Source organism: Cypionkella sinensis (assembly GCF_042646385.1).
GTDB lineage: Bacteria > Pseudomonadota > Alphaproteobacteria > Rhodobacterales > Rhodobacteraceae > Cypionkella > Cypionkella sinensis.
The window spans coordinates 844,525-899,983 of the sequence record NZ_JBHRTO010000001.1 but is presented as its reverse complement, the minus strand read 5'-3'; the positions used below and the strand labels follow the sequence as shown (position 1 = coordinate 899,983).

Below are 55,459 nucleotides of genomic sequence, written 5' to 3'. Positions count from 1 at the left end.
GTCGTTCAGATCGGAGAGGCGGTTTTGCCAATCGTTCACCAAGGCCGCGAAGGCCGGGTCACGTTTCAGGCGAGTCTCGGCGGCGGTGCGTTCTGCCAGGTCGAGTGCCCCCAGCACATATTCGGCGGCAAGGGCTTCGTCTTCGGGCAGATCAAAGGGGGTGCTGGTCATTGCTCCATGCACTCCTTCAACTTCAGCAGGCTGCGGCGCAGCCATGTCCGCATGGTATTCAGCGGCACATTGAATTGAGAGGCAAGGTCAAGATACGAGGTGCCCGAAAGGTATGCCCCGCGCAGGGCCGCGGCCTTGTCGGCCTCGAGCGTGTCAAAGCATTGGTTGATGCGCTTGGCCTCGCCTGCGGCAATCATGCGGTTTTCGGCGCGCGGCGTGGTGTCGATCACCGCGTTCATCGCATCTTCATCGCCCGACTGCACCTCGCGCCGGGCGCGCAGGCGGTCAATCGCGTGGTTGCGCGCCAAGGCGATCAGCCAGGTCATGCCACGGCCTTTATCGGCTTCATACCGATTTGCCCGCAGCCACACCCTTGTGAACACCTCTTGCAATGCATCCTCCGCTTCTGCCCGGTTTCCCAAGATACGCAAGAGCACGCCCATAAGTTTCGCAGAGGCACTTGAATAGATTTGCTGGAATGCTACGCGGTCTTGCGCGGCAATCCGAGAGAGTAGCTGTGCTATAGGATCATCCATAGATTGCCAATTTAGGGATGCGGGCGCGTAGGTCAAGTGCGCCTGCGCCGACCGCCGCTGCCAGCGCCCGCGGTGTTGAAGCTGACATGCGGCAGATCGACGATTTTGGAAAGTTCGGGGAAGGTATCCACCGCATTTGGAATGGCGCTTGCGTTGACGAAATGCTCTTGAAAGCGCGGTTCTATGGCGGTTTCGACCTTGTGGATATGGTGCACGGTATCCTCGATGTAATTGCGCGCGGCGACATTGCACAAGGCAATCCGCGCGCCGGTGCCTGCGGCGTTGCCGGCCGAAATCACCTTATCCAGCGTCACATCGGGGATCATGCCCAGAACCATCGCGTGTTTCGGGCTGATATGCGCGCCGAACGCGCCTGCCAGCACAACCTTTTCGACGGTCTCGACGCCCATTTCATCCATCAGCAGCCGAGCGCCCGCGTAAAGTGCTGCCTTGGCCAGTTGGATGGCACGGATGTCGCCTTGCGTCACCGTGATCAGCGGGCCGCCCGTGGCCGTGCCGTCATGCAGCACGTAGGAATGGGTGCGGCCTTCGGAGATGCAGCGCGCGGTGCCGGTTTGATCGGGGCCGCCGATCAGCCCGCCCTGATCGACAAGGCCCGCCATGCGCATCTCGGCCACGGCCTCGATGATGCCAGAGCCACAAATGCCGGTGATGCCGGTTTTATCGGTGGCTGCCGCAAAGCCCGGATCGTTTGACCACAGATCGCTGCCGATGACACGGAAACGGGGTTCTTTGGTTTGCGGATCAATTTCGACCCGCTCAATCGCGCCGGGGGCGGCGCGCTGGCCCGAGGAAATCTGCGCGCCTTCAAAGGCAGGTCCGGTGGGCGAGGAACAGGCGAGCACGCGGGTTTCGTTGCCGAGCAGCAATTCAGCATTGGTGCCGACATCGACGATCAGCACCATTTCTTTCGATTTGTTCGGTTCTTCTGAAAGTGCCACCGCTGCGCAGTCAGCGCCAACATGGCCCGCGATGCAGGGCAGGATATAAACGCGCGCGGCCGGGTTGACCGCCTTTATATCGAGATCGGCGGCATCAAGCACCAAGCTGCCGGAGGTCGCAAGCGCGAAGGGGGCTTGGCCGAGTTCCACCGGATCAATGCCCAGCAGCAAATGGTGCATCACCGGGTTGCACACGAAGGTGATTTCGTAGATCGAGGTCGGCACGATCTTGGCCTCGGTCGCAATTGCCTGCACCAGACCGTTCAGCGCGGTGCGCACGGCGGCGGTCATCTCGACATCGCCGCCGGGGTTCATCATGGCGTAGGACACCCGGCTCATCAGGTCTTCGCCAAAGCGGATTTGCGGATTCATGACACCGCTTGAGGCCAGAACGCTGCCGTCGTGCAGATCGCACAAATGGGCCGCGATGGTGGTCGAGCCGAGGTCGATGGCAAGGCCGTAAAGCTTGCCCTCGTGGAAGCCCGGCCAGATATCAAGGATGCGGTGGCGGGCGTCGTGGTTGCCCTTGTGCAGGGCGACCGTCACGCTCCAGTTGCCTTTGCGCAAAGCGGGTTGCAGGCGGCGCAGGATCGGCAGTTCGGCGGCAACTTCGCCGACGCCCCATTGCTGTTGCAGGGCTGTCACCAGACGCTCAAAGTCGCCAGTGGGTTCGTGCATGTCGGGCTCGGCCACTTCGACATAAAGCGCGCGGGTGGCCGGGTCCATCACGATATCGCGCTGGCTGGCCGATTTGCGGATCACCTGTTTGTGCACTTGGCTTTCCGGTGGCACGTCGATCACCACATCGCCCATCACCTTGGCCTGACAGCCAAGACGCCGGCCATCAATCATGCCGCGCTTGGATTTGTAGCGTTCTTCGACGCTGTTCCATTCGGTCAGCGCATCGGCCTCGACGGTGACGCCATGCTTGGAAAACTCGCCATAACCCGGGGTGATCTGGCATTTCGAGCAGATGCCGCGCCCGCCGCAGACCGAATCGAGATCGACACCCAACTGCCGCGCGGCGGTCAAGACGGGGGTGCCGTGCGCAAAGCGTCCGCGCTTGCCCGAGGGGGTGAAGATCACGAGTGCGTCTTGGGTGTCGTCGGTCATGGCAATCCTCGGGTCAGACAAAGGTGTAGGCGATTTCGGCGAAGCTATCGGCGGCAAACGTGTAGAACCAGCGCACGGGCTGGTCGGCGCTGCGCACGCCATGCACGGCATTGCCGGGAATGAACAGCGCAACGCCGGGTTTCAGGCGGTGGATGGTATCGGCTATTGTCACATCGACTTCACCCTCTAGCCCGAAATAGACCTCGGGCTGCGGATGGCAATGCAGCGCGAAGCTGTCGCCGGGCGACATGATGGCAATGCCACAGACCAGGCTTTCGGTGGCGGTCACATCGCCCGAAAACAGGGTTTTCCAACGGATAGAGCCGCGCGCGGGATCCTCCCACGACGCCTCTGGCAGGCTGGCCTCGTCAATACGGTGCGGATGCGTCATGCAACCCTCTGTGTTCTTGGGGCAAAGTCTAAGCTGCATCTGCGCCACATCATCGCCTGTTCGCGGCATTGCAGGGGTGATCTGCGGCTATTGCGTGCGGAATTGCTTGGCGAGTTTCAGGCCCTGACCCTGATAATTCGAGGAAATCTCGCGCCCGTATAGGGTTTCCGGGCGTTCGGCCATGCGTTCATAGACCAGACGGCCCACGATTTGCCCGTGTTCCAGCACGAAGGGCGCCTCGTGGCAGCGCACTTCCAGCACACCGCGGCTGCCTTGCCCACCTGCGGCCGCATGGCCGAAACCGGGATCGAAGAACCCTGCGTAATGCACACGGAATTCGCCCACCATGGCAAGGAAGGGGGCCATTTCGGCGGCGTAATCGGGGGGGATCGTCACAGCTTCACGACTGACGAGGATGTAGAACGCGCCGGGATCAAGGATGATGCGGCCGTTTTGCGAGTGGATTTCCTCCCAAAACTCGGGTGCCGGATAGTGGCCGATGCGGTCTAGATCAACGACGCCAGTATGCGGCTTGGCGCGGTAGCCGACCAGATCGCCGGTTTCGGGCCGCAGGTCGACGGAAAAGCCGAGGCCTTCGGAAATCAGCGCTTCGCCAGACACAAGCGGTTCATGGGCGTGCAGGTTGGCAAGGTCGGCGTCCGATAGCACGGCCTGGCCTTGACGGAAGCGGATTTGGTTCAACCGCTGACCCGCACGCACCAGCACCGAGAACGACTTCGGGCAAACCTCGGCATAAAGTGGGCCGTGGTAGCCCTCGGCGATGCGGTCAAATTCGGTGCCGCCATCGGTGATCAGCCGGGTCAGCAGATCAAGCCGCCCCGTCGAGGATTTGGCATTGGCCACCGCCGTGATGCCGTGGGGCAGGGCAAGGCTTTCCATCAGCGGAATGATATAAACGCAGCCCTTTTCGAGCACCGCGCCCTTGGTCAGATCAATCTGGTGCATCTCGAATTCGGCGATGCGGTCGGCGGTAAGGCGACCCTTGCCGATCAGAAAAGAGGCGCGCACGCGGTAGGCGATGGGGCCAAGGCGCAGGTCAAGGCTGGCGGGTTGGATCTGTTCTGGGATGATGGCCGGACTTGCGGCGATGGCACCGCTGGCGATCAGTCCACGCAGGGCTTGGGCTGGCAGAACACCGGGTTGGCTCATCACATCATCCTTTTAACGAAAACGCCCGCGCTGCGAGCACGCAGGCGGGCGGTTTTCGATTTGGTCGGGCCAGAGAGATTCGAACTCTCGACCTTCCGCCCCCCAGACGGACGCGCTAACCAGGCTGCGCTATGGCCCGACACGCGGCCTTCATACTGATATTCCGGGCGGGGGCAAGCGGGAAAGCGCAAGGCGGGCAGGCTATGTCGTGGCCGCGCGCGGCGTCGCACGCAAACGCGCGCGCAAAGAGATCAAACGGGCGCGCAACACATGAAGATCGGTCTGACGATCGGACAATGCATGCGGGGGCAGGGCGCGCAGACGCTGGGTCAGCGTCGCATCCTCGGCCCAAAGCGGGGGCTTTGTGGGCAGTGGTGATTCTGCTGCGGCGTCAAGGGGTTCGGCGGGGGCGTCTGCCAATGGCGCTGGCGTGAAGGCCACGATCTCGGCCTGCTCGGGCTCGACCTCGAGCAGCTCCACCTCGGGCGCATCACCGCTCAGGGCAGCGAAATCAAACGTCGGCTCTGGCTCTGGTTGAGGCTCCGCGCGGCGCAGGGCGGTTTCCAGGGCCACGATGGTGGCGGTGGTGGCCTTTTCGGGCGGCAGATCTACCTCTTCGCGCGCGCCGAAGTTTGAGGCGAGCGCGGCTTCCAGCGCGGCTTCGGCATCGACATCAATGTCATCGGGCACCACATCGCCGGACAGGCCCGCGACATGCCGCACGCCTTGCTCGCGCAGGATTTTCTGCACGCCGCGAATGGTCAGGCCTTCGTCATGCAAAAGCCGCTTGATGCCGGTCAGCAGGGCAACATCAGCGGGGCGGTAATAGCGCCGCCCGCCCGCGCGTTTTACCGGGCGGATTTGCGGGAACCGGCTTTCCCAGAACCGCAGCACATGCGCCGGGGTTTCCAGATCATCGGCCACCTCGGAAATGGTGCGAAAGGCCTCTGGTGATTTATCCACCGGCTGCGATCCTTACTTCTTACCAGCCGCCACGCGGTCTTTCATCAGATGCGACGGGCGGAAGGTCAGCACGCGGCGCGGCGAAATCGGCACTTCATCGCCGGTTTTCGGATTGCGGCCAACGCGGGCGGTCTTGTCGCGCACCGAGAAGGTGCCGAAGGACGAGATTTTCACCGTCTCGCCCGATGCCAAAGCATCGGACATATGTTGCAGCACCGACTCGACCAGTTCGGACGATTCGTTGCGGCTAAGGCCGACTTCGTGGAACACCGCTTCGGACAAATCCATACGCGTCAGTGTCTTCTCGCTCATCATATCCCCCCAGGGTTATTTTGAACACGATGCGCGGTCTGGAATTGCGAGTCAATAACAGGGGCTTGGCCGACGTTCTTAAAAGTGCATTTCAGCAGATTACCAGCGCAGAACAACTGATCCCCAAGCCAAACCGCCGCCGATTGCCTCTGTAACCAGCAGATCACCGGGCTTGATCTGGCCGCGCGCCTTGCCAACCGACAGGGCCAAGGGAATCGATGCAGCCGAGGTATTGCCGTGATCCTGCACGGTGACGACCACGCGATCCATCGGCACCTGCATGCGTTTTGCGGTGGCTTCGATGATGCGGATGTTGGCCTGATGCGGCACGATCCAATCGACATCGCCACCCGAGAGGCCGATTTTATCCAGCGCGCTATGTGCGGTTTCGGCAAGTTTCTCGACCGCGTGGCGGAACACTTCCTTGCCTTCCATCCGCAGATGGCCGGTGGTGCCGGTTGAGCTGCCGCCATCGACATACAAAAGATCACGGTAGCGGCCGTCCGAGTTCAGATCGGTGGCAAGGATGCCGCGATCTGTGTTCTCGCCCGTGCCTGTCGCTGCTTCCAGCACCAGCGCGCCTGCGCCATCGCCGAACAGCACGCAGGTGGAGCGGTCTTTCCAATCCATCAGACGGCTGAAGATTTCCGCGCCGATCACCAGCACGCGCTTGGCTTGGCCAGTCAGAATCAGGCCATTGGCATTGGTCAGCGCAAACACGAACCCGGCGCAGACCGCTTGGACGTCAAAGGCAAAGCCCTTGGTCATGCCCAGATTGCCTTGGATCATCGTTGCACAAGACGGGAAGGTGAAATCGGCGGTCGAGGTGGCGACGACAATCGCGTCAATATCGCTGGCTTCAAGCCCCGCATCGGCAAGCGCTGCCAAAGCGGCGCGGGTGCCCAGATCGGCTGTGGTCTGGCCTTCGGCGGCATAGTGGCGGCGTTCAATGCCCGAACGGGTTTTGATCCATTCGTCGGTGGTCTCTACCAAAGCCTCGAGATCTGCATTCGGCACGACACGTTCGGGCAGGTAATGCCCAACGCCTTTGACTACGGCGCGTATTGTCATTCTGTGGACTTTGCCTCCGCCCCATCTGCGCCGATCTCAGCGCTCGCATCCTGCCCCGCGCGGCCTGTGGATGCAACCCGTGCCGCAAGCCGTTCCAGAAAGCCCGCGCTGGACAACTGATACGCCAAGGTAATAGCCGCCGCGACGCCTGTTTCATCTGCCGAGCCGTGCGATTTGATCACGGTGCCGTTCAGTCCCAGAAAAATCCCGCCGTTGACGCGGCGCGGGTCCATCCGGCGTTGCAGGCGCTTGAGCGAGTTCAGCGCCAGAAGGGCCGCGAATTTCGAAAGGATACCGGCGTTAAACGCCTCTTTCATGAAGTCAGAAATCAGCTTGGCTGTGCCTTCGGCGGTTTTCAGCGCGATATTGCCGGTAAACCCATCGGTCACGATCACATCAACGCGGTCAGAGGGCAGATCGCCGCCTTCGACAAAGCCGATGTATTCATAGCCGCCAGCCTCTGCTGCAGCGGCCAGTTGATCATTGGCCTCTTTCAACTCGGCGCGGCCTTTGTGTTCTTCGGTGCCGACATTCAAAAGGCCAACGCGGGGACGGGCGAGTTTCAAACCGTTGCGTGCATAGGATGCGCCCATGGCCGCATATTGCAGAAGGTCGGCAGCCTCGGCCTTGATGTCTGCGCCCACGTCCAGCATCACATTGAAGCCACCGGGATTGCGCGAAGGCCACAGGCAGGCGATGGCGGGGCGGTTCACGCCGGGCAGCTTGCGCAGGCGGATCATCGACACCGCCATCAAGGCACCCGTGTTGCCACAAGACACTGCGACAGTCGCCTCACCGTTCTTCACCGCATCAATGCAGGACCACATCGAAGTGCCCTGACCATTGCGCATCACCTGCGATGGCTTGTCGCTCATCGTCACGACGCGGTCGGTATGGCGCAGGGTTACACGGGCACCAAGATCTGGGTGCCGCGCCAGCAAGGGCGACAGAATGGCAGAATCGCCATGCAGCAGGAAGTTGGCATCCGGCAACTGCGCGGCAGAAAGCACGAGACCGGCGACTACAGCCCCCGGTCCGCGATCTGATCCCATCGCATCAACAGAAATGACGATGCCGTTTGCACCAGGTTTAGACGGAGTTTCGGTTCCGGTTTCCACAGGGCGCAAGCAGGGCTAGAGGCGGCTTACGCCGCGTCCTCGTCAACTTCGACGGCCTTGGTGGCGACAACTTCGCGCGCATCGTAATGACCGCAGGACGGGCAAACGTGGTGCGGGCGCTTCAGCTCGCCGCAGTTGGTGCAATCTTGCGGGTTGCCAGCAACCAGCGCGTCATGCGAGCGGCGCATGTTGCGACGCGAGGAGGTGGTGCGGTTCTGCGGGACAGCCATGTCTCGACCTCGGATAGTGGGGGACAGGCCCCGGATTTTAGTTTGATTTCAGAGCTTTGCCACATATCGAATGGGTAGGCAACAAAGCTCTCAATGAGGCGCGGAACATAGTCAGATTCCCGCCATGTGCAAGCCCCTTTCTGCAAAGCGGCGTGGATCGTGCTAAGCCGTGGGTTCTTCGGGCTTTTTCAACTTGTCGGCAAGGGCGGCGAGGCCCGCGAAAGGCTTGAGGTCTGCCGATTGCAAGGGCTCGACTCCGGGGGCGGCAAAGGCGGCTTCGGTGAATTCTGCACCGCGCGCGCGGGGGTAAAGCGGCAGGGCCAGCGCCAAAGCCTCGATTGCGACTGCGGCGATGTCGATGGTTTCTGGCAGCGCCTCGATATCATCCTCGGGGATTTCCAGCTCGTCCGCGTCGGGCTGCGCGTAGTCATAGGCATAGCGGCGTTCGGTGGTGTCGGTGAGTTTGCTGCGCACCGGCGCAAGAGTGATCGAGCAGGGCTGCACCACAAGGGCTGTCAGATCGGCGCGCAGGGTTACGTCAGCGCGGCCAAAGGGGGCTAATTCGCCCTTGAATGTAAACTCAGGCAATTCAATCAGATCAAGGGCTGCGGCGATCTGGCGACGGGCGGCTTCGTCCGGTGCGAAGGTGAAGCGCAGCGGTTTGCGCCCTGAGACCAGCGCCGAGCGGTAGGGTTGGGTCGGCAAACCTGGGTTGGCAGCATCGGTATCGGTCATCAGATTTCCCCTGTCGTCATCGCTCCAGCGCCATCTCCGCGTATCTGCGTGAGATTATCTGGTGTTTTCGGTCGCATCCGCGTTCCATTCTTGAACAAAGAAGCGACCTTCTGTAAGCCAAAAGCAACGGGTCTTGGCAACCGCTGCCTTTGCAATGCGATACTGGCCCGATCCGGCTGGCGCAAGAGCAGGCGGGGCGGCGGTTGGGACAAGACCACGAGGATGAGGGCAGGAATGGCGCAGCTTTTCGGTAAATCGGCTCGGATCGCCAAGGGCGGCCCCGCTTTGGGTGTGCGTGGCTGGATGATCGCGCTGACCGTGGCCATGGTAGCGGCCTGTGCGCCGATCACGCGTGATCATGGCTATGTGCCGACCGATGAAGAACTGGCGCTGATCACCGTGGCGAAAGACACCCGCGAATCTGTTGCCACCAAGATCGGTCGGCCTTCGGCTTCTGGCCTGCTGAATGATCTGGGCTGGTATTATGTTGAAAGCCGGTTTGTGACCAAGGGTGCCTTGCCGCCGAAAGAGGTAAATCGCGAAGTGGTGGCGATTACCTTTACCGAGGCTGGGGCCGTCGAGAATATCGAACGCTTTGGCTTGGAAAAGGGCCAGATCGTGCCGCTGTCGCGCCGTGTGACCAAGGATAACGTCAAATCGGCCGGGATCTTGCGGCAGTTGTTCGGCAATATCGGTGGTCTGAGCGCGGATCAGTTGATCCGCTAGTTGACTAGCTAGGATCAGGCGCGCCCAGCCTCGATACGGGCTCGCAAATCTGCCAAGTCGACTTCGCGTAGATAGCGCGGGATGTTGATCCAAACTTGGTGAAAGCCAAAGTCGCCGTTCTGCAACTCATTCAGAGCGTCGTCGCGACTCCAGCCCTGATATAGCATCCGCCACAAAGCGATGATCATGCCGGTGCGGTCCGCGCCATGGGTGCAATGGACCAGCACCGGGCCATTGGCTTGGGCATCGCGCAGCGCACGCAGGGCCAGCACGATCTTGGCGCCGTTTTCGTCGCGAATGTGGCGTGTGGTGATCTTGATATGCAGGGTTTGCAGCCCGCTGCCTGCCGCCAGCGGCGAATCATCGACGCTGCGGCGCAGGTTGATCACAGTTTTCACCCCGAAAGCGGCGAGATTGCGAAACCCCTCGGCATCGGGCTGCGCACTTCGGTAAATCAGCGGCGTGACCCGGTGCAGGTTGGGCACGCCCGCCAATGCCACGGGCTGCGCCCAATCGGCAGCGCTGATCTGTGCCCAAAGCCGCTGTGGCAGCGCAAGGGTGGGCAGCAACAGGGCTAAGGTGCCGCGTCGGGTCAACTTGGGCAGGGGCATCACATTCTCCGAGGCGGATGGGCCGGATCATGCTTGCTTTGCGCGAGGCCGCCGCGCAAGGGTAGGCGCATCGGATCGCCTCTTTAACCCCGGTTTTCTCATGCTTCCCTTGACCAGAGGTCGCTATGCCGCGCGGCTGGCCGAAACCCAGCACGACCTGACCGCAGCGCAGGCCCTGCGCCACCGCAGCTTTCTGGGCAGGCGTGGCATCGCCAAACCGGATGGTCGCGATTCTGACGATTTCGACGCGATCTGTCGGCATGTTTTGGTCGAAGATCGCGCCAGCGGCACTTTGGTCTGCTGCTACCGGCTGCTGGCGTTTCGCGCCGGGGAAAGCCTGTCGGGCAGCTATGCGGGGCAGGTCTATGATCTGCGCGCGCTAGAGGGGTTTGCCGGGGCCAAGCTGGAACTCGGCCGGTTCTGCCTGGATCCGGCATGGCACGACCCCGATATCCTGCGGCTGGCTTGGGGCGCGATGGCGCAGATTGTCGATGCCGAGGCGATTGGCCTGCTGTTTGGCTGCTCGTCGTTCGAGGGCGCGGATTGGCACGTCCACGCGCCCGCATTGGCTCTGCTGCGCAATCATCTCGCCCCGGCGCAGTGGATGCCGGGGCCAAAGGCCGCTGAAATCTTCGACTTTGCCAGCCAATTGCGTGAGACGCCCGTTGATCTGCGCGCCGCGATGCAAAGCCTGCCGCCCTTGCTGCGCACTTATCTTGCGATGGCAGGCTGGGTCAGTGACCATGCGGTGCTGGATCGCGCCTTGGACACGCTGCATGTGTTCACCGCTGTCGAGATCGCAAAAATCCCGCCTGCCCGCGCGCGGGCTTTGCGCGCCATATCGGAATAGCGCAGCACACCATGGCCGATTGACGCCGCCCGCAAGGTATCCTAGCAGGCGGCATGGCACGCGCACCCCTTCTACAGCTTTCTGGCATCTCGCTGACTTTCGGCGGCAATCCCGTTTTTGACGAGCTTGATCTTGTCGTCCAACCCGGTGATCGGGTGGCGCTGGTCGGTCGCAATGGCTCGGGCAAATCCACCTTGATGAAGGTGATGGCCGGGCTGGTTGAACCCGATAAAGGTCTGCGCGTGGTGCCGCCGGGTGTGCATGTCGGCTATATGGAGCAAGACCCCGATCTGTCGGGCTTTGAAACCCTGGGCGATTACGCCGCCTCGAAACTGCCCGAGGGCGAGGAATACAAGGTCGCCATGGTGGCCGAGGGGCTGAAGTTCAATCCGGAAACCCCGGTGGCCACGGCCTCGGGCGGCGAGCGGCGGCGTGCCGCTCTGGCCAAGCTGATGGCCGAAGCGCCGGAACTGATGCTGCTGGACGAGCCGACGAACCATCTCGACATCCAAGCCATTGAATGGCTTGAAGAAGAACTGAAAGCCACCCGCACCGCTTTCGTGTTGATTTCCCACGACCGCGCCTTCCTGCGTGCGCTGACGCGGGCGACGTTGTGGATCGACCGTGGCCAGATCAAGCGGCGCGAGGCTGGGTTTGACGGCTTTGAAGAATGGCGCGAAACCGTCTGGGCCGAAGAGGATGAGGCCCGTCACAAGCTGGATCGCAAGATCAAGGCCGAGGCGAAATGGGCGGTTGAGGGCATCTCGGCGCGGCGCAAGCGCAATCAGGGCCGGGTGCGCGCGCTGGCAGCTTTGCGCGAAGAACGCAGCAGCCAGATCCGCCGCCAAGGCACCGCACAGCTAGAGCTGGAATCGGGCCAGCAATCGGGCAAGCGGGTGATTGAAGCCAAGGGGATTTCCAAAGTCTTTGGCGACAAGACCATCGTGCAGAATTTCGACCTGCGGGTGCTGCGCGGCGACCGGGTGGCTTTCGTAGGCCCCAATGGCGTTGGAAAAACCACGCTTCTCAAGATGTTGACGGGCGAAGTTGAACCGGATTCCGGCTCGGTGCAACTGGGCACCAATCTGGATATCGCGGTGTTCGATCAGGCCCGCGCGCGGTTGGACCCGAATGCAACCTTGTGGGACAGCCTGACCAATGATCCGCTGATGGCGGTGTCGGGCAGTTCTGATCAGGTGATGGTGCGTGGCAACCCCAAGCATGTCGTGGCTTATCTGAAAGACTTTCTGTTCGACGAGGCGCAGGCCCGCGCCCCGGTGCGATCACTTTCGGGCGGCGAAAAAGCGCGGCTGCTGCTGGCCAAATTGATGGCGCTGCCGTCGAACCTATTGATCATGGACGAGCCGACCAACGATCTGGATGTCGAAACGCTTGATCTGCTTCAGGATATCTTGGGCGATTACGATGGCACTGTGCTGCTGGTCAGCCACGACCGCGATTTCATCGACCGCGTGGCAACTTCGACCGTGGCGCTTGAGGGTCGGGGTCGGGCGACCGTCTACCCGGGCGGCTGGAGCGATTATCAAAACCAGCGCGTGGTTTCGGGTGGCACGCTGACGGCGGATAACTCTGCCAAAACAGCGGCTTCCACAAGCCACGTAAAGTCGGATGTGAAGAAAGCCGACGGGTTGACCTTTACTGAGCGTAAGCGCCTGGATGCCTTGCCCGCGCTGATCGAAAAGCTGGAAGCCGAGATTGGCAAAGTGACCGATTTGCTATCTGACCCCGACATGTTCAGCAAAGAGCCGGTGAAATTCCGCAAGGCAGGTGAGGCATTGAGCGAGCGTCAGGCGCAACTGGCCGCCGCAGAAGCCGAATGGCTTGCCTTGGCAGAGCGCGCCTAAAAGCAATCGGCGGCGGCGACGGGTTGCATAAGAAAAGCCCGGTCATCGCCGCTGGTGCCGGAAATGGTCAGAAAGCCTTGGTCATTCTCAAATGACATGCCCAAACCGCTGACGGTCAAAAGCAAAGCACCGCCTTTGCGCAGGCCCAGATCAAACGCGCCCGCATCGCCCTCCATCCCGCAGGACAGGCCCGCACCCTGCGGCTCGCAATAGGCGCTGCCGATATAGTGATCGCCTGCGCGTAATGTCACAGCAATATCAACGACAAGCGAGGTGCTGACCACCTGGCCTTCGGCTGGCGTCAGCGCGATTTCCACCACCTGTTGCTGCGGATGTTTCGCCAGATGCGCGGCATCATACTGGCGCTGAAAGCACGCGGCCTCGGGCGGAAACATCGCCACACCCCCGGATTGCGCCAGCAGGGGAAGCGGGAAAAGCCAAAATGCGATCATCAGCCTTTTCATGGATACCCCCGTCTCCCTACCAGCGCCCTGACGCGCCACCGCCGGATGATCTGCCACCGCCAAACCCACTACTATCTGACCCTGATGAGCTTGATATACGAGGAAACTCATGGGGTTCTTCATGCTTGTAGCCGCAGGTGCGGCACAGCGTTGTTTGAACCCCGGTGGCTCGCATGAACTCGGTAGCCTGCGTCAGTTGCTTACGGCTGCGTGAAAGCGATCTTTGCCCGCAATTCGGACAGGCACGAAAGCGGATCGCCACATCACCGATCTGACTCCCGAACGCAACGCCGCAACAGGCGACGGCAAAAAGCAGGAAAGGAAGGATGCCGAGAATCCGGGAATAATCGCTCTGTTGTGGCGGTGGATTGTGGCTGGCAAAGGGGCGGGCGATCCGGTCGATCACCGCCTGCGTACCCGCCTTGATGCCCTGGGCAAAGCGATTGTTACGAAATTCCGGTAGCATCTCGCGGTCAATCACCCGCTGCGCCAGCCCATCGTAAACCGCATCATAGCCCGCCCCCAGCGCGATCCGCATCTCTCGATCCTGGCGCGCCACAAGAATCATCACGCCATCATTGCGAGTCTTGTCGCCAACACCCCAACCGTTGAACAGGTTTTTCGCATAGGTTTCAATGGATTGCCCCGCACCGCCATAGAGCGCGCGCGCCTCCATCACCACGACAACAATCTGCACCCCGGTCTCGTCCCGCGCCTTTTTCAGCGTGGTGGTCAGATCGGCCTTTTCAGCGGCATTCAGCACGCCCGCGAAGTCTGAAACCGTGTCGGACAACGGCTGCGGCATGCCTTGCGCCCAAGCGCCGAAGGGCAGCAAGATCACCAGCAGCAGCATCCGAATCATGCGTTATCCGATCAATTCCGCAACAACCTGCGCGATCATCATCACATCTGCCTGCGTGCAGTCAAACTGGCCGACTTGCACCCGGATCACATAGCGGCCATCGTGCAGGGTCTGGGTCAGATAAATCCGGCCATCGTCGTTGATACGCTGCAACAGACGCTCGGTCTGGGCGTCATCCTCCAGCGCGAATGTGTAAAGCGACAGAATGGGTTGCGTGATGATCTTCACACTGGGTATCGCCGCGACCGCCACGCAAGACTCCTGTGCCCATTGCACATGGTTGCGGATCCGCTTGCGCAAACCATCTAATCCGTAAGCCCTCAGAGTGAACCACAGCTTCAACGCCCGGAACCGCCGCCCCAGTGGCACTGTCCATTCGTTGAAGTTGACGATTTCCTCTCGCCCCGCCGTTTCCAGATAGCTGGGCCGCAGCCCCAAGGACTTTACCTGCGGCCCCGGATCGCGTAGGAACTGCACCGCACAATCGAACTGCACCCCCAGCCATTTGTGCGGGTTGAACACGATGGAATCGGCGCCCTCTACGCCCTGCCACAACGCGCGAAACTCGGGACAGATCATCGCAGACCCCCCCCAAGCCGCATCGACATGGACCGGCAGCCCATGCGATTTCGCCACCGCAATGCACGCGCCAATCCGGTCAAAAGCGCCAATCGCGGTGCCACCGGCGCACAAAACGACACCTGCAGGCAGCAGCCCCGCCGCGAGATCGGCGCGGATGGCGGCGTCCAGCGACTCGGGCCGCATCGAAAACTGCGCATCGGTGGCGATCTTGACCAGATTGTCCTGCCCGATCCCCGCCACCCGCACTGCCTTGTCGACTGAAGAATGCGTCTGCGCCGAGGCATAGATCCGCAGGATGTTGCTCTGCATCCCCTTGAAATTGCCCTGGAACGCCGTCGCCTGCTCTCGCATCGTCAGCACCGCCGACAGCGTGGCGGTGGTCGCGGAGTCGTGAATCGTGCCGACAAACCCCTGCGGCAGACCCAAAGCGTCGCGCAGCCAGCCCACCATCACCTGCTCGATCTCCGTCGCAGCGGGCGAGGTCTGCCACAGCATGCCCTGACAGGCCATCGCATTGGCCAGTTGCTCGGCCAGCATCGACGCGGGCGAGGCATTTGCGGGGAAATAAGCGAAAAACCGTGGGTGCTGCCAATGCGTCATGCCCTGCGGCACGATGCGTTCGAAATCGGCAAAGATCGCCGCGATCGGTTCGGGCGCATCGGGGGCCACCATTGGCAACTGCTGCGCAATCGCCCCCGGCACCAGCGGCGCGCGCACCGGGCGATCGCGCAGTTTGCGGTGATAGTCGCTGGCCCAATCGGCGGCGCGTTTCGACCAATAGTTCAGATCATCGTGGTTCATTGTGGCCTCCCATCCAGCAACCTTAACATGTGAACTAAGACGCGCAACCAAATCCCCTTGGCGGCGCGCAGATTAGCCGCTATCACGGGGGCATGAACACGATGGGCATCATCATTTGCTGCATTACCTGCTGACATATCGTCAGGCGGGCCATCACCTCATTCCCTCAACAGGATCAAGCTGATAGACCCGCCGCAGGCAAATGCGAGTGCTAAGAGGCGAGGGTTGCGATGATCAAACTGCACAACACCAAGACGCGGGCGAAGGAAATCTTCACCCCGATTGATGACAAGAACGTGCGGATGTATGTCTGCGGCCCGACGGTCTATGACCGCGCGCATCTGGGCAATGGCCGCCCGGTGGTGGTGTTTGACGTGCTGTATCGCCTGCTGCGCCATGCTTATGGCGAAGGTCACGTCACCTATGTGCGCAATTTCACAGATGTCGATGACAAGATCAACGCCACCGCTTTGGCCCGGCAGCAGGCGGGGGCGGCAGGCTCGCTGGAAGATCTGATCCGGCAGCGCACCGAGGAAACCATCCAGTGGTATCACGACGATATGGATGCCTTGGGGGCGCTGCGCCCGAACCATGAGCCGCGCGCGACCGAATTCATCGGGCCGATGGTCGCGATGATTGAGGGTCTGATCGCCAAGGGCCATGCTTATGCCGCCTCCGGCCATGTGCTGTTTCGCGTGCGGTCCTATAAAAACTACGGCGCGCTGTCGGGCCGCTCGGTGGATGACATGATCGCGGGCGCACGGGTTGAGGTGGCGCCGTTCAAGGAAGACCCGATGGACTTCGTGCTGTGGAAGCCGTCCTCGGGCGAGGAACCGGGTTGGGACAGCCCTTGGGGCCGGGGCCGTCCGGGCTGGCATATCGAATGCTCGGCGATGAGTTACGAATTGCTGGGCGCGTCGTTTGACATCCACGGCGGCGGCCTCGATCTACAATTCCCCCACCACGAAAACGAGATCGCCCAAAGCTGCTGCGCCCACCCCGACGCCAGTTTCGCGCGCTATTGGCTGCATAACGAGATGTTGCAGGTGGAGGGCAAGAAGATGTCCAAGTCTTTGGGCAATTTCTTTACCGTGCGGGATTTGCTGGATCAGGGCTATCCGGGGGAAGTCATTCGGTTTGTGTATCTGAGCACGCATTACGGCAAGCCGATGGACTGGACAGCCGAGAAGGCCGATGACGCGCGAAAGGTTCTAACACGTTGGTATCGCCAAGTCGGTCTTTCGACTGGTGGCACGCCGTATCAACCTGTGGTTGATGCCCTTTCCGATGATTTGAACACCCATGAAGCGCTCACACAATGCCACGCGCTTTCCAACGCGGGCGATTTCTCGGGGTTGCGAGGGAGTCTCTATTTGCTCGGATTTCTTGCAAACGGCATTCCAGAATGGGCAAAAGTTAGTGGATTCTCGGATGCGGAGTCAGGTCTGATCCAAGATATGCTGCGGAAACGCGATCAAGCGAAGTCGCAGAAAGACTACGCTAAAGCTGATAAAATCCGCGATCATTTGTTACGTTCTGGCGTAGTTGTGCGCGATTCAAAGACGGGTGAAACCGAATTTGAAAAGACTTCGAGTTTCGACATCGACCTCCTTGATCGACTTTGGGTGGAAGAATGACCCGCGAGCGCCTCTATCTCTTCGACACCACTCTCCGAGACGGCCAGCAGACTCAGGGCGTGCAGTTCTCCACCGCTGAAAAACGCCAGATTGCCACGGCGCTCGATGCGTTAGGGGTGGATTATATCGAGGGTGGTTGGCCGGGGGCGAATCCAACCGACTCGGAGTTTTTCGCCCATGCGCCGCAGACCCGTGCCACCATGACCGCCTTTGGCATGACTAAGCGCGTAGGGCGTTCGGCCGAGAATGACGATGTGCTGGCGGCGGTGCTGGATGCCGGGACACCTGCGGTTTGTCTCGTCGGCAAGACGCATGAGTTTCACGTCACCACCGCCTTGGGTGTTTCCCTAGAGGAAAACCGCACAGCGATTGCGGCCTCGTTCCAGCATGTCGTCACCAAGGGGCGCGAGGCGTTGTTTGATGCCGAGCATTTCTTTGACGGCTACCGCGCCAACCCCGACTACGCTTTGTCCTGTCTGCGCGCTGCGTATGAGGCCGGGGCGCGCTGGATCGTTCTCTGCGATACCAACGGCGGCACTTTGCCGTTGGAAGTTGGTCGCGTGGTGGCCGAGGTGATCGCCGCTGGCATCCCCGGTGATCGGCTTGGCATCCATTGCCATGATGACACCGGCAACGCCGTGGCGAACTCGCTGGCGGCGGTTGAAGCTGGGGCGCGGCAGATTCAAGGCACGCTGAACGGTCTGGGCGAGCGTTGCGGCAACGCCAATCTGGTTACTCTGATTCCGACGCTGCTGTTGAAAGAGCCTTTCGCCAGCCAGTTGGAAACTGGCGTCTCGGCGCAGGCTTTGGCGGGTCTTGTACGTTTGTCCCGCAGCTTGGATGACATCCTGAACCGCGTGCCGCAACGCGCGGCCCCCTATGTGGGTGCCAGTGCCTTCGCACATAAAGCCGGGCTGCACGCAAGTGCGATCCTTAAGAATCCGAACACTTACGAGCATATCGCGCCGGAAGTCGTCGGCAATGAGCGCGTCATTCCGATGTCGAACCAAGCCGGTCAATCCAATCTGCGGGCACGTCTCGCCTCGGCCGGAATCGAGGTGGCCGCAGGAGATGCGCGGCTGGGGCGCATCCTTGAAATCGTCAAGGAACGCGAGGATCAGGGCTATGCCTATGACGGCGCGCAGGCGAGTTTCGAGTTGGTCGCGCGCAAAGAACTGGGGCTGCTGCCATCGTTCTTTGAGGTCAAGCGTTACCGGGTGACGGTAGAGCGGCGGAAGAACAAATATGACCAAATGGTCAGCCTTTCCGAGGCCGTGGTGGTGGTCAAAATCGGCGCGCAGAAGATGCTGTCGGTCTCGGAAAGCATGGATGAAACCGGCACCGATCGCGGCCCGGTCAATGCGCTGTCGAAGGCTTTGGCCAAGGATCTCGGCCCCTATCAGGCTGTGATTGATGACTTGCGGCTGGTCGATTTCAAGGTCCGCATCACCCAAGGCGGCACCGAGGCGGTGACGCGGGTGATCATTGACAGTGAAGACAATCAGGGGCGGCGCTGGTCAACCGTGGGTGTCTCGGCCAATATCGTCGATGCCTCGTTTGAGGCGCTGCTGGATGCGATCAACTGGAAGCTGATCCGCGACATCGGGGTGCCGGTGTGAGCGTAGAGGCCTGCGCCGATCTGGTCGAACGCGGCGATGCGGATCGGTTTGCGGCGGTGATGGCGGCGCCGAGCGGCTTGAGGGCGCGGTTGTGGCCGCTTTATGCGTTCAATCTGGAAATCGCGCGCGCGCCTTGGGTGACGAAAGAGCCGATGATCGCGGAAATGCGGTTGCAATGGTGGCGGGATGTGGTGGCAGAGACCAGCCCTCGTGCGCATGAGGTGGCGGGGCCGCTGCATGGGTTGATCGCGCAGGCGGGCTTGGACGTGGGCGTGTTGGAGCGGATGGCGGCGGCGCGGGTTTGGGATGTTTATGCGGAGCCGTTTGCGGATCAGGCGGCGTTTGATGCCTATCTCGACGATACCGCAGGCGGGTTGATGTGGTTGGTGGCGCGGGCTTGCGGGGCCGATCAGCGCACCGAGGCTGCGGTGCGGGATTATGGCTGGGCGGCGGGGTTGGGGGCGTTTTTGCGGGCGGTTCCCCTGCTGGAGGAACGCGGCAAGCGGCCTCTGGTGGATGGGCGGCCGGGGTCGGTGCGTGATCTGGCGGCGCGGGGGCTGGAGAATATCCGGGCAGCGCGGGCGGTGCGGCATCTGGTGGGCAAGGCTGCCCCGGCCTTGCTGGCGGGCTGGCAGGCTGAGGCGCTTTTGCGTCAGGTTGTGGCCGATCCGATGGTGGTGGCCGAGGGGCGGATGGGGCTGTCAGAATTTGCTCGCCGGGGGCGGCTGTTGTGGCAGGCCACGACGGGGCGTTGGTAGGGTCCCAAAGCGGGACCGAGGCTTTATCCCTTAGTGGTCAATGGCTTCATATTTCGCATTAAGTGTGCGTTAACCCTTGTCTGAAAGATTGAACGCATAGCGCAGTCCCGTCACCGGCGCCGGATGAAAGCCCTGCGCCAGATAGAACGCCTGCGCGATGTCATTGCCGGGCAGGGCCGAGACGGTGACATAACTTGCCATCTTGCTGCGCGCATAGTCGAGGCTCGCCGCCAGCAGCGCCTTGCCGATCCCATCGCCGCGCGCGTCGCTGCGCACGTAAAGGTGATGCAGATCCATGCCGCGCTGACCGTATTGCACCCGCGCCAACTGCGTCAGCGCTGCATAGCCGAGCAGGTGCCTCTCGCCCTGATAGACCAGCGCATGCAGCCAAGGCGCTGGTCCGAACAGATCGCGCTGCAACTGCGCCACCGTCGCAGTGGCACTGTCGCCATGATAGGCGGCCAGCGCATGCACCATCTTGCACAGCGCTGGCAGATCGGCGGGGGCGGCGGGACGGATCATCGCTTAGCGCGTCTCTTTCGGTCGCAGGGCCAGCCAGATCAGCGCACCGCCTGCCAGCACGAGGAAGGGCAGCATCGCCATGTTCACGGCCTGCCAGCCCGCCTGCACCGAGCCGCCCGAGCAGTTCATCAAGCCGCCCGACGAGAAGCTGGCGAGGGTGACGCCCCCGAACACGATCAGATCGTTCATGCCCTGCATCCGGCCACGCTCGGCGGGGGTGATCAGAGAGGTCAGCATGGTGGTGGCGCCGATGAAGGCGAAGTTCCAGCCGAAACCCAGTAGCATCAGGGCTGCGAAGAAGTTGAACAGATCGACACCCGCCATCGCCACCGCTCCGGCAGCGGCAAGGATCATCAGGCCTACGGCCATCACCCGCTGGGTGCCAAAGCGTGCGATGATATGGCCGGTGACGAAAGACGGCGCATACATCGCGAGGACATGCCCCATCACCACATTGGCGGCGTCGGATTTGGCATAACCGCAGCCGACAACGGCCAAGGGTGAGGAAGTCATCACCAGATTCATCAGCGCATAAGATACAGTGGCCACGATCACCGCCACGGCAACCGCCGGGGTGCGGATCAACTCGGCGCGGCTGCGGCCAAGCGCGCTGCCGGTTGCTGCGGCGACCGGCTTGGGAATTTTCAGAAAGGCAAACAGAAACACGCCGCACAGGTTCAACGCGATCACTGTCAGATAGGTGCCCAAGAACGGAATGACCATCGCGTCATTGGTCAGCTTTACCAGTTCCGGCCCGGTGACTGCGGACAGAAGCCCACCAGCCATCACCCAGGAAATCGCCTTGGGGCGGAAGCTGTCGGATGCGGTGTCAGCGGCGGCAAAGCGGTAAAAACCCTGCGCCGACATATAGATGCCCGAAAACAAGCCGCCAAGGATGAACAAAGCGAAAGAGCTGTAAAGCAGGCCCAGGGCGCTGATTACCGCGCCCATCGTGCCGCCCAGGGTGCCGACGACAAAGCCCGCGCGGCGGCCAAAGCGCGCCATGAAAGCCGAAATCGGCGTCGCGGTCAGCATCGAGCCGATCACCATTGCTGAGATTGGCAGTGTCGCCCAGCACGGATTCGGGGCCAAAGACTGCCCGGCCAGACCCGCGATGATGAACACCATCGGCAGTTGCGCGCCAAGAATGGCTTGGGAAGCAACGAGCACATAGACGTTGCGGCGGGCGAGGCTGTCTTGATCTGTCATCATGTGCCATCGGTAGGCATCGGGTTTCGCAGGGGCAAGGGGGATTCGCTCTGGCCTTAAAGATTGCGCGCGCTGGAGGGGTTATGGTCGGGCGGATTATCGAAAGTCTGGATTGCGTGGCGGAGGGGGCGGCTTGGCTTGCCGCCTCGGATGCGCGATTTGCCGGGGCGCTGCAACAGGTGGGGGCGCTGCCGTTGCGGCGTCATGCCGATGGCTTCACGGCGCTGCTGGATGCGATTGTCGGCCAGCAGGTCTCGGTTGCCTCGGCCAATGCGATCTGGGCACGGATGGAGGCGGCGGGCGTGGTCAGCCTTGAGGGCGTGCAGGCGGCCTCGGATGAGGATTTGCGCAGCGCAGGGCTGTCGCGGCAGAAGGCGCGCTATGCCAAGGCGCTGGCAGAGTCTGGCATTGATTTCATTGGCTTGCGGTGCAAACCTGATGAGGTGGTGATCGCCGAACTGGTCGCCGTGCCGGGGATCGGGCGCTGGACGGCAGAGATTTACGCGATGTTCGCACTCGGGCGGGCGGATGTGTTCGCGCCGGGGGACTTGGCGTTGCAAGAAGGCGCGCGGGTGCTGTTCGGGCTGGAGGCGCGGCCCACGGAAAAGGCGCTGCGGGCGATGGCCGAGGCGTGGAGCCCGTGGCGCAGCGTTGCGGCGCGGGTGCTCTGGGCCTATTATCACGTGGTAAAATCGCGGGAAGGTATCCGATGAGGGAATTGAAGTTTGGCCGCGTGGCAGCGGCCTCGGGGCAGGCGCGGGCGATGGTGGTGTTCGTGCATGGCTATGGGGCGGATGGCGCGGATTTGCTGGGTTTGGCTGACAGTCTTGGGCCGCATTTGCCGGATGTGGTGTTCTATGCGCCGGATGCGCCCGAGGCCTGTGCGGGCAATCCGTTTGGCCGCCAGTGGTTCGGGATCCCGCGGTTTGATGGCTCAAGTGAGGCGGATGCCACAGCGGGGCTGGACCGGGCGGCAGAGGATTTGAACGGCTTTCTTGATGCGCGATTGGCAGCAGAAGGTTTGGCACCAGAGGTGCTGGTGCTGCTGGGGTTCTCTCAGGGCGCGATGATGAGCCTGCATGTGGCCCCTCGGCGCAATCAGGCGATTGCCGGGGTAGTGGCGATTTCAGGAAAGTTGATGCTTCCCGATCTGTTGCAAGCCGAGGCTCAGGTAAAGCCTGAGGTTCTGCTGGTGCATGGCGATCAAGACCCGGTGGTGCCGTTCGACGAGATGCAGGCGGCGGGCAACGCGCTGGTGGCGACGGGGTTTGCCACCTATGGCCATGTTATGAAAGGCACCGGGCACGGCATCGCACCGGATGGCTTGCAGGTCGCCCTTAGCTTTATCGCCGATCGGCTGGGGGTTTAGCTGCCGCCGCTGTCAAGGTAGGCGGCGCAGCCGGTGAGGGCGGCGAAATCGTCCTCTACCGCGAAGACGGCGAAGCTTTGCATGAATTCGGCGAAACGGCCCTTGGTGCGGAAGGCACTGGCGAGGTTCATCTCATCCATGTAGGGCACCATGGCGCGGGCGACGCCGCCGATCAGGTAGATGCCGCCGAAGGGCAGATGGATCAGCGCGAGGTTGCCAAGTTCCTGGCCTAGCAAGTGCATGTAAAGCTTGGCGGTTTCGCGTGCCAGCGGATCGCCTGCGGCCAATGCCGCCATGATCTCGGCGGCTTTCAGGTCTTGCGGCTGGCCAGCCTCGGTGGTGGTGAACAGATGCACATGCTCCAGCCCGCGGCCCGCCAGCACATCCTCGACCCCGGCATAACCGTGGGCGTTTGCGACCCTGTGGGCAACAAACTCTGACAGGCGGAAATCCTGCGCATTCTGCACCGGCATAGCGATATGGCCACATTCCGACGCGGCCACCAGACGGCCTTTGGCCGTATCATGAACGGGTGCGGCGTTCATGCCGGTGCCGACGCCGACCACCAGCATCGCCGCACCGGGGGCTTGGGTGCCGGGGATCAGCACGCGCAGAAATTCTGGCGCGATATGGCCCAAAGCATGGCCTTGCGCTTGCAGATCGTTCAGAATCGCGGTGTGCCGCGCGCCGGTGGCGCGGATCAGTAGGGCGGCGTCGATCACCCAAGACAGGTTGGTCATCACCGCCACGCCATCGCGGACCGGACCTGCGGCAGCCACGCAGACGCCATCCACCGATTTCAGGCCTTCTTCGGCCATATAGCGGGTCAAAACCGGCTCCAGACTGCTGAATTCGCTGTTGGCATAGCGGCGGATGCTGGCAGGGCGCACCACTTTTCCATCGGCCAAAGCGACACGGGTGTTGGTGCCACCGATATCGGCAACGAGGGCGAGGGAGGTTGGCATCATGGTCCTCATTGTCTGAACATCAGCCCGCAGGCCATTGATATCGTTTACTTACGCGGGGCAGGGCCGGTGGATTGGCCCAGGATCAGATCGGCTTCCAGCAAGCGGTGCAGCGGGCCTAGCGTGGGATCGGCGATCAGTGCCAGCAGCATTTCGGCGGCGATCCGACCGGCATCGCGCACAGACGACCGCGTGGCGGTGAAAATCGGCAACTCGTCACCATTGCGCAGATAGCCCAACTCGTCGTCAAAGATGATGACCGAGACATCACGGCCCAGTTTCAGCCCCTGACCTTCGATCGCACGGCGCACGCCCATGCCCGACAGCATCGAGGCCGCAACAAAGGCGGTGGGCGGATTTTCCAACGCCAGCATACGCTTGGCAGCGCGATAGCCGGAAAGTTCGGTCATCTCATCGCTGGCCATCAGGGTCGCGTCCGGCACAATTTCGCGCGCGGTCAGCGCGTCACTGTAGCCGGTGCGGCGGCGGATGGCGAAATCCATATCCTCTTTGCCATTCACCAAAGCGATGCGGCTATGGCCAAGGTCGAGCAGAAATTCGGTGGCGCGCAGGAAGGCGCGGCGGTTGTTGACATCGACCCAGGAATAATCGGTCTCAATCCCGGTGGCGCGGCCATGGGTGACGAAGGGCAGGCCCAATTCTTGCAGGCTGGCGATGCGCGGATCATAGGTGCGCACGGCATGCACGATCACGCCATCCACCGCGCCGCGCGATTTCAGATCGCGGTAAACGGCGGCTTCGGCATCGTCGGCGACCACCGACAGCAGCATGTCATAGCCGTTGGCGGTGTAAATCTCACCCGCGCCGGCGATAAAATCGGCAAAGATCGGGTTGGTGATTTCGGATTTGGTCGCCACCGGAAACACATGCCCCACCGCCATCGCCCGCCCGGTGGCAAGGCGAATGGCACGGGCGTTTGGCCGGTAATTGTAGCGCTTGGCGGCGGCGACGATGCGTTCGCGCGTGACATCATTGACCTCGGGATAGCCGTTCAGCGCGCGGCTGACGGTGGTGGGCGATAGGTTGAGTTTTTGCGCCAGTTCTTTGAGGTTCATCGCGATTGGGTTCGCCAAAGGATCAGTTGCGCAGGACACTAGCCGCAGGTGCCGGGGTGGTCAAAGTGTTTGAGGCGTTATTTGGAAGATCATTTCATATTTTTCAGGGGATCATTGTTTATCAGTGGGTTGCGGGGCGATGCTGGATTTCAAAGCGGTATCAATTCTGTGCCGGATTAGCCGATTAATGCGGCGGGAAGCGCCTGCGGAATCAGGGCGACAAGTTGCTGCGCTGCGGCAGAGGGCGGGTTCTGCGCCAGATGCGCTAGGATCAGCGGCTCGGCTCCGGCATCGCGGATCGGCCTTGTGATCAGCGGCTTGCCATCGGGGCTAAGCCTTGCGGCGGGGTTGGTGTAGGACAGGCCAATGCCAAGGCCGTTGGCTGCATAGCTGCGCATCAGGTCGAGCGAGGCGGTGCGGTGGTGGATCTGCGCTGTCAGCCCGGCTTGCGCGAACAGGCCGCGCATATGGCCCAAGGACAGGCCTTGATCGGTCAGGATCAGCGGCTGATCGGCGAGATGGTGCAGGCTAAGGCTTGGATGCTGCACCAGAGGGTGATCTGGCGGCAGGATGGCATGAGGCGCGATCTGCGCAAGGCTTTGGCGGGCGATGTCGGATTGCAGGCCCAGATCCCATGTCAGGGCAAGATCGGTTTTGCCCCCGTGCAGCGCATCGGAAAGTGTTTCGAAACCCATCACTTGCGGGATGATCGTTAGTTGCGGTGCAAGCTTTGCCGCGTAAGTGAGGATCGGTGCAAGGCATGTGGGGGCAAGGTCTTCGAAAACCGCAAGGCGGATATCCTCGCTGGCAGAATTGGGATCGGTGAGGCGGCTTAGAGCGGCCAGTTGCGCCTCGGCCAGATCCAGCCAGCCGCGCCCGAAGGCGGTGGGGGTCAGGCGGCCCCCAGCGCGGCGCAGAAATAGCGGGCGGCCCAGCAGGCTTTCCAGTTGCGCAAGGGCGACCGAAAGCGCGGGTTGGCTGACGTGCAGGGCTTGCGCCGCCGCCGTCATGCCGCCGTGGCGGGCGACTGCGGTGGCATATTCCAACTGGCGCAGGGTGAGAGATAGCATGAGGTTATCGCCGATATTGAAAGGTATTATTTGCAGCTATGATTAAGCCGCTCCATGCTGAAACCCAAGCGAAATCAGGAGAGTCAGATGGTCGTTGTGACGGATGAGATGATTGCGGCTTATCAACGCGATGGCGTGGTGCTGGTGAAGGGGCTGTGGGCCGATTGGGTCGAGGAATTGCGCGCCGGTGTGGAGCGCAACATGGCCGAGCCGGGGCCTTACGCGGCGGAAAACCTGAAACCGGGCGATGCAGGGCGGTTTTTCGACGATTACTGCAACTGGCAGCGCATCCCGGAATTTGAGAGGGTGATCAAGCAATCCGAAGTCGCCGAGGTGGCGGCCAAGCTGATGGGCTCGGATCGGGTGCAGATGTTTCATGATCACGTGTTGGTCAAGGAGCCCGGCACCACCAAGCCGACGCCTTGGCATCAGGATGGGCCGTATTATTTCGTTGAGGGTCGGCAGAATGTGTCGTTCTGGTCGCCGCTGGATCCTGTGAAAGAGGCGTCGTTGCGCTGCGTGGCGGGGTCGCATCTGTGGCCGCGTGAGGTGTTGCCGACGCGGTGGCTGGCGGAGACCTCGTTCTATCCGAACCCCGAGCTGTACATGCCGGTGCCGGACCCGGATGCCGAGGGGATGCCGGTGCGGGAGTGGCAGATGGAACCCGGCGATGCGGTGGCGTTCAATTATCGCACCCTGCATGGAGCGCGCGGAAACAATGCAGCCACGCGGCGGCGGGCATTTTCGCTGCGGGTGCTGGGCGATGATGCGCGGTATGTGGAGCGTCCGGGGCGAACCTCGCCGCCCTATCCGGGGCATGAGATGGTGGTGGGGCAGGTGTTGCGCGAGGATTGGTTTCCGTTTTTGAAATGAGGTTTCTGGACGGTCCCGAGTTGGGACCGTTCTTGCCCCCCCATGATTTCAAAGGCTTACAAACGCGATTTCAGGATTTATTAACTTTTGGCTGCGCTGATTGGCCCCATGTGACGGGCTTGCCGGGCGGATTTGGCGGTGGGAGAAGGGGGTGAGGACAGTGCCATGACCCAAAGCCCGACCGTGCAACGCCGCCCAAAAGCCTATCCGCCGCCAGAGTTTCCACCGCGCAAACCGAAGCTGTTCGCCAAGACGCCGCCTGTGGTGTTTTCGGTGGTGTTAGGGCTGCTGGGCTTGGGCCTTGCCTTGCGTCGTGCGGCGGAGGTTTTGGGCCTGCCGGGTGGGCTGGTCGAGGCGGCTTTGGGGGCGGCGCTGGTGTTTTGGGCTTTTGCCACTGTCGTACTTTTGTCCAAGATCGCGCGGCGGCCTGCGGTGCTGCTGGAAGATCTGCGGGTATTGCCGGGGCGCGCCGGGATGGCGGCGTGCAGCATGAGTGCGATGCTGGCGGCGGCGGTGCTGGTGCCTTACGCGCCGGGGCTGGCTTATGCGGTGATGGTGCTGGCGCTGCTTGCGCATGGAGTGCTGGCGGCATTGGTGATCTGGCAGATTGCGCGCAGCCCGAAAGAGCAAAGGGCGGTGACGCCGGTGTGGCATCTGAGCTTTGTGGGCGGCATTGTTGCGGCGATACCGGCGCTGGCCTTGGGGCGGCTGGATTTGGCGCAGGTGCTGCTGTGGGGGGCTTTGCCGATTGCGGCGCTGATCTGGGGGGCGTCGCTGGCGCAGCTGATTGGGCGGATTCCGCCAGCGCCACTGCGGCCTTTGCTGGCGATTCATCTGGCCCCGGCGGCTTTGTTCAGCATGGTGGCGACTGGTCTGGGGCAGGGGATTTTGGCGCAAAGCTTTGCCGCTTTTGGCGGGGTGATCTTGTTGGCGCTGCTGGCGGGGTTGCGTTGGGTGACGGTGGCGGGGTTTTCGGCGCTTTGGGGCAGCTTCACCTTTCCGCTAGTGGCCTATGCGGCGGCGCTGATCGGTTTGGGCGGTCAGGCGCAGCAGGTCGGGCTGGGGCTGCTGGCGGCTTCGGCTGTGGTGGTGCTGTGGGTGGCGTGGAAGGTGATTGCGCTATGGCCAACGGGTAAGCTGGCGGCGAAAACCAATGCGGCGGAGGCGTAAGGGGCAAGCGTTCAGTTCAGCCTCAGATCAAAGCCACCCATGCGCGGGCAATCGCGAGGCCGTGCGCATCTGCAGCCTGGCCGCGGGCGACGGCTTCGCTGGGCAGACGGCTGCCAAAGCCGGGGTTTTGCGTCTCGATAACATCGGGAAAGCGATTGACCCAATCGCGCACAACGGCACGGCTGGCCTCGAAATGGAACTGGGTGGCATAGCCCGCTCGGCCGATGCGGTAGCTTTGCACTTGTGCGGCGGCATTGGTTGCCAAGTGGACGGCATCCGGGGGCAGGGTGAAATGGTCGGAGTGCCATTCAAAGATGGGAAATTCGGACGGAAGCTGCCCCAGCACCGGGTCGGCGCGGCCCTGATCGGTGAGGGCGATTTGGCACCAGCCAAACTCGGGGTTCTGGCCGATGGTGTTGTGCGCACCCGCACCGCGCGCCATGGCTTGCGCGCCGAGACAGATGCCCAAGGTCGCCTTGCCCGAAAGCGCTGTGTCATAGAGCAAGGCGGCGAGATCCGGCAGATAGGGGTGGCTCTGATCGGATAAAGCGCTCTGCTCGCCACCAAAGGAAATCAGCGCGTCAAAGCTGCCGGGGCTGGGCAGACGACCATCGAGCCACGGCTTATAGAGGTCGATCACCGCAGCGGCTTCGTGCAAGGCGACGCCGACCTGTCCGTGATGGGTGACGGCGGTGTTTTCTATGATGGCGACGCGCATAGTTCCTCCGGGATTTGGCGCACCATGCGAGAGCGGGATTTTGACTGCAAGCGCTGTTTCGGCCTTGCCAATCCCCGCGCCCCGTGAAAGTGGGACGTGTCAAACGAACACTCCCCTTAGACCCCGTTGGAGGTGAACATGGAGATTCGCGAGGCGCTCACATTTGATGACGTTTTGCTGGTGCCGGCGGCAAGCTCGGTGCTGCCTTCGGAAGCAGATACATCCACTTTCGTCACGCAAAGCATTCGGATGAATATTCCGCTGCTGTCCTCCGCGATGGATACGGTGACGGAAGGCCGGATGGCGATTGCGATGGCGCAGGCGGGCGGCATTGGCGTTATTCACCGCAATCTGGACACCGAGGCGCAGGCGCGGGAAGTCAGCCGGGTGAAGCGGTTTGAGTCCGGCGTGGTCTATCAGCCGATCACGTTGACGCCGGATCAGACGCTGGGCGATGCCAAGTTGCTGATGGAGCGTTATCAGATCACCGGCTTTCCGGTGGTGGATAAGGAAGGCCGCGTGCTGGGCATTGTGACCAACCGCGATATGCGGTTTGCCTCGGATGACAAGACACCGGTTCATGCGATGATGTCGTTTGAAAATCTCGCCCTGCTGCGCGAGCCGATTGACCGCGATGAGGCGATCAGCCTGATGAAGGCACGGCGGATTGAAAAGCTGCTGGTGACGGATGGCGCGGGCAAGCTGACCGGGCTTTTGACGCTGAAAGACACCGAGAAATCGGTGCTGAACCCGCAGGCCTGCAAGGATGAGATGGGGCGGCTGCGTGTGGCGGCTGCCTCGACCGTGGGCGATGCCGGCTATGAACGCTCGATGGCGCTGATCGAGGCCGGGGTGGATATGGTGGTGATTGACACCGCCCATGGCCACTCGGCAGGGGTGGCGCTGGCGGTGGAGCGGATCAAGAAGGCCTCGAACAAGGTGCAGGTGGTGGCGGGCAACGTCGCCACGGGTGAGGCGACGCGGGCGCTGATCGGGGCGGGCGCGGATGCGGTGAAGGTGGGGATCGGGCCGGGTTCTATCTGCACGACGCGGATCGTCGCGGGCGTGGGTGTGCCGCAACTGACGGCGATCATGGATTCGGCGAAGGCGGCTGGCGATGTGCCGATCATCGCGGATGGTGGCATCAAGTTTTCCGGAGACTTCGCCAAGGCGATTGCGGCGGGGGCATCCTGCGCGATGGTCGGTTCGGCGATTGCGGGGACGGACGAGTCGCCCGGAGAGCTGATCTTGTGGAACGGTCGGTCTTATAAGTCGTATCGCGGCATGGGGTCCTTAGGGGCGATGGCGCGCGGCTCGGCCGATCGCTATTTCCAGAAGGATGCGGCATCCGACAAATTGGTGCCGGAAGGTATCGAGGGGCAGGTGCCGTATAAAGGCACGGCGGCGCAGGTCATCCACCAGATGGTTGGCGGGCTGCGTGCGGCGATGGGCTATACCGGCTGCGCCACTGTGGCCGAGATGCGCAAGAACTGCCAGTTTGTGCGCATCACCGGCGCAGGGCTGAAGGAAAGCCATGTCCATGACGTCCAGATCACCCGCGAAAGCCCGAATTATCGGGTTGGCTGATGGCTTTACGCGGTGGTGCTGAAGGCCATGTAAAGCACCGCTGCGATTACCGCCCAATAAACCGCGATCAGCACCACTACGGCGCTGATCGCAATCGCTGTTGCCATCAGGATGAAAAGGCCGTCGCGCCCCAGAAGGCCAAGCGCGGCGATCAGAATCGCCAGTGCAGGCAGGAAGTTGCCGAAGGGGATCGGCAGCATCACCAACACACTGAGCAGGACGCCGATGCCGCCGATCAGTCGTTGTGCCGGCTCGGCAGTCAGGTGCGCCAGACGCGGATGAAGAACCCGCTCGACCCGTTCGAGATAGGGCGCCGCGCGTTGCAGCAGGGCCAGAAGATTGGCGCGCAACAGCGAGCGATTGGCGATGAACCCCGGCAGCCAGACCGGGCGACCCAGCATCATCTGGAAGGTCAGCACCACCAGCGGCAGGCCGGTAACGGCCGACGTGCCGGGCAATCCGGGCAGCAGATTGGGGATCGAGAACAATAGCAATAGCGTCGCGCGGGCGTGCGTCTTGATGCCCGCCAGCAGATCGCCAAGGCTGACGCGTTCAGACTCGCCCGCTTGCACGAGGCTTAGCAGTTGTTGAGAAAGCGGGACGGGGTCTTGCATGTCACCTCGGGGTTTGCCGCAAGATGGTGCCTGCCGCATCGCATTGCCAGAGGTTAGCCGCGCGGTTGCGGGAAATCCGCGCACATTGTAGGCAGGACAAAAGCAGGCTGGGCGAGAGCCAAAGGGGCAGATATGACACCGCAAGCACGGCTTTCCGCCGCCATCGACGTGTTGGACCGCATTCTCGCCGGATCAACCGCCGAGCAAGCCCTGACCAACTGGGGCCGCGCCAGCCGCTTTGCAGGCTCGGGCGACCGGGCGGCAGTTCGCGATCTGGTGTTTGACGCGTTGCGCTGCAAACGCTCATACGCAGCTTTGGGCGGTGCGCTGAGTGGGCGGGGGTTGGTCTTGGGCGGTGTGCGGGCGCGGGGGCTGGACCCTGCGGAATGGTTTACCGGCGAGGGCCACGCGCCTGCCGTGCTGAGCGATGCCGATGCCGGATTGACGCCTATTGGCAATCTGGCGCTGGATTGCCCGGATTGGCTGGCGGAACCGCTGCAGGCGGCACTCGGGGCGGATTTCGAAGGCGTGATGCAGGCGCTGCAACGCCGCGCGCCGGTGTTTTTACGCGTGAATCTCGCCAAAGCGTCGGTTGAGACGGCGCTGGCGGCACTGGCCGAGGATGGCATCGCCTGCGCACTAAACCCGCTTGCGAAGACTGCACTGGAAGTAACGGAAAACGCGCGTAAAATCCAGAATTCACAGGCCTATCTCGGTGGTCTGGTCGAATTGCAGGATGCCGCAAGCCAAGCGGTGATCGCAGCTACACCGCTGACGGATGGCCAAAGCGTACTGGATTATTGCAGCGGCGGCGGCGGCAAGGCCTTGGCCATGGCGGCGCAGGCGCGGGTGAGCGTGGTGGCGCATGATGCTGATCCGCGCCGGATGCGCGATATTCCCGCACGCGCCGCACGGGCAGGCGTGAAGATCACCGTGGCGCAAACTGCTGATATTGGAACGGGTTACGACGTGATCCTGACAGATGTGCCGTGTTCAGGCTCGGGCAGTTGGCGGCGCGATCCGCAGGGCAAATGGGCGCTGACGTCGGCACGTCTGGAGGCTTTGCGCCAGATTCAGGCCGATATCCTCGACAAAGCCGCTGTGATTTTGGCCCCCGGCGGCACGCTGGTTTATGCCACATGTTCGATGCTGCGCGCCGAGAATGAAGATCAGATTGCAGGTTTTCTGTCGCGCAATCACGGCTGGCAAAATCCACTGCAACGTCGGTTTTCGCCGCTTGAGGGTGCCGATGGGTTTTTTGTCGCACTGTTGACCCGCGAAGCCTGAATTTATACACAACTTGAAGGTGTTTTTCAGATTTTGGGTGAAGCGGTTAAGCCCGCGTTAACACTTTGACCGCCAAATAAGCCGAAACCAATCCCGGATCGGAGGGCGCAGTGGCCAGTTCGACGACAAATTTGGCCAAGGTCTTTGCACCCCGAAAGCAACCGCAACTGGCGCTGTTGCTGCTGTTGGCTGCAGCGACTGGCTGTGCTGCCGGTATCGTGGTGGCGACGCAAACTGTAACACAGGTGATGTTTCTGGCGGCGGGGTTGACCTTTGCAGCACTTGCGATGGTGCAGCAAAGCGCGGGGTTTTGGGGCGCGCGTCGACAAAAGCAGCTTGAGGCGCATTTGATCGCGCTGGTGGGCCTTGATGCCACGCCTTGTTTTACCAGCGATCCGCACGGCCAGATCGGTTATCGCAATGCGGCGGCAGGCGCGCGCTTTGGCGCAGCGGCTGGTGGTACGTTGATTTCAGTGCTGAAAGACCATTTCGCTGCGCCCTCGGCGGTGCTTTATCGGCTGCAAACACGTGCAAGCCACAGTGGTTCTGCGCGCGAAGATGTGGCAACTCGGCGCGGCCATCTGCGGTTGTCGGTGCATCGGCTGACCGAAGCACGGTTTCTGTGGCGGCTGGAAGAGTTTCAGGATCGCAGCAGTTCGGGGCGCGGGGCGGAATCGCTTAGCCTACCGATGCTGACCGCCAACAAGGCGGGGGTGGTGCTGTTCACCAACGACTCGATGCGTCGGCTTCTGGGCGGGCGACCAAAGCGGCTGGATCGGGTCTTCACCTCAACCAACCTGCACTCGGGCGAAGAGGTGGAGGTTTCGGCGGCCACCGGTCCCGTGCGCGCGATTCTGGCAGAGGTCGAAGGGCTGGGAGAACGGCGCGAGATCTATTTGCTGCCCGTGGCGCGGCACGCCAATGATGAAAGCATGTCTGCGGATTTCGAACATGTTCCGGTGGCACTGCTGAAGTTTGAGGCCAACGGCACATTGCGGCAAGCCAACAAGGCGGCACGCGATCTGCTGCATCTCGAGGACGCGCCGGCGCACATGCATGATCTATTCGAAGGTCTTGGGCGACCTGTCAGCGATTGGCTGTCCGATGTCGTGCAAGAGCGGATTCCGGGTGGTGCCGAAGTTTTATGTGCGCGGCAATTGGGGGCAGAGGTGTTCTTGCAAGTCACCCTGCGGCGCATTGTCGATCAGGGCCGCCCCGGCGTGCTCGCAGTGTTGCAAGATGCAACCGCATTGAAAACACTTGAGGCACAGTTTGTGCAAAGCCAGAAAATGCAGGCGATTGGCCAGCTTGCGGGCGGTGTTGCACATGATTTCAACAATCTGCTGACCGCAATTTCGGGCCATTGCGACCTACTTTTGCTGCGCCACAACAGCACCGACCCTGCCTATGCAGATCTGATCCAGATTCATCAGAATGCCAATCGGGCGGCGGCACTGGTCGGGCAGTTGCTGGCATTCTCGCGCAAACAAACCCTCAAGCCAGAGCGGATCGAGCTGCAGGATGTGCTGTCGGATCTGGCACATTTGCTGAACCGTCTGGTGGGTGAGCGGGTGCGACTGCGCCTGGCCCATGCCCCCGATTTGGGCGCGATCCGCGCTGATAAGCGTCAGTTGGAACAGGTGATCATGAACCTGGTGGTCAATGCCCGTGACGCCATGCCAGAGGGCGGCACCATTCGCATTGAGACCGAGGCGCTTACCCTGCACGAAGAAATGCGCCGTGATCGCGCCGTGCTGCCCGCTGGCGAGTATGCGCTGATCCGGGTTAGCGATTCGGGCGTGGGTATCCCGCCCGAGCGGTTGCAAAAGATTTTCGAGCCGTTCTTCACAACCAAACGTGCGGGTGAGGGCACTGGCCTAGGGCTGTCGACTGCATATGGCATCGTCAAACAATCGGGCGGCTTCATTTTCGTTGATTCGACCGAGGGTGAAGGCTCGATATTTCAGCTGTATTTTCCCATCTTCCACGGTGCTTCGGGCGATGAGCCTGCCATGCCCCAACCCAAAAAACTGGTGTTGCGGCAAGGCGAAGGTGTGGTTCTTCTGGTCGAAGATGAGGCGCCGGTGCGCGCCTTCGCCAGTCGTGCTCTGCGGATGCGGGGATATACTGTGCTAGAGGCTGAGAACGCCGAAGAAGCGTTGAAACATCTTGAAGATCCCAGGCTTGAGGTGGATATCTTTGTGACCGATGTGGTTATGCCAGGGATGGACGGGCCAAGTTGGGTGCGCGAAGCATTGAAAACCCGCCCGAATGTGAAGGTCATTTTCGTGTCCGGCTATGCAGAAGAAGCGCTGTCAGAAGGTCAGGCACGCATCCCGAACTCTACGTTCCTGCCAAAACCATTTTCTCTCAGCGATCTCACCGCGACCGTGCAGGGGCAATTGCATTGATGCCCTCGATTCGCCGCCCCGCTGTGCAGGTTTCGCAACTAATGTTTCCGCTCTGTTCGCCAGTAACCATTCCTTAATCATGTTGAGAAAGACTGGGCTTGCGACAATTCGATTGAAATGTTCTTGGTTTACCCTCATATATGGTAAACAAATGCAGAACATCTTCGGCGATTGCCGCCTGAAGACAACCATGGGATAAGGGCAAAGCAATGGCAGCGGCAAATCTGATCGAGTTGAACGGGAAGCGGGATATGGACAAGGCAAAGGCGCTGGAAAGCGCTCTGGCGCAGATCGAACGGCAGTTCGGCAAGGGCTCGATCATGAAGCTGGGCCAAGACAATCCGGTGATGGATATCGAGGCAACCTCGACCGGATCGCTGGGGCTGGATATCGCCTTGGGCATCGGCGGGTTGCCGCAGGGCCGGATCATCGAAATTTACGGGCCGGAATCGTCGGGCAAGACCACGCTGACGCTGCATGTGGTGGCCGAGCAACAGAAAAAGGGCGGCGTCTGCGCCTTTGTCGATGCCGAACACGCGCTCGATCCGCAATATGCCAAGAAACTGGGCGTCAATCTGGATGAATTGCTGATCAGCCAACCCGATACCGGCGAGCAGGCGCTGGAAATCGTCGATACGTTGGTGCGCTCGGGTGCTGTCAGTCTGATCGTGGTCGATTCGGTGGCGGCACTGGTGCCGAAATCGGAAATCGAAGGCGATATGGGCGATATGCAAATGGGCAGCCAGGCCCGGCTGATGTCTCAGGCGATGCGCAAGCTGACCGGCAGCATCGGCAAGTCGAACTGCATGGTGATCTTCATCAACCAGATCCGCATGAAAATCGGCGTGATGTTCGGTAGCCCCGAAACCACCACCGGCGGCAATGCGCTGAAATTCTACGCCTCTGTGCGTTTGGATATCCGCCGCACCGGCGCGATCAAGGACCGTGATGAGGTGATCGGCAACGCCACCCGCGTGAAAGTGGTGAAGAACAAGGTCTCGCCGCCGTTCAAGGAAGTTGAATTCGACATCATGTATGGCGAGGGGATTTCCAAGGTTGGTGAACTCGTCGATCTTGGTGTGAAGGCCGGCGTGGTGGAGAAATCCGGCAGCTGGTATTCTTTCAAGGATGAGCGCATCGGTCAGGGCCGCGAGAACGCCAAGACCTTCCTGCGGCAGAACCCGGCGATGGCATTGGAGATCGAGGACAAGATCCGCGCCGCCAACGGGTTAGATTTTTCGGTCAGCCCCGATGATGGCGCGATGATCGACGACTGAGATTTGACCATCAGGTTGAAAACCACGGGCCGGAAACGTCAAGTTTCCGGCCTTTTTGCATCGACAGTGGACAGCCCCCGCGACGCCAGATAAACGGAGCGGGACCAGAGTTTTCCCGCTTTTTGGAGGCCCAAGCCTATGGCTTCGTTGAATGACATCCGCTCGACCTATCTCGATTTTTTCGTGCGCAACGGCCACAAACGGGTGGACAGCTCTCCGCTTGTGCCGCGCAACGATCCGACGCTGATGTTCGCGAATTCCGGCATGGTGCAGTTCAAGAATTGCTTCACCGGGGTCGAGACTCGCGATTACAAACGCGCGACCACGGCGCAAAAATGCGTGCGCGCCGGTGGCAAACACAACGATCTGGATAACGTGGGCTATACCGCGCGGCACCACACGTTTTTCGAGATGCTGGGCAACTTCAGCTTTGGCGATTACTTCAAGGACCAAGCCATTGCTTTCGCTTGGGAATTGCTGACAAAAGATTTCGGGCTGAACAAGGATAAGCTGCTGGTCACGGTTTACTATACCGATGATGAGGCGGCGGCGATCTGGAAGAAAGTGGCGGGGCTGCCGGATAGCCGGATCATCCGCATCGCCAGCGATGACAATTTCTGGCGGATGGGGCCGACCGGGCCGTGCGGGCCGTGCACGGAAATTTTCTACGACCACGGCGACCATATCTGGGGCGGCCCTCCGGGCTCTGCCGAGGAAGATGGCGACCGGTTTATCGAAATCTGGAACAACGTGTTCATGCAGAACGAGCAGTTCGCCGATGGCACGATGCGGCCCCTCGACATGCAGTCGATCGACACCGGCATGGGGCTGGAGCGGATTGGCGCCTTGTTGCAGGGCAAGCACGACAATTATGATACCGATCTGATGCGGGCGCTGATCGAAGCCTCGGCGCATGCGACCAATTCCGACCCGGATGGGCCGGGCAAAACCAGCCATCGGGTGATCGCCGACCATCTGCGCTCGACCTCGTTCCTGATCGCGGACGGGGTGACGCCCAGCAACGAAGGTCGCGGCTATGTGTTGCGCCGGATCATGCGGCGGGCGATGCGGCATGCGCATATGCTCGGGGCGAAAGACCCGGTGATGCACAAGCTGGTACCGTCGCTGGTGCGGCAGATGGGGGCGGCTTACCCGGAGTTGCAGCGGGCGCAAAGCCTGATCGAGGAAACGCAACTGCTGGAAGAAACCCGGTTCAAGACCACTTTGGACCGTGGCCTGCGTCTGCTGAATGACGAGCTGGATCATCTGCCGGAAGGCGGTGCTTTGCCGGGGGGCGTGGCGTTCAAGCTTTACGATACCTATGGTTTCCCGCTGGATCTGACGCAAGATGTGCTGCGCGAGAAGGCGCGCGAGGTCGATGTCGAAGGCTTTGACGCCGCGATGCAGGAACAGAAAACCAAGGCGCGGGCGGCTTGGTCGGGGGCGGGCGGCACGGCGGATGCCAAGATCTGGTTCGAGATCGCCGAGGCGCATGGCACCACGGAATTCCTTGGCTATGACACCGAAACCGCCGAAGGACAGATTGATGCTTTGGTGCGCGATGGCGCGCTGATTGGTGCGGCTGAGGTCGGGACTGCCGTGCAGATCGTGGTTAACCAGACGCCGTTTTATGCCGAAAGCGGCGGCCAGGTCGGCGATACCGGCTATATCCGCACCGCGACCGGGCTGGCAGAGGTGACGGATACCCGTAAAACCGCCGGGGTGTTCATCCATGTGGCGACGGTGCGCGAAGGCACGATCCTGCGCGGGCAACCGGCGAAACTGGAGGTCAGCCATGCCCGGCGCGCGGCGATCCGGGCCAATCACTCGGCCACCCACCTGCTGCACGAAGCGTTGCGACGGGCTTTGGGGGATCATGTTGCACAGCGCGGCTCGTTGAACGCGGCGGACCGGCTGCGGTTTGACTTTAGTCATTCGGCAGCGATGTCTGAGGCGGATCAGGTTAAGGTCGAAGCAGAAGTCAATGAATTCATTCGGCAAAACACCTCTGTTGAAACGAGGATCATGACGCCGGATGACGCGCGGGCCTTGGGCGCGCAGGCGCTGTTTGGCGAAAAGTACGGCGACGAAGTGCGGGTGGTGTCGATGGGCACGCTTGACGGATCGGGCAAGGGCAGCGAAGGGCGGACCTATTCGCTGGAACTTTGCGGCGGCACGCATGTGGCGCGGACGGGCGATATTGGCGCGTTTGTGCTGCTGAGCGATTCTGCCTCGTCTTCCGGGGTGCGGCGGATCGAGGCTTTGACCGGCCAAGCGGCGCTGGACCATCTGCGCGCGCAGGATCAACGGTTGGCAAATGTGGCTTTGGCGCTGAAGACCCACCCGGGTGACGTGCTGGATCGGGTGAAAGCCTTGCAGGACGAACGCCGCAGCCTGGCCAATGAAGTGGCGCAACTGCGTCGCGACCTGGCGATGGGCGGCAAGTCGGGTGGGCCGGAAATCAAGGAAATCAACGGGGTAAAGCTGATTGCTCAGGTGCTTTCCGGGGTTTCTGGCAAGGATCTGCCGGGGTTGATTGACGAGATGAAGGCGCAGATCGGCTCGGGTGCGATTGTGTTGATCGCCGATACCGGGGCAAAACCGGCGGTGGCGGCGGGCGTTACCGCGGATATGGTCGCGCGGATTTCGGCGGTGACTCTGGCGAAAGCGGCGGTTGAGGCGTTGGGCGGTAAGGGCGGCGGTGGGCGGCCGGATATGGCGCAGGGCGGCGGCGCGGATATCGCGCTTGCGGAGGCGGCGATTGCGGCGGTCCATGCCGCGTTGGAGGCGTAAGATGGCAACGGCTTTGTGGATTGCGCATGTCGAGGTGACGAACGCGGAGGCATATGGGAAGTATGCAGCACTGGCGGGGCCGATTCTGGCCTCGTTTGGCGGGAATTTCCTTGCGCGTTCAGGGCGTTACGTGCAGCTTGAGGGAAACGACCGTGCGCGCAATGTCGTGGCGCGGTTCCCCAGTGTTGAGGCGGCGGTGGAGTGTTATCACTCGGCGGCCTATCAGGCGGCGCTGGCGCATGCCAAGGGCGCTTCGGTGCGCGATCTGGTGGTGGTGGAGGAGTTGGGCGAATAGTTTTTCGCCTGATTCAAATTCAATAGAAAAGTGTGCTGCAATCGGCGTGCTTTGTGGTATGTTTTCCTCAAGAGTCCCGGTCAGGGCCAAGATGTGAGGGCGGTTTATGTGTCGTTGGGCAGCTTACGCGGGGGCACCGATCTTTCTGGAAGAGATCATCAGCCGCCCCGGCCATTCTTTGATCCACCAAAGCCATTGCGCCACGCAATGTCATTCCTCGATCAATGCCGATGGTTTTGGCGTTGCGTGGTATGGTGATCGGCCTGAGCCGGGGCTTTACCGCGATGTGCTGCCGGCCTGGTCTGACCCGAACCTGCGCAGCCTGACGGCCCAGGTGAAATCCGGGCTGTTTCTGGCGCATGTGCGGGCCTCGACCGGGACGGCGACCAGCCGCAACAACTGCCATCCGTTCGTGCATGGCGCGTGGTCGTTCATGCATAACGGGCAGGTGGGCGGCTATGATCAATTCCGCCGTGATGCCGATATGATGATTCCCGACGCGCTCTATGCGGCGCGCAAGGGGGCGACCGATTCCGAGGCGCTGTTTCTGGTGGCGGTGGCCGAGGGTTTCGACGGCGATCCAAGGGCTGCGCTGGAGCGGGCCTCCGCCCGGTTCATCGCGGTGGCCAAGGCCAAGGGAGCCGCGCCGCACCTGCGGATGACGGCGGCACTGAGCGATGGCAAACGGCTTTATGCGGTGCGCTATGCCACGGATGATGCCGCGCCTAGCCTGTATTACCGTTGGTCGGAAACGCGCGGCGGCATGGCAGTGGTATCAGAGCCGCTAGAGGCAGAAGAGGGCGGCTGGCAGGAAATCGCCTCGAACACCTTCTGCACCTTTGACGGTGCCAAGGTGACGGTAGAGCCATTTATGCCCTGCGCATTGGTGGCGGATTATGCGGTGCAGATCGCGGCAGAATAGCAATTGCTGTGCTATTTGATTTTTCCGCTGGCCACCAAATTGGCCAGAACGTGATCGGGCATTGTGCAAGGCGTATCAAACTTCTGAAAATACGTCATATCCCGCACCGAAGCTGCAGTGGCCGTCGATGCATTGCCACGCGTCATTTTGACCTTGCGGAAAAACTCCATGCTTTGAACCACGTAATGATTCAGATGAAATGTCTCATTGTCCGAAATTGTCCGTTCTGAGCGCGCGCCTGCCACTTGGTGTATTTCCAAACTTTGACGCGATTTTATGACGGAAGTCCGGCAAATGTATTTTCGCTCGGTGTGGAAATACAATTCCGGCGCGGCGAGCGTAAATGCTTGGCGAATACTTGCGGGATGATCTTCGACACCGTTATTGCCAAAATTTCGCCAATTGGCATAAATCACGTCGAAGGCACGGAAGTTTGATAGCTGGGCGGCAATACTATCGCCTGAAGGGCAAAACCAGAATTCATCCAGATCGGCAACTAAAAGCCATTGGCATCTCTTTGCAATTCTAAAGGCTTTGAAAGCTGTCCAATAGTGCTTTTTCTGTTGATGACGTCCAGGTAATTCAATGAGTTCAACAACGCCCTTATCGATCCAGACCTGTGCTTTGCTGATGGTCTCGTCGGTACTTCCGTTGTCGATCAAAAAGATCTTGCCAGCCCCCATAGAGATGTAATGTTGCACCCACTCGTCTATGTTCATGGCCTCATTTTTCATGATTCCGAGAACACCCAAGACGTGCTCATACGCAGATTTCGCGTCGCGCTGCTGTCGACGCCGCTCAACGCGTTCTCTATTCCATATCTGGATTTTTCGCTTCAGATTGTTCAGCAAGATGAAATCCTGAGTACAAACCACGGGACGGTTGGTGTGGGCAGATGCCTCACTGCATGCGAGTAACAATACTGTTGCTGCATCTATTTGATCTTCCCGCTTGAGACCAAATCTGCAAGCAGCGTGTCTGACATTGAGCATCGTGCATCGTGGCCGGTGAAGTACTCCATCTGGCGCACGGTATCATTTGCCATTTTAGCGGCCGAACCGCGCGTCATCTTGACGGTCTGGAAAAATTCAAGGCTTTGAATTGGATAGTGATTGAGGTGGAAACGTTCATTATCCGAAACCGTGCGCTCTGAACGGCCACCATTCACAGTGTGAATACCTAGCGTATTTGCAGATTTGATCACTGAAGTGCGGCAAATGTATTTTCGGACAGAATGCGCGTGCAATTCCGGTGCACGCATCGTGAAGCCTTGACGAATGCTTTTGGGGTGCTTTTGCAAACCATTGCTGCCGAACATGCGCCAATTGGCATAAATCACATCAAAGGCCTGAAACGGGGCAAGCCGTGCCACAATCGTCTCACCTGAGGGACAGAACCAGAATTCATCCAGATCGGCTACGATCAGCCATTTGCATTTACGACCGATATTAAGCTGCTTGAAAGCCTTCCAATAGTGCCGCCGTTGCCGATGGCGCTTGGGATATTCAACCAGCTCGACCACTCCTTTGGCGACCCAGGCCGTGGCTTTGGCGACTGTGTCATCGGTGCTGCCGTTATCGATCAGGAAAATCTTGCCAGCCCCCATCGAGACATAGTGCTGCACCCATTCGTCGATGTTCATCGCTTCGTTTTTCATGATTCCAAGCACACCGAGGCTGAAATCATAGGACGACTGCGTTTCGCGGGTCTCACGCAGCCGTTGGATGCGCTTGCGGTTCCAAGCGCTGATCTGGCTTCTGAGATGTTTCAGCATTACTGCTTCCCGATCAATTCTGTCGGGATTATTTTACAGCCCGATCGCAGAAGCGCAACACCATTAAGTCTTTGATCTATGTCAAGTGGGTGTAAAAAAACCCGCCTTCCGGCGGGTTTTCTGTCGATCAGGCCGAGCGCGACATGCGCTTGCGGTCGTTCGGGTCGAGATAGCGTTTGCGCATCCGCACCGATTTCGGGGTGACTTCCACCAGTTCATCATCGTCGATATAGGCGATGCATTGTTCGAGGCTCAGCTTGACCGGGGTGGTCAGGCGGACGGCTTCATCGGTGCCAGAGGCGCGGACGTTGGTCAGTTGCTTGCCCTTCAGCGGGTTCACTTCCAGATCATTGTCGCGGCTGTGTTCGCCGATGATCATGCCGGTGTAGACGGGTTCCTGCACGCCGATAAAGAAGTGGCCGCGATCTTCCAGTTTCCACATCGCATAGGCCACCGAAACCCCGGTTTCCATCGAGATCAGCACGCCTTGGCGGCGGCCCTCGATGGCGCCCTTGTGCGGTGCCCAGCCGTGGAACACCCGGTTCAGCACGCCGGTGCCGCGGGTGTCGGTCATGAACTGACCGTGATAGCCGATCAGACCGCGCGAGGGCACATGCGCGATGATGCGGGTCTTGCCAGCACCTGCCGGTTTCATCTCGACCAGATCGCCCTTGCGCGGGCCGGTCAGCTTTTCGATCACCGGGCCGGTATATTCGTCATCGACGTCGATGGTGACTTCTTCGATAGGCTCGGATTTGACGCCGTCAATGTCCTGAAACAGCACGCGGGGGCGGCTGATCGACAACTCGAAGCCTTCGCGGCGCATGTTTTCGATCAACACGCCCATCTGAAGTTCGCCACGGCCCGCGACCTCGAAAGCGTCGCCGCCGGGCGTGTCGGTGACTTTGATCGCGACGTTGATCTCGGCCTCTTTCATCAGACGTTCACGGATCACGCGGGATTGCACTTTGGAGCCTTCTTTGCCAGCCAAGGGGCTGTCATTGATGCCGAAGGTCACAGAAATCGTCGGCGGATCAATCGGTTGTGCCGGGATCGCAGTTTCGATTTCCAAGGCGCAGAGGGTATCCGCCACGGTGGCTTTGGTCATGCCGGCCAGGGTGACGATATCGCCAGCCTCGGCGGCGTCAATCGGGGTTTGCACCAGACCACGGTAGGCGAGGACTTTCGAGACGCGGAATTGCTCGATCTTGGTGCCATCGCGCGACAGCGCCTTGATAGTTTCGCCAGCTTTCAGCGTGCCAGCTTCCACACGGCCGGTCAGGATGCGGCCAATGAAAGCGTCTGCCGACAGGGTGGTGGCGAGCATCTGGAACGGCTCGGCGCGGCGGGCGATTTGTTTCGGCTCGGGAACATGTTTGACGATCAGGTCATACAGCGCGGTTAGATCCTTGCGCGGGCCGTCGAGTTCGGTATCAGCCCAGCCGGAACGGCCAGATGCGTAAAGCACCGGGAAATCAAGTTGATCATCATCGGCGCCGAGGTTGGCGAACAGATCGAAGACCTCGTTCAGCGCGCGCGAGGGCTCGGCATCGTGCTTGTCGACCTTGTTCAGCACCACGATCGGGCGCAGGCCAAGGGCGAGGGCCTTGGAGGTTACGAATTTGGTTTGCGGCATCGGGCCTTCGGCGGCGTCGACCAGCAGCACCACGCCATCGACCATGCTGAGGATACGCTCCACCTCGCCGCCGAAGTCGGCGTGTCCGGGGGTGTCGACGATGTTGATGCGGGTGCCTGCCCATTCAAGGCTGGTGCATTTCGCAAGAATGGTGATGCCACGCTCGCGTTCAATGTCGTTGCTGTCCATCGCGCGCTCGGCAACCGCCTGGTTGTCGCGGAAGGAACCGGACTGTTTCAGCAGTTCGTCAACGAGGGTGGTCTTGCCATGGTCAACGTGCGCGATGATGGCGATGTTGCGAAGCTCCATCGGGGAGGTCTCTTTCTATTGTCAGCTTTGGCGCGGCGATAGCCTAGATAGGCCGGAAAGGCCAGAGGAACCTTTTCAGGTGGCGATGTATCGGTCGCGGCGGTGGTTGATGGCGAGGAAAATGTTGAAAACAGCGGCACCGAGGAAGGACCAGCCCAAAATATGCCAGTCAAGAAACAGCAATGAGACAGTGAACAACACGGCGTCGAAAATCAGTTGCGCGTAGCCTGCTTGGAACCCGGTGCGGTCTTGCAGGATCAGCCAGAGGATCGAGATGCCGCCAAAGCTGCCGCCGTGACGAACCACGGCCAATGCAGCGATGCCGAACAGGATTCCGAACAGCACGGCGGCAAAGGCCGGGGCGATGTGGGCGAAGGACAGCCAGCGCGGCAGGATGGCGACGGCAAGCGAGAGCGCGCCAACGCAGAGGAAGGTTTTCAGGGTGAACTCCAGCCCCATGCGTTTGTAGCCGAACCACAGGAAGGGCAGCGAGATTGCAAAATAGACCGCGGAGAACGGCCAGCCGGTGACATAGCTGATCAGGGCGGCAACCCCGGTGGTTTGACCGGCTATGAAGCCCATGTAGGTCAGGATATGCATCCCGACCGCAGCCATACAGATGCCGAAGGCGAGACCTTGGGCGTCTTCGATGGCGGAATGGTGGTTTGCGTCGGTCATGGTCTCGCATAGCGCGGGGCGCGATCTATGTCAATAATGCTGACCTAATGTGCTGTGTAGAAAAAGGCCCGGCGCGATGGCCGGGCCTTTGGGATTAGCCTTGCAGGGCTTTGTTCAGATATTCATCGACCTTTTCGAGATAGCCCATGGTCGTGAGCCATTTCTGATCGGGGCCGACCAGCAGCGCGAGGTCTTTGGTCATCCAGCCATCTTCCACCGCATCGACGGTGACTTTTTCCAGCGTGGTGGCAAAGCGCATCAGTTGTTCGTTGCTGTCGAGTTTGGCGCGGTGCTTCAGACCGCCGGTCCAGGCGAAGATCGAGGCGATGGAGTTGGTCGAGGTCGCCTTGCCCTTCTGATGCTCGCGGTAGTGGCGGGTGACGGTGCCATGCGCCGCCTCTGCCTCAACCGTTTTGCCATCGGGGGTCATCAGGATCGAAGTCATCAGGCCGAGCGAGCCGAAGCCTTGCGCAACGGTATCCGACTGTACGTCACCGTCGTAGTTCTTGCAGGCCCAGACATAGCCGCCCGACCATTTCATTGCCGAAGCCACCATATCGTCGATCAGGCGGTGTTCGTAGTGGATGCCTTTGGCCTTGAATTGGTCTTCGAACTCTTCGGCATAGACTTTGGCGAAGATGTCTTTGAAGCGGCCATCATAGGCCTTGAGGATGGTGTTCTTGGTGGAAAGGTACACCGGCCAGCCTTTCAGCAGGCCATAGTTGAACGACGAGCGTGCGAAATCCTGGATCGAGTCGTCGAGGTTATACATGCCCATGTAAACGCCCGAGGACGGCGCGTTGTAGACTTCTTTCTCGATCACCGTGCCGTCTTCGCCGACGAATTTCATCGTCAGTTTGCCTGCGCCGGGGAAGCGGAAATCGGTGGCTTTGTATTGGTCGCCAAAGGCGTGACGGCCGACAACGATCGGCTGGGTCCAACCGGGGACCAGACGGGGGACGTTGCGGCAGATGATCGGCTCGCGGAAGATCACGCCGCCAAGGATGTTGCGGATGGTGCCGTTGGGCGATTTCCACATTTGTTTCAGGTTGAATTCCTCAACCCGTTGTTCGTCCGGGGTGATCGTGGCGCATTTGACGCCGACGCCGTATTTCTGGATCGCATGAGCGCTGTCGATGGTGATCTGGTCGTTGGTGCGATCACGTTCTTCGATGCCCAGATCATAGTATTTCAGATCAATGTCAAGATAGGGCAGGATCAGCTTTTGCTTGATGAAATCCCAGATGATCCGGGTCATCTCGTCGCCGTCAAGTTCGACAACGGGGTTGGCTACCTTAATCTTGGTCATGTCGGCCCCTTATGGTTGGATTCGTTGTGACGGGTGTATGTGAAAATGCGGTGAAAGGAAAGATGGTATGCGATGGTATACTGAAATGTCGCGGCTTATCTGAAGTAACCGCGCGTCTTTTCGCGCACCCAATCCCAGAGGCGCGGCGCACCTTTGGCGATCTTGACGCCGACGCGGGACTCAAGCTGTTCAGCGGTGACGTTGTATTCGATCCAGGTGCCGCCGCCGGATTGCAGGTTCGCTATCACCGGCTGCACGCGGTCGAGGGATTTGGCGAAGACGGCGTCGGGGGTTTCGGCTGCTTCGAACTCATCCCACAGCGCGCGCAGGTCTTGGGCAAGATCGTCGGGCAGCAGGCCGAAGATGCGGTCAGCGGCGCGGGATTCCGCCTCTTGTACAGACGTGCTACTGTGAGCCTTGCCGTCGGCGGAATGGATCGGCACGTCACCCACGTCGATTTCGACCAGATCGTGGATCAGCAACATCCTGATCACGCGGGAGATATCGACGCCGGGGGCGGCTTGGTCGGCCAGCACCAGCGCGTAAAGTGCGAGATGCCAGCTATGCTCGCCGGAGTTCTCGCGCCGCGAGCCATCACATAAAGTGGTAGCGCGCATCACCGATTTCAGGCGATCTGCCTCGTTCAGAAACGCGAATTGCGCCTCTAGCCGCGCGCTCAATGGCCGCTCGACTGCATGTTCGGGCCGGGCGGCGGCGCTGTGCCCTCGCGTTTGGCTTTCAGCAAAGCGTCAAGGAACTTGCGCCCGCGCATTTCAGCGACGCGGACGCGGTAGGCGGTCAGGAAGGCCTCCTGCATGGTGGGCGAGGCATCGAGCAACACTTTCGACACCTTGTCAGGCAACCGGTGATCGTCGAGTTCTTCCATCGCGGCGATCACATCGCGGGCGAGCGCATCGCCCATATCCTCGACGACGCCCATTTAGCGGGTCACTTCCGTTAGGCGGCGCTTCACATAACCCGACACGGTGTCGATCATCGGCTTCATATGCGCTTCTTCATCCTTGAAGAAGTGATCGGCGCCTTCGATCTGGGTGTGAGTGATGGTGATGCCCTTCTGCTCATGCAGTTTGTTCACGAGATTGGTGGTATCTTTCGGCGGTGCCACCTTGTCGGCGGTGCCGTTGATGATCAGGCCAGAAGCCGGGCAGGGGGCGAGGAAGCTGAAATCATAGAGATTCGCCGGAGGCGCGACCGAGATAAACCCGGTGATTTCCGGGCGGCGCATCAGCAGTTGCATGCCGATCCATGCGCCAAAGCTGAAACCCGCCACCCAGCAATGCTTGGCGTTCTGGTTCATGCTTTGCAGGTAATCAAGGGCGCTCGCTGCATCGGACAATTCGCCAATGCCCATGTCATACTCGCCCTGCGAACGCCCCACACCGCGGAAGTTGAAGCGCATGACGGTGAAGCCAAGGTTGTAGAATGCATAGTGCAGGTTATAGACAACCTTGTTGTTCATCGTGCCGCCGTAGGCCGGATGCGGATGCAACACGATGGCGATCGGCGCATCACGCTCTTTCTGCGGATGGTAGCGGCCTTCGAGGCGGCCTTCGGGGCCGGCGAAAATAACTTCGGGCATGTAAGCTCCGTGCCTGTGTTCGGAACGAATTGTTGACAAATTCGCTCGGATAACCTAGAACCATTCTAAAGCGGTGATTGCCGCTCATGGACTGGGGTTGAGTTAAGCGGACACACCCCCGACGTCAATGGAAAGTCATGGCTTTGCGGAGTGTGTTGGCATGAAACTATCGACCAAGGGGCGTTATGCCATGGTGGCGCTGGCCGATCTGGCCTTGGCCGAGGCGAAATCCACCGAGGAGTTGATGTCGCTGGCGGCGATTGCCAAGCGGCAGGATCTGTCGCTGCCGTATCTGGAGCAGTTGTTCGTCAAGCTGCGCCGGGCGGGGCTGGTCGAGGCGGTGCGCGGGCCGGGCGGCGGCTATCGGCTGGCCCGCAGTCCGGATTCGATCCGGATTTCCGAGGTGATGGAGGCGGTTGAGGAAAACGTCGATGCGATGCATTCGGGGGCCGGGGCCTCGGGCGGGGTGTCGGGCAGTCGTGCGCAAAGCCTAACCAACCGGCTGTGGGAGGGGCTTTCGGCGCATGTTTATGTGTTCCTGCACCAAACCCGGCTGTCAGATGTGATCGGCAATGTGATGACGCCATGCCCTGCGGTGCCTGCGCTGTTCCGGGTGGTGGATGAATGAGCCGGGTTTATCTTGACTGGAACGCCACGACACCGCTGCGGGCTGAGGCGCGGGCCTCGATGATCGGGGCGATGGATGTGCTGGGCAATCCGTCCTCGGTCCATGCCGAGGGGCGGGCGGCCAAGGCGCTGATGGAGCGTGCGCGGGGGCAGATTGCGGCGGCTTTGGGGGCAGAGGGCGCGGATATTGTGTTCACGTCGGGCGCGACCGAGGCTGCGGCTTTGGCCTGCGCCGGTCGCGGTCTGGTCTGTGCCGAGGTCGAGCATGAGGCGGTTTCGGCGTGGTGCGAAGGCAGTTTGGCGGTGGACCGCGAAGGCCGGGTGACGGTGCTGGACCCTGCGCGCACGGCGCTGCAACTGGCCAATTCTGAAACCGGCGTGGTGCAGGATTTGCCGCAGGGGCTGGCGGTTTCCGATCTGACGCAGGCCTTTGGCAAACTGCCGCTGGCGTTCAACTGGCTGGGCTGCGAGATGGGCCTTGTGTCAGCGCATAAGCTGGGCGGGCCGAAGGGCGTGGGGGCATTGGTGCTGCGGCGGGGCCTTGATGTGGCGTCGCAACTGAAAGGAGGCGGGCAGGAGATGGGTCGCCGTGCAGGCACTGAGAACCTGATTGGAATTGCCGGGTTTGCGGCGGCGGCAGAGGCTGCGGCGCGCGATCTGGCGGATGGGGTTTGGGAGCGTGTTGCTGAAATTAGAAATATTCTAGATTCAGCATTGTCCGCCATGGGATTTGAGATTATTTCAGTCGGGAATAGCGGGCCGCGCCTGCCGAACACGTTGAACCTGATCGCGCCAGGCTGGAAGGGCGAGACTCAGGTGATGGCGATGGATCTAGCCGGATTTGCCGTTTCGGCAGGTTCGGCCTGTTCCAGTGGCAAGGTTCGCGCCAGCCGGGTGCTGCGGGCGATGGGCTTTGACGAAACGCAGGCGGGACAAGCGATCCGCATCTCGCTCGGGCCGGATGTGACAGAGACGCAAGTGCTGCGCTTTGCCGAGGCTTGGGCGCGGGACTACAAACGGATACGTTCACGCGCTGCGTGAATATTTGGCGGTAACGCTTTGGGATATAAGGAATATGACGATGGCCGACCTTGATCTGGAAGTGCGCGACGGGGTGGACCGCGAGACGATTGAAACCGTCGCCGCGATGTCGGGCACCTATAAATATGGCTGGTCCACCGAGATCGAAATGGATTACGCGCCGAAGGGCGTATCGGAAGACATCGTGCGGCTGATCTCAGCGAAGAATGACGAACCCGAATGGATGCTGGAATGGCGTCTGGCGGCCTATCGCCGCTGGGTGCAGATGGAAGAGCCGACTTGGGCGATGCTGAATTACCCCACCATCGACTATCAGGACCAGTATTACTACGCCAAACCGAAAAGCATGGCGGTGAAGCCGAAGTCGTTGGACGAGGTTGATCCGAAGATTTTGGCAACCTACAAAAAGCTTGGCATCCCATTGAAAGAACAGCTTATTCTAGCTGGTGTCGAGGGTGCGGAAGATGCGGGCGAGCGTAAGGTGGCAGTGGATGCGGTGTTCGACTCTGTGTCGGTTGGCACCACGTTCAAGGCAGAACTGGCGAAAGCCGGGGTGATTTTCTGCTCGATTTCGGAAGCCATCAAGGATCACCCTGAACTGGTGAAGAAATACCTCGGCTCGGTGGTGCCGCAGTCGGATAACTTCTTTGCCACGCTGAATTCTGCTGTGTTTTCCGATGGTTCCTTCGTCTACATCCCGCCGGGCACCCGCTGCCCGATGGAGCTTTCCACCTATTTCCGCATCAATGCAGAAAACACCGGCCAGTTTGAGCGCACGCTGATCATCGCCGACAAGGGCGCGTATGTGAGCTACCTCGAAGGCTGCACGGCGCCGAAACGCGATACCAATCAGTTGCATGCGGCGGTGGTGGAGCTGGTCATCTTGGAAGATGCCGAGGTGAAATACTCGACGGTGCAGAACTGGTATCCGGGCGATGAAAATGGCTTGGGCGGTATCTATAACTTCGTCACCAAGCGCGCCGATTGCCGCGGCGACCGCGCCAAGGTGATGTGGACGCAGGTGGAAACCGGCTCGGCGATCACCTGGAAATATCCGTCCTGCATCTTGCGCGGCGATGACAGCCAAGGCGAGTTCTACTCGATTGCGATTGCCAACAATGCCCAGCAGGCCGACACCGGCACCAAGATGGTGCATCTGGGTAAGCGCACGAAATCTCGCATTGTTTCCAAGGGCATATCGGCGGGCAGGGCGCAGAATACCTATCGCGGCCTCGTGTCGATGCACCCGAAAGCCACCGATAGCCGCAATTATACCCAATGCGACAGTCTGCTGATCGGCGATAAATGCGGCGCGCATACTGTGCCCTACATCGAGGTCAAGAACAACTCCAGCCGGGTGGAACACGAGGCGACTACCAGCAAGGTGGATGACGATCAGTTGTTCTACTGCCGCTCGCGCGGGATGGACGAGGAAGAAGCGGTGGCTTTGGTGGTGAACGGCTTCTGCAAGGAAGTGTTGCAGGCGCTGCCGATGGAGTTCGCAATGGAGGCGCAAAGCCTGGTCGCCATCTCGCTGGAAGGCTCGGTGGGTTAAGTGGCCAAGCCGTTTTCCCGCCCCAAGGTGACGCTGCCGCCCGAGGCCGAGGCGGCGGTGCGGCACTATTACGGGCAGGCGGCAGTCATTTTGGAATATGGCTCGGGCGGATCTACCGTGATTGCTGCGGAAATGCCGGGCAAACTGGTGTTCTCGGTGGAAAGTGACGTACATTGGTTGCGCGGGATGCGTGGCTATTTCGAAGAAAATCCGCCAGCCTCGCCTGTGGTGATGCACCACGGCAGAATCGGTCGCACCCGCGAATGGGGGTTTCCCGAAAATGACGAACAGTTTCGCAAGTGGCCTGGATATCCCTTGTCGATCTGGGACTTGCCAGAGTTTGTTCATCCAGACGTCGTATTGATCGACGGGCGTTTCCGCCCAGCCTGCTTCCTCTCTGTGCTGTTCAAGATCACGCGGCCGGTTGTGCTGTTATGGGACGATTACGTTGATCGCCTTGAATACCACGAATGCGAGAAATTTGCCAAACCAGTGGCTATGCACGGCCGCATGGCCAGGTTTGCGCTGACCCCCACACCCATTCCGGCGGACAAGCTGCAATGGATCATCCAATCGTTTCTGCGCGCGCATTGACGCGCCTTGCCTGAAGGACAAAAAATGCTGGAAATCAACAACCTGCATGTGAAACTTGAAGAAGAAGACAAGGTTATCCTGCGCGGCGTCAACCTGAAAATCGGCGCAGGCGAGGTGCATGCCATCATGGGGCCGAACGGCTCGGGCAAATCGACGCTGTCTTATGTGCTGTCGGGCCGCGACGGCTATGAGGTGACAGAGGGTTCCGCGACACTTGACGGCGAGGAACTGCTGGAGATGGAGCCCGAGGCGCGTGCTGCGGCAGGTCTGTTTCTGGCGTTTCAATATCCGGTGGAAATCCCCGGTGTCGGCAACATGACCTTCCTGCGCACGGCAGTGAACGCGCAGCGCAAGGCCCGCGGTGAGGCGGAAATCTCGGCAGGCGATTTTCTGAAACTGGTGCGCGAAAAGGCCAAGACGCTGAAAATCGACGCCGAAATGCTGAAACGCCCGGTCAATGTCGGCTTTTCGGGCGGCGAGAAAAAGCGCAACGAGATCCTGCAAATGGCGATGCTGGAGCCGAAGATGTGCATCCTGGATGAGACGGATTCCGGCCTTGACGTTGACGCGATGAAGTTGGTGTCCGAGGGCGTGAATGCTTTGCGCGGGGCAGGGCGTTCGTTCTTGGTTATCACGCATTATCAACGGCTTCTCGATCACATTAAACCTGATGTCGTGCATATCATGGCGGCAGGGCGCATCATCAAAACCGGCGGGCCGGAACTGGCGCTTGAGGTCGAGAACAACGGCTACGCCGATCTTCTGGCGGAGGGTGTCTGATGGCGGTTTTGCAAGCGAAGCAAGACGCTTTGCAAGCGCGGCTTGCGGGTATGCATTTTGCACCCGGCGGTTGGCTTGGGGCGGCGCGCAGCGAGGCTTTGGCGCGGCTGACCGCGATGGGGTTGCCCGGCAAGCGCGATGAATATTGGCGCTACAGCGACCCGACCGGGTTGAACGCGGCAGAGCCTGCACCCGTCAGCCTGTTCGATCCCGGCGATGAGCCTGCTCCGTTCAGCGGCGTGGATCGCCTCAAGATCGTTTTTGTCGATGGCGTGTTCGATGCCAGCCAATCCGACGCACTAGCGCTGGATGGCGTGCAGATCGAACCTCTGTCTTCGGCGGGGCATGCCGATATCCATTGGGCCAGCGGGCTTTATGGCGTGTTAGAGGCGCGCGGGCAAAGCCCGGTGCAGCGACCCTTGGCGGCGCTGAATTCCGCCTTTGCTGCCCAAGGCGTGCTGATCCGTGTGACACAAACGCAGTCGAAGCCGATTTCTCTGATTTACCTGCAGAAATCAGAGACTTCCGATGCGATGCTGCATCATTGCGTGAAAGTGGAGTCTGGCGCCGAAGTAACGATTCTGGAGAATGGTGCTGCTGCGGCGCGGCTTAATCATGTTATGGAAATCGAGGTTGCCGATGGCGCGCGGTTCCACCACATCCGCGCGCAGGGGCGGGCGCACAAGCGCCAAGCGGTGACGCAACTGTTCGGCCGGATTGGTCGCAACGCGGCGTTCAAATCCTTCACGCTGTCCGCAAACGGTCATCTGACCCGCAATGAGGCCATTTTGGAGCTGCTCGGCGCGGATTCTGTGGCGCATGTTGCGGGCGCTGCCTTGGGCGACGGCGATTTCCACCACGATGATACCGTGTTCATCACCCATGCCGCCGAGCGTTGCGAAAGCCGTCAGGTGTTCAAGAAAGTGTTGAAGAACGGCGCAGTCGGGGTGTTTCAGGGCAAGATTCTGGTGAAACAGGGCGCGCAAAAGACCGATGGCTATCAGATCAGCCAGGCCCTGATGCTGGACGACGACAGCCAGTTCCTCGCCAAGCCCGAGCTTGAAATCTACGCCGATGACGTGAAATGCAGCCACGGTTCGACCTCTGGCGCGATTGACGAAACCGCGCTGTTCTACTTGCGCTCGCGCGGTGTGCCTCTGCGGCAGGCGCAATCGCTGCTGGTTCTGGCGTTTCTGGCCGAGGCGATTGACGAGATCGCTGATGCCGAGATTTCCGAAGACATCCGGGCGCGGCTGCAAAGCTGGCTGTCGCGGCACGAGCATTGAATGTCTGTTACAACCGATATCGTGCAGGCGTGGCGGCGGCCGAAAGCGGTGATGCGCCGCCACATGGACCGGCCAAAGTCTGAGCCGTTCGCATTCAGTTTGCTGGTGGCGTTTCTGGTGGTGGCCTTCGTGTCGCTGTGGCCGTTTCTGTCGCGGCAAACCGTGTTGCAACCCGAGGTGCCGATGGTGCAGCGGCTGGTGGCAGCAGGGTTGGCGCTGTTGGCGCTTATCCCGTTCTGGTATCTGTTGGCTGCGATAAGCCATTGGATTGCCAAGGCTTTGGGCGGGCAGTGCGGTCACTATGCAGCGCGGTTGGCGCTGTTCTCGGCATTGCTCGCGGTCTCTCCGGGCCTGTTGCTGCGCGGGTTGGTGGCCGGAATGATTGGGCCAGGGGCGCAACTGCTGCTGGTCGATATCTTGGTCGGGCTTTGCTTTGCCTGGATCTGGATGGCGATGCTGCGGGAAGCGGAGCGTAGCTATGCAGGCTGAGCTGGGGCATCTGATGCAGTTGACACTGCAAAGCCCAAGGGCTGCGGCGCGGCGGCTGATCGACTGGCGGCTGCCCATAGCGGCGATCTGGCTGGGCGTGGGGTTGATGGCGGTGGTTTCGGCGCTGCTGTCGTGCGCTTCACTGCTGCTGGCGCCCGCGCGGGCCGAGGCCGATATGATCGACCCGGCCATTCTGGCCATACTGCAAAATCCGCTGCAGGTGGCTGTGGTGCAGGCGGTGGTGATGGTGGTCATGGCGATGCTGGCACAAGGGGTAGGGCGGAGGTTTGGCGGGCGCGGCCAGTTTGGCGATGCGCTGGTGCTGATCGGCTGGACCGAGGCACTGCTCTGTGTGCTGCAACTGGCGCAGATCGTGCTGATGTTGATCTCACCCGGACTGTCGGCGGCCACCGGCTTGTTCGGGATGGTGTTGTTTATCTGGGTTTTATCCAATTTTATCGCCGAGTTGCATGGATTTGCTTCGGCAGGAAAAGTGCTGTGGGGCATCGTAGCGACGGTGCTGGCGGTCTCGGTTCTGGTAGCGTTCGCTCTGGTGGCATTGGAAGGCTGATCATGTATGACATCGCAAAAATTCGTGCCGATTTCCCGATCCTGTCGCGGCAGGTGAACGGCAAGCCGCTGGTCTATCTTGACAACGGAGCTTCGGCGCAGAAACCGCAAGTGGTGATTGATGCGGTGACGCAGGGTTATGCGATGGAATATGCTAATGTTCACCGGGGCTTACACTATCTTTCTAATCTTGCCACTGACAAGTACGAAGCTGCGCGCGGTAAGATCGCGCGGTTTTTGAACGCCGGATCGGAACATGAGATCGTCTTCACCACCGGCGCGACCGAGGGGATCAATCTGGTCTCGTATGCTTGGGCCGCACCACGGTTCCAGGCCGGCGATGAAATCGTGCTGTCGATCATGGAGCATCACGCCAATATCGTGCCTTGGCATTTCCTGCGCGAACGGCTGGGGGTGGTGCTGAAATGGGTCGAGGTGGATGGCAAGGGCGATCTGGACCCGCAGGCGGTGCTGGATGCGATCACGCCACGCACCAAGCTGATCGCAATCACCCATATGTCCAATGTGTTAGGGACCGTTGTTGATGTAAAATCCATCTGTGATGGCGCGAGGTTGCGAGGGGTTCCGGTGCTGGTCGATGGCAGTCAGGCGGTGGTGCATGGCCCGGTGGATGTGCAGGCCATCGGCTGTGATTTCTATGCGATCACCGGACATAAGCTATACGGACCAAGCGGTTCCGGCGCGATCTTCATTAAACCTGAGAGGATGGCCGAGATGCGGCCATTCCTTGGCGGTGGCGATATGATCCGCGAAGTGTCGCGCGATGCTGTCAGCTATAATGATGCTCCGATGAAGTTCGAAGCTGGCACGCCGGGCATCGTGCAGCAGATCGGCCTGGGCGTGGCGCTGGATTATCTGACGGGCCTTGGTATGGCCAATGTCGCAGCACATGAGCGGGCTTTGCGCGATTATGCCCGTGCTAAACTGGGCGGTTTGAACTGGCTGACGGTGCAGGGAAATTCCGAAACCAAGGGCGCGATCTTCTCTTTTACGCTGCAAGGTCAAGCACATGCGCATGATATCTCAACCGTGCTGGACAAGCGTGGCATTGCCGTGCGGGCGGGCACGCATTGTGCGATGCCGTTGATGCAGCACATGGGTGTCGGCGCCACATGCCGGGCGTCGTTCGGGCTGTATAACACGGTTGAGGAAGTCGATGCGCTGATCTCGGCTTTGGAGCTGTGCCACGAACTTTTCGCATGATTCCGCGTTGCAGCCCAAGGCAGTAGGCGCTATAGCAGTCGCAGGCACCCATAGCTCAGCTGGATAGAGTGTCGCCCTCCGAAGGCGAAGGTCGCACGTTCGAATCGTGCTGGGTGCGCCAAATCCCAATCAGATTGATAAGCAGGGCGCTTGATTTGGATGGATATGTTTAGCTGATAATCAATATTATGTAATGTAGTTACCATCTAGGGCTGGACCGGACCCATCGAAACGCCTATGAACCCGGCAACTTTCACAGGTGGACCGAAAACATGACCTTTA

The 55,459-nt window shown here is 60.7% G+C and carries 57 protein-coding genes and 2 tRNA genes (2 of these 59 running past the window's edge); 28 read left to right on the top strand and 31 right to left on the bottom strand.

Translation table 11 applies throughout. The features are described from left to right. The 12 genes from ACFOGH_RS04495 to ACFOGH_RS04440 all read right to left on the bottom strand — a co-directional run. Window positions 1–171: the 5' end (the start) of an anti-sigma factor gene (locus tag ACFOGH_RS04495; RefSeq protein WP_380071870.1), read on the bottom strand. Its footprint begins 483 nt before the window's first position; only the first 171 of its 654 coding nucleotides appear in the window; the start codon lies at window positions 169–171; the stop codon falls past the left edge of the window. Next, window positions 168–707: a sigma-70 family RNA polymerase sigma factor gene (locus ACFOGH_RS04490; protein ID WP_380071869.1), complete on the bottom strand. Its 540-nt coding sequence runs from the start codon at window positions 705–707 to the stop codon at window positions 168–170. Before ACFOGH_RS04490 ends, ACFOGH_RS04495 begins: the two co-directional genes overlap by 4 nt. A gap of 32 nt (window positions 708–739) precedes the next feature. Next, a complete protein-coding gene (locus tag ACFOGH_RS04485) occupies window positions 740–2,782 on the bottom strand; it encodes an ASKHA domain-containing protein (protein WP_380071868.1) in 2,043 nt (680 codons plus the stop codon). A 13-nt stretch (window positions 2,783–2,795) separates the two neighbouring features. Then, complete coding sequence (locus ACFOGH_RS04480) at window positions 2,796–3,173, bottom strand: cupin domain-containing protein (protein WP_380071867.1); 378 nt, start codon at window positions 3,171–3,173, stop codon at window positions 2,796–2,798. Window positions 3,174–3,260: 87 nt separating this feature from the next. Further along, window positions 3,261–4,343 (bottom strand): 2'-deoxycytidine 5'-triphosphate deaminase, encoded by a 1,083-nt coding sequence (locus ACFOGH_RS04475; protein ID WP_380071866.1) that lies wholly within the window; start codon window positions 4,341–4,343, stop codon window positions 3,261–3,263. A 61-nt stretch (window positions 4,344–4,404) separates the two neighbouring features. Beyond that, window positions 4,405–4,482 (bottom strand) — tRNA-Pro (locus ACFOGH_RS04470). A gap of 62 nt (window positions 4,483–4,544) precedes the next feature. Continuing rightward, window positions 4,545–5,306 carry a MerR family transcriptional regulator gene (locus tag ACFOGH_RS04465; RefSeq protein ID WP_380071865.1) on the bottom strand — a complete coding sequence of 254 codons (762 nt, stop codon included), beginning with the start codon at window positions 5,304–5,306 and terminating at the stop codon, window positions 4,545–4,547. 12 nt (window positions 5,307–5,318) lie between these two features. Further along, complete coding sequence (gene ihfA / locus ACFOGH_RS04460; RefSeq protein WP_054006177.1) at window positions 5,319–5,618, bottom strand: integration host factor subunit alpha; 300 nt, start codon at window positions 5,616–5,618, stop codon at window positions 5,319–5,321. A 99-nt stretch (window positions 5,619–5,717) separates the two neighbouring features. Further along, the gene (locus ACFOGH_RS04455) at window positions 5,718–6,689 is read right to left on the bottom strand and encodes a beta-ketoacyl-ACP synthase III (protein ID WP_380071864.1); all 972 of its coding nucleotides are present in this window, start codon (window positions 6,687–6,689) and stop codon (window positions 5,718–5,720) included. Next, window positions 6,686–7,807: a phosphate acyltransferase PlsX gene (plsX, locus tag ACFOGH_RS04450; protein ID WP_380071863.1), complete on the bottom strand. Its 1,122-nt coding sequence runs from the start codon at window positions 7,805–7,807 to the stop codon at window positions 6,686–6,688. Before plsX ends, ACFOGH_RS04455 begins: the two co-directional genes overlap by 4 nt. 26 nt (window positions 7,808–7,833) lie before the next feature. Then, window positions 7,834–8,037 (bottom strand): 50S ribosomal protein L32, encoded by a 204-nt coding sequence (rpmF, locus tag ACFOGH_RS04445; RefSeq protein WP_380071862.1) that lies wholly within the window; start codon window positions 8,035–8,037, stop codon window positions 7,834–7,836. A 162-nt stretch (window positions 8,038–8,199) separates the two neighbouring features. After that, window positions 8,200–8,772, bottom strand: a complete 573-nt coding sequence (locus tag ACFOGH_RS04440) for a YceD family protein (protein ID WP_380071861.1) — start codon at window positions 8,770–8,772, stop codon at window positions 8,200–8,202. Window positions 8,773–9,006: 234 nt separating this feature from the next. Between ACFOGH_RS04440 and ACFOGH_RS04435 the strand changes: the two genes are divergently transcribed. Then, entirely contained in the window at window positions 9,007–9,498 is a 492-nt protein-coding gene (locus tag ACFOGH_RS04435) for an outer membrane protein assembly factor BamE (RefSeq protein ID WP_380071860.1), read from the top strand. 14 nt (window positions 9,499–9,512) lie between these two features. On the opposite strand, the gene ACFOGH_RS04430 is transcribed toward ACFOGH_RS04435, so the two are convergent. Further along, window positions 9,513–10,109 carry a tyrosine-protein phosphatase gene (locus ACFOGH_RS04430; protein ID WP_380071859.1) on the bottom strand — a complete coding sequence of 199 codons (597 nt, stop codon included), beginning with the start codon at window positions 10,107–10,109 and terminating at the stop codon, window positions 9,513–9,515. A gap of 100 nt (window positions 10,110–10,209) precedes the next feature. On the opposite strand from ACFOGH_RS04430, the gene ACFOGH_RS04425 reads away from it, so the two are divergent. After that, on the top strand, window positions 10,210–10,959 hold the full coding sequence (locus tag ACFOGH_RS04425) for a GNAT family N-acetyltransferase (RefSeq protein WP_380071858.1): 750 nt from the start codon (window positions 10,210–10,212) through the stop codon (window positions 10,957–10,959). 53 nt (window positions 10,960–11,012) lie between these two features. After that, complete coding sequence (locus tag ACFOGH_RS04420; protein ID WP_380071857.1) at window positions 11,013–12,824, top strand: ABC-F family ATP-binding cassette domain-containing protein; 1,812 nt, start codon at window positions 11,013–11,015, stop codon at window positions 12,822–12,824. On the opposite strand, the gene ACFOGH_RS04415 is transcribed toward ACFOGH_RS04420, so the two are convergent. The 3 genes from ACFOGH_RS04415 to ACFOGH_RS04405 are packed head-to-tail and all read right to left on the bottom strand — an operon-like array spanning window position 12,821 to window position 15,533. After that, complete coding sequence (locus ACFOGH_RS04415; RefSeq protein ID WP_380071856.1) at window positions 12,821–13,288, bottom strand: hypothetical protein; 468 nt, start codon at window positions 13,286–13,288, stop codon at window positions 12,821–12,823. The two genes, ACFOGH_RS04420 and ACFOGH_RS04415, sit on opposite strands and share 4 nt — an antisense overlap. Window positions 13,289–13,304: 16 nt before the next feature. Then, window positions 13,305–14,150, bottom strand: coding sequence for a TPM domain-containing protein (locus ACFOGH_RS04410; RefSeq protein ID WP_380071855.1), 846 nt, complete (start codon window positions 14,148–14,150; stop codon window positions 13,305–13,307). 3 nt (window positions 14,151–14,153) lie between these two features. Beyond that, entirely contained in the window at window positions 14,154–15,533 is a 1,380-nt protein-coding gene (locus ACFOGH_RS04405) for a pyridoxal phosphate-dependent decarboxylase family protein (protein ID WP_380071854.1), read from the bottom strand. Window positions 15,534–15,763: 230 nt separating this feature from the next. Here ACFOGH_RS04405 and cysS point away from each other — a divergent pair, with 230 nt between their 5' ends. Genes cysS through ACFOGH_RS04390 form a run of 3 tightly spaced genes read left to right on the top strand, consistent with a single transcriptional unit; the run spans window position 15,764 to window position 19,547 of the window. Further along, entirely contained in the window at window positions 15,764–17,170 is a 1,407-nt protein-coding gene (gene cysS / locus ACFOGH_RS04400; RefSeq protein ID WP_380071853.1) for a cysteine--tRNA ligase, read from the top strand. Then, window positions 17,167–18,789 (top strand): citramalate synthase, encoded by a 1,623-nt coding sequence (cimA, locus tag ACFOGH_RS04395; protein WP_380071852.1) that lies wholly within the window; start codon window positions 17,167–17,169, stop codon window positions 18,787–18,789. Before cysS ends, cimA begins: the two co-directional genes overlap by 4 nt. Beyond that, complete coding sequence (locus ACFOGH_RS04390) at window positions 18,786–19,547, top strand: squalene/phytoene synthase family protein (RefSeq protein ID WP_380071851.1); 762 nt, start codon at window positions 18,786–18,788, stop codon at window positions 19,545–19,547. Before cimA ends, ACFOGH_RS04390 begins: the two co-directional genes overlap by 4 nt. Before the next feature lie 69 nt (window positions 19,548–19,616). Here the strand turns inward: ACFOGH_RS04390 and ACFOGH_RS04385 are convergent, their stop codons facing one another. Beyond that, window positions 19,617–20,069, bottom strand: coding sequence for a GNAT family N-acetyltransferase (locus ACFOGH_RS04385; RefSeq protein WP_380071850.1), 453 nt, complete (start codon window positions 20,067–20,069; stop codon window positions 19,617–19,619). A gap of 3 nt (window positions 20,070–20,072) precedes the next feature. Continuing rightward, window positions 20,073–21,281: an MFS transporter gene (locus ACFOGH_RS04380; RefSeq protein ID WP_380071849.1), complete on the bottom strand. Its 1,209-nt coding sequence runs from the start codon at window positions 21,279–21,281 to the stop codon at window positions 20,073–20,075. 80 nt (window positions 21,282–21,361) lie between these two features. On the opposite strand from ACFOGH_RS04380, the gene ACFOGH_RS04375 reads away from it, so the two are divergent. Beyond that, the gene (locus tag ACFOGH_RS04375; RefSeq protein ID WP_380071848.1) at window positions 21,362–21,991 is read left to right on the top strand and encodes a DNA-3-methyladenine glycosylase family protein; all 630 of its coding nucleotides are present in this window, start codon (window positions 21,362–21,364) and stop codon (window positions 21,989–21,991) included. Then, window positions 21,988–22,647 (top strand): alpha/beta hydrolase, encoded by a 660-nt coding sequence (locus tag ACFOGH_RS04370; RefSeq protein WP_380071847.1) that lies wholly within the window; start codon window positions 21,988–21,990, stop codon window positions 22,645–22,647. The genes ACFOGH_RS04375 and ACFOGH_RS04370 overlap by 4 nt, the downstream gene beginning before the upstream one ends. On the opposite strand, the gene ACFOGH_RS04365 is transcribed toward ACFOGH_RS04370, so the two are convergent. From ACFOGH_RS04365 to ACFOGH_RS04355, 3 genes are all read right to left on the bottom strand, one after another. Further along, entirely contained in the window at window positions 22,644–23,615 is a 972-nt protein-coding gene (locus tag ACFOGH_RS04365) for a glucokinase (protein WP_380071846.1), read from the bottom strand. The two genes, ACFOGH_RS04370 and ACFOGH_RS04365, sit on opposite strands and share 4 nt — an antisense overlap. Before the next feature lie 44 nt (window positions 23,616–23,659). Then, a complete protein-coding gene (locus ACFOGH_RS04360; RefSeq protein ID WP_380071845.1) occupies window positions 23,660–24,688 on the bottom strand; it encodes a LacI family DNA-binding transcriptional regulator in 1,029 nt (342 codons plus the stop codon). A 176-nt stretch (window positions 24,689–24,864) separates the two neighbouring features. Beyond that, window positions 24,865–25,758, bottom strand: a complete 894-nt coding sequence (locus ACFOGH_RS04355; RefSeq protein ID WP_380071844.1) for a LysR family transcriptional regulator — start codon at window positions 25,756–25,758, stop codon at window positions 24,865–24,867. A gap of 87 nt (window positions 25,759–25,845) precedes the next feature. Here ACFOGH_RS04355 and ACFOGH_RS04350 point away from each other — a divergent pair, with 87 nt between their 5' ends. Both ACFOGH_RS04350 and ACFOGH_RS04345 read left to right on the top strand, forming a co-directional pair. Continuing rightward, the gene (locus ACFOGH_RS04350) at window positions 25,846–26,631 is read left to right on the top strand and encodes a phytanoyl-CoA dioxygenase family protein (RefSeq protein ID WP_380071843.1); all 786 of its coding nucleotides are present in this window, start codon (window positions 25,846–25,848) and stop codon (window positions 26,629–26,631) included. Window positions 26,632–26,796: 165 nt separating this feature from the next. Then, complete coding sequence (locus tag ACFOGH_RS04345; protein WP_380071842.1) at window positions 26,797–27,801, top strand: TDT family transporter; 1,005 nt, start codon at window positions 26,797–26,799, stop codon at window positions 27,799–27,801. 22 nt (window positions 27,802–27,823) lie between these two features. On the opposite strand, the gene ACFOGH_RS04340 is transcribed toward ACFOGH_RS04345, so the two are convergent. Beyond that, a complete protein-coding gene (locus ACFOGH_RS04340; protein ID WP_380071841.1) occupies window positions 27,824–28,519 on the bottom strand; it encodes a type 1 glutamine amidotransferase in 696 nt (231 codons plus the stop codon). A gap of 138 nt (window positions 28,520–28,657) precedes the next feature. On the opposite strand from ACFOGH_RS04340, the gene guaB reads away from it, so the two are divergent. Further along, on the top strand, window positions 28,658–30,106 hold the full coding sequence (gene guaB, locus ACFOGH_RS04335; protein WP_380071840.1) for an IMP dehydrogenase: 1,449 nt from the start codon (window positions 28,658–28,660) through the stop codon (window positions 30,104–30,106). Window positions 30,107–30,111: 5 nt separating this feature from the next. Here guaB and ACFOGH_RS04330 read toward each other — a convergent pair whose 3' ends face one another. Next, a complete protein-coding gene (locus ACFOGH_RS04330; RefSeq protein WP_380071839.1) occupies window positions 30,112–30,720 on the bottom strand; it encodes an exopolysaccharide biosynthesis protein in 609 nt (202 codons plus the stop codon). Between the two features lie 132 nt (window positions 30,721–30,852). Here ACFOGH_RS04330 and ACFOGH_RS04325 point away from each other — a divergent pair, with 132 nt between their 5' ends. The 6 genes from ACFOGH_RS04325 (at window position 30,853) to ACFOGH_RS04300 (ending at window position 39,705) form a co-directional block, all read left to right on the top strand. Next, window positions 30,853–32,007, top strand: coding sequence for an RsmB/NOP family class I SAM-dependent RNA methyltransferase (locus ACFOGH_RS04325; RefSeq protein WP_380071838.1), 1,155 nt, complete (start codon window positions 30,853–30,855; stop codon window positions 32,005–32,007). 248 nt (window positions 32,008–32,255) lie between these two features. Next, window positions 32,256–34,418 (top strand): hybrid sensor histidine kinase/response regulator, encoded by a 2,163-nt coding sequence (locus tag ACFOGH_RS04320; RefSeq protein WP_380073965.1) that lies wholly within the window; start codon window positions 32,256–32,258, stop codon window positions 34,416–34,418. A gap of 209 nt (window positions 34,419–34,627) precedes the next feature. After that, window positions 34,628–35,695 carry a recombinase RecA gene (gene recA / locus ACFOGH_RS04315; RefSeq protein WP_380071837.1) on the top strand — a complete coding sequence of 356 codons (1,068 nt, stop codon included), beginning with the start codon at window positions 34,628–34,630 and terminating at the stop codon, window positions 35,693–35,695. 138 nt (window positions 35,696–35,833) lie between these two features. Continuing rightward, window positions 35,834–38,488 (top strand): alanine--tRNA ligase, encoded by a 2,655-nt coding sequence (gene alaS / locus ACFOGH_RS04310; protein WP_380071836.1) that lies wholly within the window; start codon window positions 35,834–35,836, stop codon window positions 38,486–38,488. A gap of 1 nt (window position 38,489) precedes the next feature. Next, entirely contained in the window at window positions 38,490–38,783 is a 294-nt protein-coding gene (locus ACFOGH_RS04305) for a DUF1330 domain-containing protein (RefSeq protein WP_380071835.1), read from the top strand. Window positions 38,784–38,889: 106 nt separating this feature from the next. Beyond that, window positions 38,890–39,705, top strand: a complete 816-nt coding sequence (locus tag ACFOGH_RS04300; protein WP_380071834.1) for a class II glutamine amidotransferase — start codon at window positions 38,890–38,892, stop codon at window positions 39,703–39,705. Window positions 39,706–39,716: 11 nt separating this feature from the next. Here the strand turns inward: ACFOGH_RS04300 and ACFOGH_RS04295 are convergent, their stop codons facing one another. The 8 genes from ACFOGH_RS04295 to ACFOGH_RS04260 form a co-directional block, all read right to left on the bottom strand. Further along, window positions 39,717–40,556, bottom strand: coding sequence for a glycosyltransferase family 2 protein (locus ACFOGH_RS04295; RefSeq protein ID WP_380071833.1), 840 nt, complete (start codon window positions 40,554–40,556; stop codon window positions 39,717–39,719). A gap of 83 nt (window positions 40,557–40,639) precedes the next feature. Beyond that, complete coding sequence (locus ACFOGH_RS04290) at window positions 40,640–41,479, bottom strand: glycosyltransferase family 2 protein (RefSeq protein WP_380071832.1); 840 nt, start codon at window positions 41,477–41,479, stop codon at window positions 40,640–40,642. A gap of 127 nt (window positions 41,480–41,606) precedes the next feature. Beyond that, window positions 41,607–43,424 carry a translational GTPase TypA gene (typA, locus tag ACFOGH_RS04285; protein ID WP_380071831.1) on the bottom strand — a complete coding sequence of 606 codons (1,818 nt, stop codon included), beginning with the start codon at window positions 43,422–43,424 and terminating at the stop codon, window positions 41,607–41,609. 75 nt (window positions 43,425–43,499) lie between these two features. After that, a complete protein-coding gene (locus ACFOGH_RS04280; protein WP_380071830.1) occupies window positions 43,500–44,102 on the bottom strand; it encodes a YitT family protein in 603 nt (200 codons plus the stop codon). A gap of 94 nt (window positions 44,103–44,196) precedes the next feature. Continuing rightward, the gene (locus tag ACFOGH_RS04275) at window positions 44,197–45,411 is read right to left on the bottom strand and encodes an NADP-dependent isocitrate dehydrogenase (RefSeq protein ID WP_380071829.1); all 1,215 of its coding nucleotides are present in this window, start codon (window positions 45,409–45,411) and stop codon (window positions 44,197–44,199) included. Window positions 45,412–45,506: 95 nt separating this feature from the next. Further along, entirely contained in the window at window positions 45,507–46,091 is a 585-nt protein-coding gene (locus tag ACFOGH_RS04270; RefSeq protein WP_380071828.1) for an HD domain-containing protein, read from the bottom strand. Then, window positions 46,088–46,351: a hypothetical protein gene (locus ACFOGH_RS04265; RefSeq protein WP_380071827.1), complete on the bottom strand. Its 264-nt coding sequence runs from the start codon at window positions 46,349–46,351 to the stop codon at window positions 46,088–46,090. Before ACFOGH_RS04265 ends, ACFOGH_RS04270 begins: the two co-directional genes overlap by 4 nt. Then, complete coding sequence (locus ACFOGH_RS04260) at window positions 46,352–47,011, bottom strand: alpha/beta hydrolase (RefSeq protein WP_380071826.1); 660 nt, start codon at window positions 47,009–47,011, stop codon at window positions 46,352–46,354. 160 nt (window positions 47,012–47,171) lie between these two features. On the opposite strand from ACFOGH_RS04260, the gene ACFOGH_RS04255 reads away from it, so the two are divergent. The 11 genes from ACFOGH_RS04255 to rpe form a co-directional block, all read left to right on the top strand. After that, window positions 47,172–47,639, top strand: a complete 468-nt coding sequence (locus ACFOGH_RS04255) for a Fe-S cluster assembly transcriptional regulator IscR (RefSeq protein ID WP_380071825.1) — start codon at window positions 47,172–47,174, stop codon at window positions 47,637–47,639. Further along, complete coding sequence (locus ACFOGH_RS04250; protein ID WP_380071824.1) at window positions 47,636–48,679, top strand: cysteine desulfurase family protein; 1,044 nt, start codon at window positions 47,636–47,638, stop codon at window positions 48,677–48,679. Before ACFOGH_RS04255 ends, ACFOGH_RS04250 begins: the two co-directional genes overlap by 4 nt. Before the next feature lie 34 nt (window positions 48,680–48,713). Further along, the gene (gene sufB / locus ACFOGH_RS04245; protein WP_380071823.1) at window positions 48,714–50,234 is read left to right on the top strand and encodes a Fe-S cluster assembly protein SufB; all 1,521 of its coding nucleotides are present in this window, start codon (window positions 48,714–48,716) and stop codon (window positions 50,232–50,234) included. After that, window positions 50,235–50,828 (top strand): hypothetical protein, encoded by a 594-nt coding sequence (locus ACFOGH_RS04240; RefSeq protein ID WP_380071822.1) that lies wholly within the window; start codon window positions 50,235–50,237, stop codon window positions 50,826–50,828. Window positions 50,829–50,852: 24 nt separating this feature from the next. After that, window positions 50,853–51,608, top strand: a complete 756-nt coding sequence (gene sufC, locus ACFOGH_RS04235; protein WP_380071821.1) for a Fe-S cluster assembly ATPase SufC — start codon at window positions 50,853–50,855, stop codon at window positions 51,606–51,608. Further along, complete coding sequence (gene sufD, locus ACFOGH_RS04230) at window positions 51,608–52,894, top strand: Fe-S cluster assembly protein SufD (protein ID WP_380071820.1); 1,287 nt, start codon at window positions 51,608–51,610, stop codon at window positions 52,892–52,894. Before sufC ends, sufD begins: the two co-directional genes overlap by 1 nt. Continuing rightward, window positions 52,895–53,383, top strand: coding sequence for a YIP1 family protein (locus ACFOGH_RS04225; protein ID WP_380071819.1), 489 nt, complete (start codon window positions 52,895–52,897; stop codon window positions 53,381–53,383). After that, entirely contained in the window at window positions 53,373–53,954 is a 582-nt protein-coding gene (locus ACFOGH_RS04220) for a YIP1 family protein (protein WP_380071818.1), read from the top strand. Before ACFOGH_RS04225 ends, ACFOGH_RS04220 begins: the two co-directional genes overlap by 11 nt. A 2-nt stretch (window positions 53,955–53,956) precedes the next feature. Further along, complete coding sequence (locus tag ACFOGH_RS04215) at window positions 53,957–55,177, top strand: cysteine desulfurase (RefSeq protein ID WP_380071817.1); 1,221 nt, start codon at window positions 53,957–53,959, stop codon at window positions 55,175–55,177. Window positions 55,178–55,221: 44 nt separating this feature from the next. Further along, window positions 55,222–55,298 (top strand) — tRNA-Arg (locus ACFOGH_RS04210). A gap of 151 nt (window positions 55,299–55,449) precedes the next feature. After that, window positions 55,450–55,459: the start of a ribulose-phosphate 3-epimerase gene (rpe, locus tag ACFOGH_RS04205; protein ID WP_380071816.1), read on the top strand. It continues 680 nt past the right edge of the window; the window shows 10 of its 690 coding nt (coding positions 1–10); the start codon lies at window positions 55,450–55,452; its stop codon lies off the right edge, out of view.

Excerpts from the sequence above, each read along its gene's own strand:
- ACFOGH_RS04410 (WP_380071855.1), bottom strand. The coding sequence starts at position 14,150 with ATGATTCGGATGCTGCTGCTGGTGATCTTGCTGCCCTTCGGCGCTTGG.
- ACFOGH_RS04455 (WP_380071864.1), bottom strand. The coding sequence starts at position 6,689 with ATGACAATACGCGCCGTAGTCAAAGGCGTTGGGCATTACCTGCCCGAA.
- ACFOGH_RS04375 (WP_380071848.1), top strand. The coding sequence starts at position 21,362 with ATGGTCGGGCGGATTATCGAAAGTCTGGATTGCGTGGCGGAGGGGGCG.
- ACFOGH_RS04405 (WP_380071854.1), bottom strand. The coding sequence starts at position 15,533 with ATGAACCACGATGATCTGAACTATTGGTCGAAACGCGCCGCCGATTGG.
- cimA (WP_380071852.1), top strand. The coding sequence starts at position 17,167 with ATGACCCGCGAGCGCCTCTATCTCTTCGACACCACTCTCCGAGACGGC.
- ACFOGH_RS04430 (WP_380071859.1), bottom strand. The coding sequence starts at position 10,109 with ATGCCCCTGCCCAAGTTGACCCGACGCGGCACCTTAGCCCTGTTGCTG.
- ACFOGH_RS04360 (WP_380071845.1), bottom strand. The coding sequence starts at position 24,688 with ATGAACCTCAAAGAACTGGCGCAAAAACTCAACCTATCGCCCACCACC.
- alaS (WP_380071836.1), top strand. The coding sequence starts at position 35,834 with ATGGCTTCGTTGAATGACATCCGCTCGACCTATCTCGATTTTTTCGTG.
- sufD (WP_380071820.1), top strand. The coding sequence starts at position 51,608 with ATGGCGGTTTTGCAAGCGAAGCAAGACGCTTTGCAAGCGCGGCTTGCG.
- ACFOGH_RS04305 (WP_380071835.1), top strand. The coding sequence starts at position 38,490 with ATGGCAACGGCTTTGTGGATTGCGCATGTCGAGGTGACGAACGCGGAG.
- ACFOGH_RS04350 (WP_380071843.1), top strand. The coding sequence starts at position 25,846 with ATGGTCGTTGTGACGGATGAGATGATTGCGGCTTATCAACGCGATGGC.
- ACFOGH_RS04220 (WP_380071818.1), top strand. The coding sequence starts at position 53,373 with ATGCAGGCTGAGCTGGGGCATCTGATGCAGTTGACACTGCAAAGCCCA.
- ACFOGH_RS04345 (WP_380071842.1), top strand. The coding sequence starts at position 26,797 with ATGACCCAAAGCCCGACCGTGCAACGCCGCCCAAAAGCCTATCCGCCG.
- ACFOGH_RS04485 (WP_380071868.1), bottom strand. The coding sequence starts at position 2,782 with ATGACCGACGACACCCAAGACGCACTCGTGATCTTCACCCCCTCGGGC.
- rpmF (WP_380071862.1), bottom strand. The coding sequence starts at position 8,037 with ATGGCTGTCCCGCAGAACCGCACCACCTCCTCGCGTCGCAACATGCGC.
- ACFOGH_RS04260 (WP_380071826.1), bottom strand. The coding sequence starts at position 47,011 with ATGCCCGAAGTTATTTTCGCCGGCCCCGAAGGCCGCCTCGAAGGCCGC.
- ACFOGH_RS04435 (WP_380071860.1), top strand. The coding sequence starts at position 9,007 with ATGGCGCAGCTTTTCGGTAAATCGGCTCGGATCGCCAAGGGCGGCCCC.
- ACFOGH_RS04370 (WP_380071847.1), top strand. The coding sequence starts at position 21,988 with ATGAGGGAATTGAAGTTTGGCCGCGTGGCAGCGGCCTCGGGGCAGGCG.
- ACFOGH_RS04325 (WP_380071838.1), top strand. The coding sequence starts at position 30,853 with ATGACACCGCAAGCACGGCTTTCCGCCGCCATCGACGTGTTGGACCGC.
- ACFOGH_RS04340 (WP_380071841.1), bottom strand. The coding sequence starts at position 28,519 with ATGCGCGTCGCCATCATAGAAAACACCGCCGTCACCCATCACGGACAG.
- ihfA (WP_054006177.1), bottom strand. The coding sequence starts at position 5,618 with ATGAGCGAGAAGACACTGACGCGTATGGATTTGTCCGAAGCGGTGTTC.
- ACFOGH_RS04225 (WP_380071819.1), top strand. The coding sequence starts at position 52,895 with ATGTCTGTTACAACCGATATCGTGCAGGCGTGGCGGCGGCCGAAAGCG.
- ACFOGH_RS04380 (WP_380071849.1), bottom strand. The coding sequence starts at position 21,281 with ATGATGACAGATCAAGACAGCCTCGCCCGCCGCAACGTCTATGTGCTC.
- ACFOGH_RS04355 (WP_380071844.1), bottom strand. The coding sequence starts at position 25,758 with ATGCTATCTCTCACCCTGCGCCAGTTGGAATATGCCACCGCAGTCGCC.
- ACFOGH_RS04290 (WP_380071832.1), bottom strand. The coding sequence starts at position 41,479 with ATGCTGAAACATCTCAGAAGCCAGATCAGCGCTTGGAACCGCAAGCGC.
- guaB (WP_380071840.1), top strand. The coding sequence starts at position 28,658 with ATGGAGATTCGCGAGGCGCTCACATTTGATGACGTTTTGCTGGTGCCG.
- ACFOGH_RS04280 (WP_380071830.1), bottom strand. The coding sequence starts at position 44,102 with ATGACCGACGCAAACCACCATTCCGCCATCGAAGACGCCCAAGGTCTC.
- ACFOGH_RS04330 (WP_380071839.1), bottom strand. The coding sequence starts at position 30,720 with ATGCAAGACCCCGTCCCGCTTTCTCAACAACTGCTAAGCCTCGTGCAA.
- sufB (WP_380071823.1), top strand. The coding sequence starts at position 48,714 with ATGACGATGGCCGACCTTGATCTGGAAGTGCGCGACGGGGTGGACCGC.
- cysS (WP_380071853.1), top strand. The coding sequence starts at position 15,764 with ATGATCAAACTGCACAACACCAAGACGCGGGCGAAGGAAATCTTCACC.
- typA (WP_380071831.1), bottom strand. The coding sequence starts at position 43,424 with ATGGAGCTTCGCAACATCGCCATCATCGCGCACGTTGACCATGGCAAG.
- ACFOGH_RS04255 (WP_380071825.1), top strand. The coding sequence starts at position 47,172 with ATGAAACTATCGACCAAGGGGCGTTATGCCATGGTGGCGCTGGCCGAT.
- sufC (WP_380071821.1), top strand. The coding sequence starts at position 50,853 with ATGCTGGAAATCAACAACCTGCATGTGAAACTTGAAGAAGAAGACAAG.
- ACFOGH_RS04385 (WP_380071850.1), bottom strand. The coding sequence starts at position 20,069 with ATGATCCGTCCCGCCGCCCCCGCCGATCTGCCAGCGCTGTGCAAGATG.
- ACFOGH_RS04415 (WP_380071856.1), bottom strand. The coding sequence starts at position 13,288 with ATGAAAAGGCTGATGATCGCATTTTGGCTTTTCCCGCTTCCCCTGCTG.
- ACFOGH_RS04475 (WP_380071866.1), bottom strand. The coding sequence starts at position 4,343 with ATGAGCCAACCCGGTGTTCTGCCAGCCCAAGCCCTGCGTGGACTGATC.
- ACFOGH_RS04275 (WP_380071829.1), bottom strand. The coding sequence starts at position 45,411 with ATGACCAAGATTAAGGTAGCCAACCCCGTTGTCGAACTTGACGGCGAC.
- ACFOGH_RS04265 (WP_380071827.1), bottom strand. The coding sequence starts at position 46,351 with ATGGGCGTCGTCGAGGATATGGGCGATGCGCTCGCCCGCGATGTGATC.
- ACFOGH_RS04480 (WP_380071867.1), bottom strand. The coding sequence starts at position 3,173 with ATGACGCATCCGCACCGTATTGACGAGGCCAGCCTGCCAGAGGCGTCG.
- ACFOGH_RS04440 (WP_380071861.1), bottom strand. The coding sequence starts at position 8,772 with ATGACCGATACCGATGCTGCCAACCCAGGTTTGCCGACCCAACCCTAC.
- ACFOGH_RS04365 (WP_380071846.1), bottom strand. The coding sequence starts at position 23,615 with ATGATGCCAACCTCCCTCGCCCTCGTTGCCGATATCGGTGGCACCAAC.
- ACFOGH_RS04420 (WP_380071857.1), top strand. The coding sequence starts at position 11,013 with ATGGCACGCGCACCCCTTCTACAGCTTTCTGGCATCTCGCTGACTTTC.
- ACFOGH_RS04215 (WP_380071817.1), top strand. The coding sequence starts at position 53,957 with ATGTATGACATCGCAAAAATTCGTGCCGATTTCCCGATCCTGTCGCGG.
- ACFOGH_RS04425 (WP_380071858.1), top strand. The coding sequence starts at position 10,210 with ATGCTTCCCTTGACCAGAGGTCGCTATGCCGCGCGGCTGGCCGAAACC.
- recA (WP_380071837.1), top strand. The coding sequence starts at position 34,628 with ATGGCAGCGGCAAATCTGATCGAGTTGAACGGGAAGCGGGATATGGAC.
- ACFOGH_RS04320 (WP_380073965.1), top strand. The coding sequence starts at position 32,256 with ATGTTTCTGGCGGCGGGGTTGACCTTTGCAGCACTTGCGATGGTGCAG.
- ACFOGH_RS04300 (WP_380071834.1), top strand. The coding sequence starts at position 38,890 with ATGTGTCGTTGGGCAGCTTACGCGGGGGCACCGATCTTTCTGGAAGAG.
- ACFOGH_RS04490 (WP_380071869.1), bottom strand. The coding sequence starts at position 707 with ATGGATGATCCTATAGCACAGCTACTCTCTCGGATTGCCGCGCAAGAC.
- ACFOGH_RS04250 (WP_380071824.1), top strand. The coding sequence starts at position 47,636 with ATGAGCCGGGTTTATCTTGACTGGAACGCCACGACACCGCTGCGGGCT.